This is a genomic window from Rhizobium sp. AAP116 (genome assembly GCF_001295785.1).
In the GTDB taxonomy this organism is placed as follows: Bacteria; Pseudomonadota; Alphaproteobacteria; order Rhizobiales; family Rhizobiaceae; genus Allorhizobium.
This window is the reverse complement of the sequence record NZ_LJIB01000033.1, coordinates 1-55,350: the sequence shown is the minus strand read 5'-3', so window position 1 is coordinate 55,350 and position 55,350 is coordinate 1. Positions and strand designations below refer to the sequence as shown.

Here is a 55,350-nt window from a genome sequence, read left to right as displayed (position 1 = left end):
CAGCCGGGAAAGCTCCTTCGTCAGCACCACGGCGGCTTCCACTGGTCCGACGCCGGTCATCAGCGGCGAGATGCGGGTGCGCAGGAAGACGCCGTATTCGGCATCCGCCGCCATGACGAAGAGCACGGTCTTGCCGGCGATCGACTTCATTTCGTAGGTCATCCGGAAATCCCCTCGCGTCCGCGGATCACCATCATCGTGCTGGTCATCGAGGCGATCAGCTTGGCGGGACCATCTGTCAGCGCATAACCGCGACCGTCGGCAACAATGATGTTGGAGCCGGGCTTGGTGATTTCGCCGCGAAACAGGAAGCGCTCGCCGCGACCAGGCGACATCAGGTTTACCTTGAATTCGATGGTGAGGAGGGAGACTTCGGGCGTGGTCACCGTATAGGCCGCATAGCTGCAGGCGGTGTCGAGGGCGGCGGAGATCACGCCGGCATGCAGGAAACCGTGCTGCTGGGTGAGCTTGCGGTCATATTCAAGCTCGATCTCGACGACGCCGGGGCTGACGCGCGAGAGTTCCGCCCCGAGCGTTTCCATCGCCCCCTGGCGCGCGAAGCTCTGCCGAATGCGTGTTTCGACCGTTTCCTGATCGTAGTCCACCATGCCCTGTCCCCTTTGGCGGCGAAATTGGCACGGTCGTTCCAGGCAGGCAAGCCGGCGAGCGGCAAATTCAGTTCAACCAGGCGAGGCTGAGATTGAGAATGCCGGCGAACGTGACCCAGGCGAGATAGGGCACGAAGAGCAGTGTCGAGATCCGGTCGATCGGCTTGGCTTTCACCATGAAGGCGATGATCGTCACCAGCATGCCCAGAATGACGGCGAGCGCCAGCTCGGGGTTCTGCAGACCGAAGAAGGCCGGCGACCACATCAGGTTGAAAGCCATCTGCGCGAACCAGAGCTGCATGGCAGCCGATTTCGGTGCGCGCTGCCAGATCCGGGCGCCAGCCACGCCGATCAACACGTAGAGCGTCGTCCAGACCGGGCCGAAGAGCCAGGCGGGCGGGTTGAAGAACGGTTTTTCCAGCGACTGAAACCAGTCGCCGGGCGGATTGGTAAGGCCAGCGAGAAGGCCCGCGCCGACGACGAAACCGATGAAGAGGATGTAGCTCAGGATCTTGGACATGGAGGTCATCTAGTGTTCCACGGCTAGTTCTGCCAGCCTTCAGAGGCGGATGATATGCTGGTCCCAGGCAATCTCGGTGTTTCGGTCGAGGAAATCGCCACGATAGGAGGAGACGGCAAAGCTCTTTGGCGAGGGGGCAATGCCCGCTGCATCCGGCAACGTCGTCTCGGACAGCAGGCGACCGTCCTTGCCATCGAGCACCGCCCAGAGCCCGTTTTTCGGCGAGGCGATGCCGACGAGACCCTGAGCCCGGTTGACGGCGATGGCACCGACATAATTGCCGAGCCGGTCGGTCGTTTCGTCGGGAAGCTGGACATAGGAGACGGGAACGCCCTTGGCAAAATACCCCACCAACGGCGGTCGATCCGTGCGCGGCCCCTCATACTGACAGGCGAACCAGATGCGACCGTCGGCGGCCACGTCGAGATGCCGCGTGGAGAGCTGCTTGAGTTCGGGCGGAAGCGTGTGCTTCTCGATCAGCGCCCCGGTCCGGGCATCGGCCAGAACGAGTGACGGCTCCATATGGTCGAGATTGAGCTTGGTGCGACCGAAATCCGGATGTGTCTCGATCCCGCCATTGGCGATGACCAGGATACCATCGGCCGTGACGGTGATGTCATGTGTGCCGATGCCATGGGCCGGGACCTCGCCCACGCGCTCGAAGCCGGAGATGCAATCATAGATCCCGATCACGCCGGCATTGGCGTCGAAGTCGTTTTCGCTGGCATAGAAGTGCCGACCATCAGGCGAAAAGGCGCCGTGTCCGAAGAAGTGCCGTCCGTTCGCCGCCGCGATGATCCGTGGCTCCACGGATTTCTTGGCGTCGAAGATGACGGCAAAGGTCCCTGGTCTACGGGCAAAGGCGACCGAAAGCCCGTTCGCGGCGCTGTGGCAGAGCCCGTGGACACGGCCGGGCAATGCGATTTCGTCGATCAGGCTGCCCTGTTCGCTGACAAGGCCGATGGCAAAGGAGCCATCCGCGCGCTTCAGCCCACTGGCATAGACGGCATCCGTGCGTTCGAGCGCAAAGGCTGCGCGTGGTGCCAGGCCCGCAACGAAGGCAAGACCCGCAGAACGCAGGAAGGCACGACGATCGATGAGCGGCGTTGCGATCATCTCAGTCGCCGTCGGAGAAGGAAAAGCCGGCGGCAAGCCCGATGCCGCCGCCGAGATCGTTGTTGAGCCGAAGGATCAGGTCGCGGCTGTTGAGCAGCAGGAAGTCGAGCTTTGCGATCTGGGCTGGATCCTCAAAGACCTGAGCCACATCCGGCTTGATGTCGGCCGAGACCCGCGACAGTGAGCGGGCAACGAAATCGGTCGAGGAGACGACCGAGCGATTGCCGTCGGCCAGAAGCTCGACCATGCCCGAGGTGTCGAGCAGGTCGCGCACACCTTCGATATTGGCGGTGATCGAGCGGAAGGTATTGCCCGAGCGCCAGTAGATCGCCTGGCGCGGCAGGGCTTTCTTCGGGTCGCCCTTGTAGAATTGCTCGATGCGCTGGTCGCGGATGGTTTCTGCGGCATGCACGAGCACGCCGAGCAGTTCCTTGGCGGCCTCTGCCTCGTCGCGGTAGAGCGGGTTGTTGGGTCCGGGCGTCTTCCAGGCGGCAGCCACACCGTCAGGCGCATCCCAGGCGGCGGAGAGTTCCGCGCCGAGCCGCTGCAGATTGGCTGCGATCGCCGTGCCATACTGGCAGCGGTAATGGCCTTCGGTGGTCGTCAGCGCTTCGGAGCCGGTGCCGAACAGCACGAATTCCAGCGCGCCGAGCCCCTGCATGGCAACGCTCTTGCCCTTCAGCGTCTCGACCGAGGTGACGCTCAGATCGGGCTTGGTAAGGGCCGCCTGCACCTGTTTCAACCCAGTACCCTTGCGGTCGGGGAAAAACAGGATGCGTTCGAAGCGGTTATCGTCGAGCACAGGGCCGACACGGATAATCTCGATGCGCGACCAGGCTTCGACCACGTCGCCGAATGCCTTGTGTGCGCCGTCGAGCGTCTCGGGTGACGGAGCGCTGCACAGCGTGTTCATCGCGCCCTGCAGGACAGTGGCCTGATCGGTGAAACGGCGATAACCCGGGCGGATGAAACCGTCGACGGCGCGCGTCATGACGCCCGGGACCTTGGCTGCGTCGAGCACGCCGACGGTCGAGCTCGATTCCTGCGCCAGTACGGGCAGCGGCATCAGAGCGGCAGTGAGGAGGGCAAGGCGCGCGAAAAACCGCATCAGAGAGACTCCAGAAACGTGATCAGGGCCTTGCGGTCCTCGGGGGTGGCAGCGGCGAAGGCATTGCGGGCGGCTTCCGCCTCTCCGCCATGCCAGAGAATGGCCTCGGTCAGGTTTCGCGCCCGACCGTCATGCATGAAGAAGCTGTGGCCGCTGACCACCTGCGTCAGACCGATACCCCAGAGCGGCGGCGTGCGCCATTCCCGTCCTGTCGCATCGCCGACCGCCTGACCATCGGCGAGACCTTCGCCCATGTCATGCAGCAGAAAGTCGGAATAGGGCCAGATCAGCTGGAAGGCCTGTGCCTTGTTCTCTGCCTTGCGGCTCGTGACGAATTTCGGCCGATGGCAAGCAGTGCAGCCGCTGGCGTAGAAGACTTCCTTGCCGCGCAGCACTTGAGCATCGTCTACGTCACGCCGCTTCGGAACGGCGAGGTTCTTCGCATAGAAGGTGACGAGATCGAGCACCGGCTCCGGCCCCTCGGTATCGCCGAGCCTAAACTGCACGCCGGTCGCGGCCTCAAGGCAGGCGGTCTGCTTCTCGGTGCAATCGCCGAAATGCCTGGGATCATCTGGCGTCGAAATGCCGATATCGCCGGCAAAGGCGCTGGAACTCTGGTCGCGCACCGAGGCGTTCTGCGCCTTCCAGCCGAAACGACCGAGCTTGATTTCGCCGATCCGGTGGTCGCGGGCACGGGCGGCACGTCCGGAAATGCCGTCACCATCGAGGTCATCGGGATCGGCAAGTGCCCTGATATCTTCCTCGGGGATCGCTTCGATAAGGCCGAGCCCGATCATCGGATTGGCGATGCGCGGCGAAAGCGTCGTGCTTGGATCGAGTGGGCCGTAGTTCAGATCGCCGACGGAGTAGCTGGGTTTGCGCAGCATCACCGTCTCGCCGCCAGCCAGTCTCACCGGCTCTTCGGTGTAGGTGATGGCCATGCGGCCTTCCGCGGAGATGCCGGGCACCGCCTGGTCCTGCAACTGGCCACCATAGACGGGATCGGGCAGCGAAGCGATGTCGAGCTGCTCAAGCTTGGCCTTCTCCTCTGGCGTGGCGGCAGGGCGCGCGAGGCGGAAGAACATTGAGGTATGGTCGCGGTCGCCCTCCGGCGGGTGGCCACGCCCGTCCTTCAGGTGACAACTCTGGCAGGCCCGCGCGTTAAAAAGAGGGCCGAGGCCGTCCGAGGCCTGGGTCGAGGAGGGGGAGGAGACCCAGAGCTTGCGGAACAGAGCGTTGCCGAGCTTGAACTCTTCTTCTTCGGCGAAGGTGATGTTGGCGGAAAAGTCGGAAAAGGAGTCGGCGCTCACGCCGCGCGGGGAGGTGCCGGCCCCGCCCTGCATCAGTTCAAAATTCTCGGCCTTGCTGAAGTCTTCCGTCGGACGCGTGACGGCGATGACGCGGGAGATGTCCTTCGGCGTCAGATCGGTTCGTCCGACAGCCTCTCCGGCGGCAACGGGCGAGATGGCCAGGCCCGTTGTCAAAAACATGCCGAGGCCGGCGAGGGTGGCCTTGCGAGTTCTCATGATGGGGATCGGGCCGCTCCCCTGGAAGGGGCGGCCCGCCTTTGCTGCTTACTGGAAGACGGCCTCAGGACTATCAAGGCTGTCGGAACCCTCAAGCTCGATCGTGCCGAGGTCCAGCGACGCAATGACGCGCTGGATGGTCTGGGTCTGGTCGATCAAGCCGTCGATGGCGGCCTGCACCGTGGCATTGCCCTCGGCATTGCCTTCGCCGATCATCTGGTCATAGGCTTCCGTGGTCTGGGCACGCTCGGCCATGGTGTTCATGGCAGCGAGAGTCTTGTCGAGCTTGCCCTTCATTTCCGTATCGAGCGCCTGGTCCTTGGCGGCGGCGAGTTCCGACAGCGACGGACCGTTCATCTTGGTGCCGTCGACGCGGGTGTATTCGCCGGTATAGGCGGATGCGATACCGATCGCGTCGTTGAGGTGCGAGGCATGGGTGTTGTCGGAGAAGCAATCATGCTCCTCTTCGGGATCATGCAGCAGCACGCCGAGCTTCATGCGCTCGCCGGCGAGCTCGCCGTAGGACAGCGAGCCCATGCCGGTGAGGATTGCGGAAATGCCCTTCTGCTCGTCGGCGAGAACGGCCTTCGTGGCTTCGCCTTCAGGCGCCCAGGCGACGACCATCTCTTCCAGATCCTGCAGCAGCAGCGTGGACGCGGCCTTGAGATAGGCGGCGCGGCGGTCGCAATTGCCATTGGTGCAATTGGCCGTGTCATAATCGGTGTAGGAACGGTTGCCAGCGCCCGGACCGGTGCCGTTCAGATCCTGGCCCCAGAGCAGGAATTCGATGGCGTGATAACCGGTTGCGACATTGGCTTCGACTTCGCCGGCTTCATGCAGCGTCTCGGCGAGAAACTCCGGCGTGATCTTTGAAGCATCGACCTCTTCGCCGTTGATCTTGATCTTAGGGCTGGCGATGACGTTGGCCACGTAAAGCGCATTGCCGTCACTTTCGGTGCCGTAGCCCGCGTCGACATAGTCGATAAGGCCTTCATCAAGCGGCCAGGCATTCACCTTACCTTCCCAGTCGTCGACGATCGGGTTGCCGAAGCGGTAGACCTCGGTCTGCTGATAGGGGACGCGTGCGGCAATCCAGGCTTCCCGGGCGGCCTTCAGTGTCTCATCGCTGGGCTTTGCGATCAGCGCATCAATAGCGGCATCGAGGGCCTTGGCAGTGGACAACGAGTCTTCGAACTTCGCGTGGGCAAGTTCTGCATAGTGCGTCAGTACATCCTTGGGCGCGGGTGCCGCGACCGCAGGGCCGGCAAAAATCGCAGCCGATGTGACGAGCAGCGCGACAGACGCGCCGATGACAGATTTCCGGATCATGGTGTCTCCCTTCGGCGCCAATGGGCGCCTCGATGTGAACGGACGGCCATGTCTTCGCGCAAAAAGAAACTGGTGTCAAATAGTCGAGTATGCGAATTTATCGCTTGAATTGACGATGATCAAGTCAGGTCGGACGACGGCGCATGCGACAGAAGAAGAAGCCGTCGGTGTCCATGCTGGCGGGGCTGAGCGTCACCGTCTTGCCATCTGACGAGCGTGGCTTGGGCGCCGAGGGGCCGAAAAGATGCGTCCATTCTTCGACAACGGGGACGATCTCGAAGGTCGGATTGGCCTCGCAAAAGGCCTGGACCTGCCGGTCATTTTCTTCAGGCAGTACCGAACATGTGACATAGAGCAGGGAGCCATTCGGCTTGACGAAGGTCGAAGCCTCGGTGAGCGCTTCCTGTTGCTGGGCAATGCGCTCCTGCAGGTTACGGTCGGTGAGCCGCCACTTGGTGTCAGGGCGACGGCGCCAGGTGCCAGTGCCGGTGCAGGGCGCGTCGACCAGCACCTGGTCGCAGCGTTCTTTCAGGCTCGCCAGCCCCTTGGTGCTGTCGTGGACCTGGACGTTGTGGGTGCCGGCGCGCTTCAGCCGCTCGATGATCGGCGCCAGTCGCTTGCGGTCGGCGTCATAGGCGTGCACCTGGCCCTTGTTGTTCATGACAGCCGCCATGGCGAGCGTCTTGCCGCCACCGCCGGCGCAGAAATCGAGAACCTGATCGCCTTCGCGCGGCGTCACGAGATCGGCGACGATCTGCGAGCCCTCGTCCTGAACCTCGAACCAGCCCTTCTGGAAGCTGAGTTCTGCCGTAACGTTCGGGAGGCGTGACGGGCCTTCGCCGGCCGGCACGCGCATGCCAAAGCGGGCGATCGGCGACGCCTTGGCGCCGGAGCGATCGAGTGCCTTCAGCACCTTGTCCCTGTTGGATTTCAGCGTGTTGACGCGCAGATCCAGCGTCGGCCGGGTGGCCAGTGCCTTGGCTTCGGCCAGCCATTCGTCGCCGAAGGCTTCTTCGAACGAAGGCTGCACCCAATCGGGAATGTCACCCTGGACATGCAGCGGGGCATCGGAAAGGTCGCGGGAGGTAAAGGCCTGCACCTGGGTTTCAGAGAGCGCCGCCGGCGCAAAATTGTCGCCTTCGAGTTCCGCCTGGAGCGCCTCAAGGCTCATGCCCCATTGCCGCAGGAGAACGGCCCAGCCGAGAGTGTGGGCGCTGTCGTCATCCATCAGCCAGGCATGAGAAAGCTTCATGCGCAGCGCATCATAGACGATGTTGCCGATGGCAGCACGATCGCCGGAACCGGCGAAACGGTGCGAAAGGCCCCAATCCTTGAGGGCATCGGCAACGGGTCGGCGACGGGTCTCGATATCGCTCAAAACTTCGATCGCACCGGCAAGACGGCCGCCCAAGCGCATGGTCATTCTCCTCTGAAAGAAGAGAGCGTGGTAACGGCGATCAGGGTCAAGAGCAAGCGCCTAAAACCCGACGAACCAATCGCCGCTCCCGGAATTGCAGCCAATCAGCCGATGATCTCGTAGCAGACCTTGGCATGGCCCGAGCGGATCATGCCGATGTTCTGGGCCGCGGCCTTGGAGAGGTCGAGCACGCGACCGCGGATGAAGGGACCGCGATCGTTGATGCGGACGACAACGCTCTTGCCGCTTCGCGCATTGGTGACTTTCAGCTTGGTGCCGAATGGCAGGGTCTTGTGGGCCGCCGTCAGTCTCGTCGGGTTCATGCGTTCGCCGGAAGCCGTCTTCGATGTCAGCGCATACCAGGATGCGCCACCGCATGACGACTTTGCGTTTGCACTCGAAGGTGCGAAAGCAAAGAGTGCAGCAATAGTTGCAGCGGCGAAAGCAGAGCGGCGGTTGATGATCAAGATCTACGTCCCTAGTCGTTGACACGAGTGGTTTTTTGCGTGCCGACGGCTAGGCAGGGTCAAAAATGGCAAAAACGTGCCCGCAGATAATCACGAAACATTACAGCCTGTAACATTCGTGATGATCGGAAGACGGATCTTTACCTTAATCAAATGTGAATTATACAGAAAAATCGTTTGATTTCATGAGTCTTCATGGAATTAAAAACTCACGATTCCACCTTTTGCGGCATTCACGGAATCGGTGAAGAAAAATTTTGCTCAGAGGTCATATTTGCTGCCCAAATTGTGGTGCGGGCGGGGCCAGACGCTCGTCTGCGCGGGCATTCTGGCGCTCGGAGCGCAAAGTTTGACTTCGTAACACGCCCCTTCAGGCCCGTTGGTTCCATGTGCCGGAGGCAAGTAGATCGGCCAGCGACATCATGTAATTCGGGTACTGGAAGTTGAATCCGAGCGACTTGATCTTGCCGTTCGAAACCCGCTTGTTTTCGCCATAGAAGGAGCGCGCCATGGGGGTCAGCTCCGCCGTCTCGAAAGGCTGCTCGGGTGGTGCATCCATCGCCATCAGGCGGGCAGCTTCGGTTACCACGTCCTGCGGCGGGGAGGGCATGTCGTCGGTGACGTTGAAGATCCCGCCTGTGTTCGGGCCGGCCAGGAACGCCGTGGCGGATGCGATGTCCTCGACCCGGATGCGATTGAACACCTGGTCTTTCTTCACGAGGCGGCGCGCCGTGCCGTTGGCAAGGTTCATGAAGGTGTTGCGGCCAGGACCATAGATGCCGGAGAGCCGCAGGATCGCGAGAGGCAGGTTGTCCCGTGCCGCGACCACCTGCCACGCCTGCTCGGCCTCCACGCGCTCCACTGAGCGCACAGAGACCGGCTTCAGCTCCGTCTCCTCGTTCACCCAGGCACCGTGATGATCACCATAAACGCCGACGGTCGAAAGATAGGTGATCCATTCGAGCTTTGGCATCAAGGCCTTGATGCCCGCCTGGCCACAGAGCCGGATCAGCGGGTCGCCCTCGCTGCCAGGCGCGATCGACTGGACGAGATGCGTGGTCTCGGCGAGTTCGGCAAGAAGGGGCTCCGACAGGCTCGTGCCGTCGAAGACGAAGGGCCGGATTCCCATGTCCTCAAGCGCCTCGCCCTTCTCTGCACTCCGTGTGGTCCCGGCGACCGAGGCGCCCTCGCTGCCGAGACGCTGGCCGATTGCCTTACCCGAATACCCGGCTCCAAAAATCATCAAGCGCATGCGTCAGCTCTCCGTCATCCATTCCTGTCGGACATGCTCGTCCGTTTCCGTCATCAAATGCGCGCTCTGCAGAGCGGCGAAGCGATCCGCCGGCAGAAGCCTGGACAGCGCCCAGGCGGCCATGCCACGCACATCAGCCGAGCCGTCCGTCAGCAGCCTCTCACAGGCCGGCGCCAGATCGCGAGAGCCGGAATTTCCGGCCGCAATCAGCACATTGCGCACAAAGCGGTCCCGCCCGATCCGCTTGACCGGCGAGCCGCTGAAATAGGTGCGGAAGGTCGGATCGTCCAGCGTCAGGAAGAAGGCGATGTCGGGGGCCTTCAGGTCCTCGCGCGCGACAAGCTTCATCTCGCGGGCGGTGGCCGCGAACTTGTTCCAGGGACAGGCAGCGAGACAGTCGTCGCAGCCATAGATGCGGTTGCCGAAAGCGGGACGCAGCGCCCGGTCGATCAGACCCTTGTGCTCGATCGTCAGATAGGAAATGCAGCGCCGCGCATCGATCTGGTAGGGCGCAGGAAAGGCGTCCGTCGGGCAGGCGTCGAGACAGGCCCGGCACGACCCGCAATGGTCGCGCTCGGCTTCATCGACTTCGAGCTCAGCCGTGGTGAAGAGGCTGCCGAGGAAGAGCCAGGAGCCAAAGTCGCGGCTGACGAGATTGGTGTGTTTGCCTTGCCAGCCGAGGCCGGCTGACGCCGCAAGCGGCTTTTCCATGACGGGCGCGGTATCGACGAAGACCTTGACGTCTTCGCCCGCACGCGCCGCAAACCGCGTCGCCACTTCCTTGAGGCGTCCCTTGATCACGTCGTGATAGTCGCGATTGCGGGCATAGACGGAGATTGCCGCCTTGTCGGTCTGCGACTGCAGAAGCCGGGGATCCTCGTCCGGACCGTAGTTCATCCCGAACATGACGATGGAGCGCACATCAGACCATAGCACCCGTGGATCGGCACGACGCTCCTTCGTCTCTTCCATCCATGCCATGGTGCCGTGCCGTCCGGCCTCGAGAAAGGTCTCGAGCCTTGCCGGCGCTTCGGGAATGGCGTCCGGCAGCGTGATGCGACAGAGATCGAAGCCCTGGGCATGTGCCTCCTGACGCAGTAAACGCGTGAGGTCTGCCTGCCGCTTCCGGATCTTGGGATCGATCTGCGGCTCGTCCATGAAGATAACCGTCAGAAGTCGAGATCGGCGTAGTGCGACACCGGCGTGATGCCGCGCACGCGCTCTGTCAGCAACGGGCGGAAGGACGGCCGCGACTTGATGCGCTGATACCATTCCTTGGCGACCGGAAATTCGTTCCAGTCGATCTCGCCGAGATAATCAAGCACGGAAACAGCCGCTGCCGCCGAGAGATCGGCGTAGCTGATGCGGTCTCCTGCGAGCCACTGGCGCGAACCGGAAAGCCAGGTCAGGTATTTCATGTGATGGCGAATGTTCGAGCGCGCCGTACGCAGGACCTTGGAATCGGGAGCGCCGCCACCGAGGCCATTGGGAATGATCAGCTTGTGCACCCGCTCGCGCACCAGTGGCTTGGTGACATCCTGCTCCATCTTCTGCAGGAACCATTCCGTCAGCCGGCGGATCTCGGCCCGCTGGAACGGGTCTTCCGCAAAGAGGCGCCGGTCGCGCTTCAACACGCCATGCGTCTCGTCGATGAACTCGGAAATGATGGTCGGGCCGCACAGTGCCCGCATGTTGTCGTCGACATAGACGGGCAGCGTGCCGGCGGGATTGAAGGCGAGGAATTCCTTGCGCTTCTCCCAGGTCTGTTCCTCCACCAGATCCGTCTGGAAGCCGTATTCGGACAGGACCAGGCGTATGAAACGGGACGCGGTGGACATCGTGTGATGATACAGGGTCGGCATCGGAACTCGGATTCTCGGATTTTTCAGTGGCCGCAGCGCAGGCTGTCGAAGCGGCTGGTCATCAGCGCGGCTTCCAAGCTATAGGGTTTCGGCCCCGGCAATACAAGCAAATCACTTTGCCTTCCCCTTGAAGGAGACCTCATGGAAGACCAATCCATTATCAGCGCGCTCGTCCTTGGCCTGATCGAAGGCCTGACCGAGTTCGTGCCGGTATCCTCCACCGCCCATGTCCTGTTGGCCGGCCATTTCCTCGGTTTCGAATCGCCGGGCAACACATTTGCGGTGTTGATCCAGCTGGGCGCAATCCTGGCCATCCTCAGCGTCTACTTCGCCAAGCTGCTCAAGATTGCCCTGTCGCTGCCGACCAGCGCCGAGAGCCGTCGCTTCGTTGGTGCGGTTCTCCTCGGCTTCCTGCCTGCTGCCGTGATCGGCTTTATCGCGCATGACTTTATCAAGACGGTTCTTTTCGAGACGCCGATGCTGATCTGTGTCGTGCTGATCCTTGGCGGCTTCGTCCTGCTCTGGATCGATCGCCTGCCGCTGAAGCCCCGGTATCACGACGTCACCGAATATCCGCTGTCACTCGCCTTGAAGATCGGATTTTGCCAGTGCGTGGCGATGATCCCGGGCACATCTCGTTCCGGTGCGACGATCGTCGGCGCGCTGCTGCTCGGTGCTGACAAGCGCTCGGCGGCGGAATTCTCCTTCTTCCTCGCCATGCCGACCATGCTCGGTGCCTTTACGCTCGATCTCTACAAGAACCGCAACGCGCTGACCGTCGACGACACCTTGATCATCGCGATCGGCTTCGTGGCAGCCTTCATCTCGGCTCTCTTCGTCGTCAGGGGGCTTTTGAATTTTGTTTCAAAACGAGGCTATGCGCCCTTCGCCTGGTGGCGGATCGCCGTCGGCACAGCAGGGATCATCGGTCTGCTGATGTTCGGCTGATGCCGGCAGAGCCGAGACAAGAAAAAAGGCTGTCCCGAGGGGCAGCCTTTTTGATTTTGGGAGATCAGTTGGTCGACGGTATCGAGGCCGTCGAGCAGGGGTCGATGCCATAGGCAGGCGAGCAGTTGTCCTTACGGGCCGCCACCGTGGTCGGGGCGACGAAGGAGCCGGCGATGATGACCAGTGCCGCACATGCGAAGAACAGTGCGATAGGCTTGCCCATAGAAATGCCTCTTAATACTGACTGAAAATGAGGGCCGGCAATCGTTGCCGTCCGGCCGTTGGGGGCCAGTCTTTACGCATTGCCACGACCGCCATCAATAGGCGAACTTGCTTTATCCTGAGTTAACGCAGGTCTTCACGCGGCTGCGTCTTTTGTGCAACGGCGGTTCAGGTTGCAGCTCTGCAAAAGGCGACTTCAGGCGGCCTCAGGCCGCCTTGCCGGTCCCTGTGTACTGGCCATGCACGCGGTACTGCACGAGATAGGTCGGGAGGATTGCGGCCATGGTCACCGGCTCGATGCCAAGGCCTTCCAGCGTGCGCCCCTCGGCCTTGGCGGCAGCCGAAACGACATTGTCCTTCTTCAGAAGTTTGACCTGGTCGCTGGTGAGCGGCGGCGTGATCAGCGGCACGGCAGAGGCAATGCTGCCGATCAGAGACGCGATGCCGAAGGGCAGCGTGACAAGCGCACGCTTGCGGCCGACGATTTCCAGCATCATCTCGAGACACTGCTTGAAGGTCGCGACATCACGGCCCCCGAGTTCGTAGATCTTGCCACGGGCGATCGAGCCGTCGACGGAGCGCGCCACGACCTCGGCGACGTCACCGACATAAACAGGCTGGAACTTGGTCTTTCCACCGCCGACAAGCGGCAGCGCCGGCGCCAGGCGAGCCATGGCGGCAAACTTGTTGAAGAAGCCGTCCTCCGGGCCGAAGACGATCGACGGACGCAGGATCGTGGCGTCGGGCAGGATCGACTGGACCGCGGCTTCGGCACGACCCTTGGTGGCGGCATAGACGGAGTCGGACTTGGCATCGGCACCGATCGCCGAAACGTGGGTCAGCGTCGCGCCGACCGAACGGGCGGCTTCAGCAACCGCGCGTGCGCCAAATTCCTGCACGGCGTCGAAGCCGTTGCGACCGCTTTCGAACAGGATGCCGACGCAGTTGATGACATGGTCGGCGCCCTGGACAGCGGCATCGACCGATGAGCGGTAACGCAGGTTGGCCTGGACGAAGGAGATCTGGCCGACATTGCCGAGCGGCTGCAGGAAACCTGCGAGATCAGGACGGCGAACGGCAACACGGATACGGTAGCCGCGCTTGGCGAGTGCCCTGACGACATGCCGTCCGACGAAGCCCGAGCCCCCGAAAACGGTGACGAGCGGCGGAAGGTTGGACAAGGTCATGGACGGCTCCCCTGAACTATATAAAGGCGCACACGATATGCGCGATCTGGCTGGCCTCTCTTAACCGAATCGTCCGGCGGGGGAAAGGCCCGTCAAGGCCGCATCCGCCGGACATTGAGGCGCAGGGGCAGGGCGGGCTCAGATGCCCTCGACAACCACAATTTCCCCGTCCGCCACTTCCTGGCGGATCTTGGCGGCGATCTGGTACTCCGGCGAGTTGTAGCAATCGACGGCGGCCTGATAGGTGGGGAACTCGATCACCACGTTGCGCGCCCGCCCATCGCCCTCAACCAGGGTATAGGCACCACCTCTTGCGAGGAATTTGGCGTCATATGTCTCGAAGGCCGGCTTCGCGGCGGCGACATAATCCTTGTAGCGCTCCGCATCGCGTATATCGACGCGTGCGATCCAGTATCCCTTGGCCATGGTCTCTCCTCCCATATCGGCTGTGCTTAATGCTGCTTGAGCAGCGCCTCGTCCATCTCGGCGAGGATCGCAAGCGCTGCCGCCTTCGGATCCTCTGCCTTGATGATCGGTCGAGCGACGACGAGGTGGCTCGATCCGGCGGCAATCGCGTCAGACGGCGTCATGACGCGCTTCTGGTCGCCCTTGTCGGCGCCTGTCGGGCGGATGCCGGGGGTGACGATCGCAAGTTTCGGTCCGACGATTCCACGCACGGCCGACGCCTCTTCAGCCGAGCAGACGATCCCGCCCATGCCGGCGATGCGGGCCTGTTCGGCGCGTTTCAGCACGAGCGTATGCGGATCGTATTCGTAGCCGGCATCCGTCAGATCCTGCTCATCCATGGAGGTCAGCACCGTCACGCCGAGTAGGCAAAGACCGGATCCCTCGGCCGCCTTGACGGCTGCCGCCATGGCCTTCGGATAGGCATGCAGGGTCAGCATGGTCATGCCCATGCGCGCGATGTTCTCGACCGCAGACGCCACCGTGTTGTCGATGTCCAGCAGCTTCATGTCGAGGAAGACCTGCTTGCCTTCTTTCGCGAGATCGCGGGCAAATTCCAATCCGCCGGCAAAGGCGAGCTGATACCCGATCTTGTAGAATGAGATGCTGTCGCCGAGTGTCGAGACGACGCGCTCCGCTTCCTGGACAGTCGGAACATCCAGTCCGACGATGAGACGATGACGTGCGCTCAAGACAAAGACTCCTGCCAGATCTCCATGCCCCGTCCACTCGCATGCCGCGCGTCAAATCGCAAGCATGACAAGGGCAGGGGGATCGACGATCCCCCGTTCTCCGCAAAACTGGCCGATCAGGCCTTGCGGTAGATCCAGAGCTGGGCGGGCGGGATATTGCGCACGACGAAGTCGAAATGCTGAATGTGATAGCGATCGGGCTTGGCGATAACAGGTGACACCGGGCCGTAGGTGATCTGCACCACGGGGCGCCCTTCGGGGATGCGGGACAGCAGGTCTTCGAGCAGTTGGATACGGGCTTCCATCGGGAAGCTCAGCATCGGCACGGCGCATATGACGCAATCGAAGATCTGGTCCGAAAAACGACCCAGGGTGTTTTCGAGGTTGAAGGCGTCGCCGTGGATGAAGTTGACGCCGGCATAGTCCTCGACCAGGCGGCGATAGAAATCCTCGGAATACTCGACCGAAACGATCTTCTCGGGCGGCACGCCGCGCGCCAGGATCTGCTTGGTGATCACGCCCGTGCCGGGGCCGAGCTCGAGTACCGGGAGGCCCGACTTCACATCGATGACACTCGCCATGCGCTTTGCTGTCACCGAAGACGTCGGCACTATCGCGCCGACTGTCTTGGGGCCCTGCATCATGCCCTTGAAGAAACGGATTTCCTCGTCGAATTTTTTCTCGAACCGTTCCTTCAATCGGATAGCCATGGTCGTCCCTCTTATTGTTGCTGCTCGATTGTTCGAGCGCATTGCGACAATTTTGGGTCGTTTTGTCGCAATTGCAAGAGAGAATGACGCTAGCGAGCCATCGACCCGCCAGAGACGGGGCGCGTTACACGCGCATCGGCATCAGGACATACAGCGCGTCGGCGCCGGCCGTATCACGAATGAGCGTCGGAGAGCCGGCATCTGCGAGCAGGAAGATCGCGTCGTCGCCGGAAAGCTGGGCGGTAATGTCGAGGAGATATTTGGCGTTGAAGCCGATCTCCATCGCGTCGCTTTCATAGCCGACGGCGACTTCTTCCGTCGCACTTCCCGAATCCGGGTTGTTGACCGTCAGCATCAGCTGACCATCGGCCAGCGCCAGCTTCACGGCGCGGCCACGCTCGGACGAGATCGTCGAGACGCGGTCGACGGCACGCGCGAAGGTCTGGCAATCGACGCGCATTTCCTTGTCGTTCGCCTGCGGGATAACGCGCTGATAGTCCGGGAAGGTGCCGTCGATCAGCTTGGACGTGAGAACGACGGAGCCGATGGACAGGCGGATCTTCGAATCGGATATCTCGATGCCGATGATCAGCTCCGGATTGTCGATCAGCTTCTGCAACTCCCCGACCGTCTTGCGCGGAATGATGATGCCGGGCATGCCTTCCGAGCCCGAGGGTGCGTCGACATCGGCGCGCGCCAGTCGGTGTCCGTCGGTGGCAACCGCGCGCAGTTTCAAAGCGCCGCCGGCTTCGATCGTGTGCAGGAAGATGCCGTTCAGGTAGTAACGGGTCTCTTCCGTCGAGATCGCAAACTGGGTGCGATCGATCAGCATCTTGAAATCGGATGCCTTCATCTTGAAGGAATGGGTGAAGGTACCGGCGGTGAGATCCGGGAAGTCCGACTGCGGCAGGCACTGCAGCGAAAACTTCGAGCGGCCGGACGCCACCGTCATCGTGCCGCCATCGGGGTTCGTGGCGAGCAGAACTTCGGAACCGTCGGGCAGCTTGCGCACGATTTCATAGAGCAGATGCGCCGGAACGGTGGTGGCGCCGGCTTGCTCGACCATGGCAGGTGTGCCCTCAGTAATCTCGAGGTCGAGGTCCGTCGCCTTCATATCGAGCTCGGCGCCCTCGGCCTTCAGCAGCACGTTCGACAGGATCGGGATCGTGTTGCGACGCTCAACCACGCGGTGCACGTGATTGAGGGACTTGAGGAGATTGGACCGTTCAAGAGTTATACGCATGGGATGCTACCGCTTTCGACGTGTCGTCTTCCGGAGTTCCGGATCGGAAAATAGGGGCCGGGCAGTCCCCGGGCCGGACGATGTGGACGGGCAAAATGGCAGCAAATTTGCGGGAAAAGCAAGAGGCTCCAAGGTTTTCCACGCCAGTCCCCAGCAGAGCTTGCCGGAATGGTTTATGGGCCGGGCACCCTTGCCGCGAGCATGGGGGTGGAGGATAAAGGCGCCATGACAACAGAAGACAAAAATCAGCCGGTTGCGGCCACCTCGAAGCGCTATCGCCTCAACGACACGCCGGTCGCGGCGCGGCCGCTGGAGCCTGCGCTTTATCTGGTCGCGACCCCGATCGGCAATCTCGGCGACATCACCATCCGCGCGCTCGAAACGCTGGCCGGTGCAGACGTGCTCGCCTGCGAGGACACGCGGGTTACCCGCGTGCTGCTCGACCGCTACGGCATCGAGAACCGTCCTTACGCCTATCACGAATACAATGCAGACGAGGCAGGCGCCCGGCTGCTGGCCGCCCTCGAAGCCGGCAAGTCGGTGGCGCTTGTCTCCGATGCCGGCACGCCGCTCGTCTCCGATCCCGGTTATCGCCTCGGCCAGTTGGCGATCGAGGCGGGCCACCGCGTCGTGCCGATCCCCGGCGCCTCCGCACCGCTCGCGGCCCTTGTCGGTTCCGGCTTGCCGAACGACGCTTTCCTGTTTGCCGGTTTCCTGCCGACCAAGGACAAGGCCAAGCGCGACCGACTTCGCGAACTCGCCAAGGTGCCGGCAACCCTGATCTTCTTCGAGTCCCCGCACCGGATCGGGGATACGCTTGTCGCGGCAGCCGACGAACTGGGCATCGATCGGCCGGCCTCTGTCTGCCGCGAATTGACCAAGACTTTCGAGGAGTTCCGTAGAGGTCCGCTCGGAGACCTCGCCAGCGACTATGCCGACAAGACGGTCAAGGGCGAGATCGTGCTCGTCATCGGCCCGCCCGCCCCAGATGCAGCGCCTGACGCCGCTGATGTCGATAGCCTGCTCGCCGAACTGTCTACCACCATGCCGACGGCCAAGGCCGCAACGGAAGCCGCAAAGCTGACCGGCCTGCCGCGCAAGGAGCTTTACCAGCGGCTGCTGGAACTCAAGGGGGCCGCATGACGCCAAGAGGTGCGGATCGAAAACGCATCCGCGCCGAGAGGCTGGGCCGCTGGTCGGAATACCGGGCCGCCCTCGCGCTCCTCCTGAAGGGCTACCGGATTGTGGCGCTCCGCTACAAGACGAAAGCCGGCGAAGTGGACATCATCGCCCGTCGCGGCGATCTGGTGATTTTTGTCGAAGTGAAAGCTCGAAAAGACCTGCGCGCCGGCGTCGATGCGGTCGGCCACGAGGCCGAGCGCCGCATCGCCAATGCCGCAGATCATTGGCTTCGCAGGCAATCCGATGCAATACGCCTGTCACTTCGCCATGATATCATTGTGGTGCGGCCGTGGCGCTGGCCTGTCCATTTCGAGGACGCATTTTAGCTTCGTTTGAGTTTCGATCACGATTTTTCGAAACCCATTCATTGTGACAGGTCTGTCATAAAAGATTCAAGTCGCTGTCATGGATCGGCCCTATTGGAGCCCTCACCGCAACAACCGGTGGAGAGGATCTAACCCATGATCAAGAAGATTTCCCTGGCCGCTCTGGCCCTGACCATGACCGCATCGACGACGCTTGCCGCGACCAACATCACCTGGTGGCACGGCATGGGCGGCCGCAACGGCGAAGTTCTGAACGAACTGGCCGTCAAGTTCAATGCAGCCCAGACCGCCTGTGTTCTGACGCCTGTGTCCAAGGGCACCTATGAAGAAGCTCTGGCTTCTGGCATTGCTGCATTCCGTTCGGGCCAGCACCCGAACATCCTGCAGGTCTTCGATGCCGGTGCTGCCACCATCATCAATGCCAAGGGTGCAACCGTCGCCGCTGAAGACATCATCCGCGAAGCCGGCCACACCTTCAACGCCGAAGACTACATCCAGGGCGTTCGCTACTTCTACGCCGATGCAGACGGCAAGTTTGTCGGCATGCCGCTCTCGTCCTCGGCGCCGATCATGTACTATAACGTCGAAGCCCTTGAAAAGGCTGGCGTCGAAGCCCCGAAGACCTGGGAAGAGTTTGAAGCCATCGCTCCGAAGCTCAAGGAAGCCGGCTACATTCCGCTCGTCCAGTCGCACCTGCCCTGGCAGATGGTCGAGAACTTCCATTCGCGCAACAACCTGCAGTTCGCGACCAACAACAACGGTTACGACAGCGTCGTCGACACCAAGATCCTGGTCAACACCGAAGAGCAGCGGATGATGTTCTCCAAGCTCAAGGAATGGCAGGATGCCGGCATGTTCGCCTTCTACGGCGCAGGCTGGAACGACAACCAGAAGCCCTTCGAAGAAGGCAAGGTTGCTCTGTGGGTCGGTTCTTCCGGTTCCTTCGGCGGCCTCCTGAAGACCGCGACCATGCCGTTTGCTGCGACCCTGATGCCCAACTGGAGCGGCATCGCGGGTTCGGGCACGAATTCCTTCATCGGCGGCGCGGCTCTGTTCGCCATGGCAGGCAAGTCGGCTGAAGAGAACAAGTGCACCGGCGACTTCTTCAACTTCATCGCCTCGCCGGAAATCCAGTACTACTACCACAAGGAAACCGGCTACGTGCCGCTGACGACTGCTGCCTATGAACTGGCCAAGAAGGACGGTCACTACGACCGCACCCCTCAGGCAGAAGTCGGCCTGCAGCAGCTGATGCTGCCGGGTGGTGAGTGGTCGAAGGGCTATCGCATGGGCTTCTACCCGCAGATCCGCGACGTCATGAACCGCGAATTCGTCAAGATCTTCTCGGGTGAAGTCACCGTAGAAGACGCCTTCAAGACGATCGAAGCCGAGGCCAACGAGATCCTCGCCCGCTTCGCCAAGACCGCTGGCTGATAGAACCGTCCTGTCCAATGTCGTTCCCGGGGACCATCGGTCCCCGGGCTTTCCATTAAGGGGCCCCTGATGAAGCGCGTCCAGTTCAATTCGCGATTTCTGCCTTACCTGTTTCTTTTGCCGCAGTTGGCGATCATCGCGATCTTCTTTTACTGGCCGTCTGTGCAGGCGATCCAGTCCTCCTTCTACATCGAAGATCCCTTCGGCTTCGGATCGACCTTTGTCGGCTTGAGCAATTATGGCGACATCTTCTCGGCGTCCCAATATGGACGCATCGCGCGCTTCACGGTCGCTTTCAGTGTCATCGTCACCTTTCTCGTCCTGTCTCTCGGCCTGCTGCTCGCCTTGAAGGCCGATGCGGTCATCAGAGGGCAGTCGACCTACAAGACCCTGTTGATCATCGTTTATGCCATTGCCCCACCTGTGGCAGGACTGATTGGCCTGATGTTCTTCGACCAGCACATCGGCCCGTTTGTTACCTTTGTCTCGTGGTTCGGCTGGGACATGAAGATTGGTATCAACTATTTCGACACGGCCTTTGCCATGGTGCTGATCGCCGTGTGGAACCAGATCCCTTACAACTTCATCTTCTTCCTCTCCGGGCTTCAGGGCATCCCGAATTCGATCCGGGAGGCGGCAACGATGGACTGCAAGTCCGGCACCCGCCGCTTCTGGACCGTGACGCTCCCGCTCTTGGCGCCGACCGCCTTCTTCCTGCTCATCATCAACATGACTTATTCGCTCTTCGACACCTTCGGCGTCGTCGACGTCATCGTCAAAGACAGTGCCGCCAACAATCCGATCACGCTGGTCTACAAGGTCTATCTCGACGGCTTCCGCGGCAATGACCTCGGTTCGTCCTCGGCCCAGTCAGTCATTCTGATGCTGATCGTGCTGGTCCTGACCATGATCCAGTTCCGCTTCATCGAACGTCGCGTCCATTACGGTTGAGGAGAGCGCCATGTACCGCACCAAATTCTTCGACCACCTGATCCTGATCGCGGGCGTGATCTTCATGCTCGGGCCGCTGGTGGTCGCCTTCACCACATCAACGCATTCCGCTGCCGAGATCCACTCGAACGGCCTGATGCTCTCCGTCGGTGATCATTTCACCGAGACCTATGAAAAGGTCCTGTTTGAGAGTGGTGGTTTCACCGGCCAGGTCACCGGCCTGACCATGGCGATGAACTCGCTGATCCTGGGGCTGGGCTTCGCCATCGGCAAGATCATTCTCTCGATGCTGGCCGCCTATGCCATCGTCTATTTCCGCTTTCGCTTTGCAACGCTCGCCTTCTGGCTGATCTTCACGACGCTGCTCCTGCCGCTCGAAGTGCGTATCCTGCCGACCTACAAGGTGATGAGCGATCTCAACCTCCTGAACAGCTACCAGGGCCTGATCCTGCCGCTCCTGGCATCCGCAACGGGGACCTTCTTTTTCCGCCAGTTCTTCAAGTCCGTGCCCGACGAACTCCTGGAGGCTGCGCGCATCGACGGCGCGGGTCCGTTCAAGTTCTTCATCGACGTGCTCTTGCCGTTGTCGCGCACCATGATCGCGGCGGTCTTCATCATCATGTTTGTCTACGGCTGGAACCAGTATCTCTGGCCAATGCTGATGACGACGGAAGAGGGCTTCTACACCCTGATGCGCGGCATCAAGCAGATCCTCCAGGTGTGGATCGGCTCGCAGATCCCCGACTATAACGAAGCCTTTGCCATGGCCGTGCTTGCCATGCTGCCGCCCGTGATCGTGGTGGTGGTGTTCCAGAGCTGGTTCATCAAGGGCCTCACCGAAACCGACAAGTAAAGGGAGTGCCGATCATGGCGTCCATCGACATCAACGAAGTCTGCAAGATCTACGACAAGGGCGGTGCCAAGGCTGTCGATACCGTCGATATCCAGATCGAGGACGGCGAGTTCATCGTGCTCGTCGGCCCCTCGGGCTGCGGCAAGTCCACGCTGCTGCGCATGGTGGCAGGGCTTGAGGAAATCTCGCAAGGCACGATCTCGATCGGCGACCGCGTGGTCAACGAAGTCGAGCCGGCAGACCGTGACATCGCAATGGTCTTCCAGAACTATGCGCTCTATCCGCATATGACCGTCTACGATAATCTCGCTTACGGCCTGAAGAACCGCGGCACGCCGAAAACGGAAATCGCCGCCCGCGTCGCAGAAGCCGCCAAGATGCTGGAGATCGAGAAATATCTCGACCGCAAGCCGAGGGCGCTCTCTGGTGGCCAGCGCCAGCGCGTCGCCATGGGCCGCGCCATCGTCCGCAAGCCGGCTGTCTTCCTCTTCGACGAGCCGCTGTCGAACCTCGACGCCAAGCTGCGCGTCACCATGCGCGGCGAAATCCGCAAGCTGCAGAAGCGGCTGAAGACCACCGCGATCTACGTCACCCACGACCAGCTGGAAGCCATGACGCTCGCTGATCGCCTGGTGGTCCTGAATGGCGGTCGCATCGAGCAGATCGGCACGCCGCTTGAGGTCTACAATCGCCCGGCCTCCACCTTTGTCGCAAGCTTCATCGGCTCGCCGGCCATGAACCTCGTCGATGCCCGCATCGAAGGCGGACAGCTTCACTTCGCGGATATCGCGCTTCCCGTGGACGGCGCCTGGTCGGAAGGCCCGGTCCGTCTTGGAATGCGCGCCGAGGATCTCGTTCTGACCCATGAGAACGATGATCAGTTTTCGCTCGCCATCGACTATGTCGAGGAACTCGGCGCCCAGCGTCTGGTCCATGGTCTGGTCGCAGGTCAGCCGATGACTGCGGTCATCGCCTCGCATGTCGAGTTGAGCGAGCGGCTTCCGCTGCGCATTTCCCCGTCCAAGCTGCATGTGTTCTCCGTCGATACGGGGCGCCGGCTGGACGCAGGTATGCCGCCTTCGGATGCGCAGCCGGTCGCGCAGGAGGCCGAGCGGGTCTTCGCCTGAGCGCTTCACCATCGCTTCAGCAAAATTCAAGGTCGGCGGCGTTGCCTTCGCGCGGCGCGCCGCCTAAATCTGCTGGGCAATCGCAGGGGATAGCTCATGGCCAATATCACAAACGTCGCCATCCAGATGGACCACGTATCCACGATCAACATCGCGGGCGATAGCACCTTCGCCATGAGCATCGAGGCCCAGAACCGCGGCTACAAGCTCTTCCATTACACGCCGGACCGGCTCTCGATGCGCGACGGCAAGGTCTTTGCAACCGTCGAGCCCATGGAACTGCGCGACGTCAAGGGCGACCACTACACCCTCGGCGCGCCTGAGCGTGTCGACCTCTCGACCATGGATGTGATCCTGCTGCGGCAGGATCCGCCCTTCGACATGGCCTATATCACCTCGACCCATCTGCTCGAGCGCATCCATCCGAAGACGCTCGTCGTCAACGACCCGGCCTGGGTGCGCAATTCGCCGGAAAAGATCTTCGTTACCGAATTCGCCGACCTGATGCCGCCCACCCTGATCACCAAGGATCCGGCCGAGATTGCCCGGTTCCGTGAGGAGCAGGGCGACATCATCCTGAAGCCGCTCTACGGCAATGGTGGCGCCGGCGTCTTCCACTCGACCCGCGACGATCGCAACTTCTCCTCGCTGATGGAAATGTTCGGCCAGATGTTCCGCGAACCCTTTATCGCGCAAGGCTACCTGCCGGCGGTGCGCAAGGGCGACAAGCGCATCATCCTGGTCGATGGCGAGCCCGTCGGCGCAATCAATCGCGTTCCTGCCGAACATGATGCCCGCTCCAACATGCATGCGGGCGGCAGACCGGAACCGACCGAACTGACCGCGCGCGAGCGGGAAATCTGCGCCCGCATCGGCCCCGCTCTGCGTGAGCGTGGCTTCCTGCTTGTCGGCATCGATGTCATCGGCGACTACATGACCGAGATCAACGTAACGTCACCGACTGGCATCCGCGAGGTGAAGAAATTCGGTGGCGCCGATATCGCAGCACTCCTCTGGGATGCCATCGAGCGCAAGCGGGCCTAACCGACTGAATCCTCTTTGGAAGTTCGAGGCTTGTGCCAGTTGTTCAACTGGATGCAACCTGAAACCTATCTGAAGATGCGGGTGTTCCGCAAATGTTCTTGCGCACTCCCTCGTCTTATGCGAGATTGTTCTCGTCGCCACACGCAATATGAAGTTGCAGCGGTGACTTCAGGTCGATCGACGAGGGCGGGCAATGGTAGCGCGTGTCAGTACGGTTGCATTCCAGGGCATCGAGGGTGTGCCCGTCGAAGTTCAGGTCATGGTCGCGCCCGGCAAGACGGGCATGCAGATCGTCGGTCTGCCGGACAAGGCGGTGGCCGAAAGCCGCGAACGGGTCCAGGCGGCCTTGCATGCGTCGGGACTGGCGCTTCCCGCCAAGCGGGTGACGGTCAATCTCGCGCCAGCCGATTTGCCGAAAGAGGGCTCTCACTTTGATTTGCCGATCGCCCTCGGCCTGATGGCGGCGCTCGGCGCCATCCCGGGTGATGCGCTCCAGGGCTTTCTGGTGATCGGCGAACTCAATCTTGACGGCACGATCGCCTCGATCGCTGGGGCTTTGCCGGCCGCGATCAGCGCCAACGCAATGGACAAAGGCCTGATCTGCCCGGCCGACAGTGGTGCCGAGGCCGCCTGGGCCGGCAGCGAGATCGATATACTCGCCCCGCGCAGCCTGATCGCGCTGGCCAATCATTTCAGGGGCACGCAGGTGCTCTCCCGGCCGGAACCATCGATCCGGGCGCCCGCGGCCAACCTGCCGGATCTCGCCGACATCAAGGGCCAGGAAAGCGCCAAGCGCGCGCTGGAGGTCGCCGCCGCCGGCGGACACAATCTGCTCTTCGTCGGCCCGCCCGGCTCGGGCAAGTCGATGCTCGCTGCCCGCCTGCCGTCGATCCTGCCGCCGCTCTCTGCGGCAGAACTGCTCGAAGTCTCGATGATCCATTCGATCGCGGGGCAGCTTTCGGGCGGCAAGCTCTCCGATCGCCGGCCATTCCGCACGCCGCATCACTCCGCCACCATGGCAGCTCTGGTCGGCGGCGGGTTGAAGGCCAAGCCCGGCGAGGCGTCGCTTGCCCATCATGGCATTCTCTTCCTCGACGAACTGCCGGAATTCGCGCCGCCGGTGCTCGATGCGCTCCGCCAGCCGCTCGAGACCGGCGAATGCATCATCGCCCGCGCCAACCACCGGGTCTCCTACCCCTCCGACTTTCAGCTGGTGGCGGCCATGAACCCCTGCCGTTGCGGCATGGCGGGCGAGCCTGGCCATGTCTGCGCGCGCGGCATCCGCTGCCAGACCGAATACCAGGGCCGTATCTCGGGTCCGCTGATGGACCGCATCGACATCCGCATCGATGTTCCCGCCGTCTCGGCCACGGACATGATCCGGCCCCGTGCGGCCGAAAGCAGTGCGGAGGTCGCAAAACGTGTGGCCTCGGCCCGCGCCCGTCAGCGAGATCGTTTCGAGCGTCTGGGCCTTCCGTTCAGCACCAATGCCCGCTGCTCGACGGCCCTGATCGAGACGCTGGCCGAGCCAGATGCCTCGGGGCTGCAATTGTTGCGCGATGCTGCCGAAAAATTCCGGTTTTCGGCGCGCGGCTATCACCGGGTGCTGAAGGTGGCGCGGACCCTCGCCGATCTCGATGGGGTGGAAACCCTGGGGCGGATTCACCTGGCCGAGGCGATTTCTTACCGCATCGCCTCCGAGCGGCTGGCAGCGGCCGCGTGACTGGCGGCCTGTAGGAGGAAGGGATAGGAGGAACGGGGCAGGAAGAGGAAGAGTGGATCAGGCCGGCACGGCCGTCGGGCGGAGCATGTCGACGGGAAGCGTGAGGCGCACCTCGGCTCCGGTCTCCGGATAGGCGATCTCCGTGTGGCCGCGCACGCCAGCGATGACGCGTTTCATGAGGGTCGAGCCGAAACCGCCCGATCCCGGCTGTGGCGTAAGGGGTGGCGGACCGCCGCTTTCGCTCCAGCGCATCACGAGTTGCTCGGTTCCGTCTTGGTCGGTCTCGATGTCCCAGATCAGGGATACCTGGCCATGGCCGACACTGAGGGCGCCGTATTTTGCGGCATTGGTGCCGAGCTCATGCAGGATCAGACTGAGCACGACGACGGTCTGGCCGCCGATCGGGACGCGCGGACCATGCGCTGTGAAGCGGGGTGTGCCGACGATAGCGAAGGGTTCGAGCGCCTGGAAGACGACGCTTTGCAGCGAGGCGTCCTCGCCTTCGCGAAGCCCCCGCAGCAGGAGGTTGGAGCGGCCGAGCGCAGTCAGTCGGTCGCGCAGCCGTGCGGCCAGCTCGTCGGCGCTTGAGGCATTCTTAAGGGAAAGGCTGATGATCGCATTGATGGTGGCGAAGATGTTCTTGAGGCGATGGTCCAGTTCCTGGGCCATGACCTCCTGTTGTTCGGCCAGCCGCTGAACCTCCTCGCGTGTGCCGATCTCCTGACGATAGGCCTGTTTCATCATGTAGATCAGCGTCAGGTCGGTGGCGACGACGAAAAGGTAGAGCCCCATGGCGAGCAAGGTGCCAAGCGAGAAGTCGAAGCGCCCTGGGCTGATGAAGAAGTACCAGGCCGCAAGGCCGGAGAGCGTGGCGACGATCAGGCCCTGCCGGACGCCGAAGACAAAACCGCAGATGATCACTGCGGGAAAGAAGGTGAGGAACGGGAAGCCTGCGGGTAGCACGGGGTCGAACCAGGCGCGGATCGCCAGTGCCATTGCGAAGACGATGAGGCTCGCGACATAGGTCGCGATCAAGCTGCTTGTCGACAGTCGCTCTTGAACGGAGGCAAACGCAGGCAGGCGGTGAAGTAATGCACGCATGGGGGCCCTTCAGGACTGCAGTCGACCTGTTGTGAGCTACTCTAGCCGGGGAATGGGGCGGCTGCAATCGACGGGTGAGGAGGCGCCGGCGGTTGCCCGGCGCCCCTTCGGTGGCTTACTCGCCGAGACCGGCAAAGAGCGCAGTCGACAGATAGCGCTCGGCAAAGGACGGAATGATGACGACGATCGTCTTGCCGGCATTTTCTTCACGCTGGCCAAGCTTGATCGCTGCCGTCAGCGCGGCGCCCGAAGAGATGCCAACCGGTACGCCCTCGAGGCGAGCAACGAGACGTGCATGCTCGAAGGCTTCGTCATTGGTCACGGTGACGACCTCGTCATAGACATGGGTGTCGAGGATGGCGGGCGCAAAGCCCGCGCCGATCCCTTGGATCTTGTGCGGGCCGGGATTGCCACCCGAGAGAACCGGGCTGTCGGCCGGCTCGACGGCGACGACCTTGATCTCGGGCTTGCGGCTCTTCAGCACCTGGCCGGTGCCGGTAATGGTGCCGCCTGTGCCGATGCCGGAGACGAGGAAGTCGATCTGGCCGTCGGTGTCGTTCCAGATTTCCTCGGCTGTCGTCTTGCGATGGATTTCCGGATTGGCGGGGTTCTCGAACTGCTGCGGGATAATCGAGTCCTGCGTCGTCTCGGCCAGTTCCTGTGCCTTGGCAATGGCGCCCTTCATGCCCTTTGCGCCCTCGGTCAGGACGAGTTCGGCGCCGAGCAGGGCCAGCATCTTGCGGCGCTCGATCGACATGGTCTCCGGCATGGTGAGGATCAGGCGATAACCCTTTGCCGCTGCCGCAAAGGCGAGCGCAATGCCGGTATTGCCGGAGGTCGGCTCGATGAGAACCGTCTTGCCGGGCACGATCCTGCCCTGGGCTTCCAGGCTCTCGATCATGGCAACGCCGATACGATCCTTGACGGAGGCGATCGGGTTGAAGAATTCGAGCTTGGCGAGCAGATGCGCCTTCACGCCCTTTTCCTTGGCGAGCTTGTCGAGCCTGACGATCGGGGTGTCGCCGATCGTCTCGGTGATCGAGCCATAGACGCGTCCGCGGCCGGGTTTCTTCTGCTCAGTCATCGGTGTCTCCCTTGTGATTTGGTTGGCGCAAGCTTACGCCCGCCGACCCGTCCTTGCCAGCATAGCCATGCCGCGGCGAGCTTGATCCGTGGAAAAATCTGCTCCGTGGGCCCGGTCGCATTCGTCTCCTGGTGAGAAAAGCGCCTGCCGCCTGTTTGTTTCATGCCGCGTGCCGATCAGGCCGCGCGCGCCGTGATATAGGCGGCGGTGCCGGCAAGGATGCTGGCAGCACTTCGGTTCAGGACTTTCAGCGCTTCCGGACGCTTCATGAGCCCGCGCGCCTGGGCCGCGAGCAGGATATAGGGCAGAAGCACCGCCATCAGCACGACGAAGGTCAGGCCGACGAGCAGGATGTAGTCGGCAAGTCCGATCGCCTCGAGCGGGATCAGCGTCGGGACAAGAGCGACGTAGAACAGCATGGTCTTCGGATTGCCCAGCGTCACCAGAAGGCCTGAGAGGAAGGACATGGACGGGCGCATGGCGCGCTCTGCCTTGATGTCCTGCGGCAAAAGACCTGATGTCCAGAGTTTCCAGGCGACATAGACGAGGTAGGCGGCACCCAGGAATTTCAGGATCAGGAAGGGCGTCACGAAGGTTTTCGCCAAGACGGACAGCCCGAGGATGACGGCGGTCAGATAGACGAGATCGCCGAGGATGAGCCCGAGCCCCATGAAGAAGGTCGGGCGAAATCCGGACCCCAGCGCCCGCGCGACGATGGCGGTCATGCCGGGTCCCGGGATGGCGGCGGCAATGAACAGCGCGCCGCAATAGGCGATGATGGTCGTCAGTGTCATGGAGGTCCTCCGCTCGCACTCAGTTCTATTGATTTTAAGAGCAATGGGAAAGCGCCTGGATTACGGCTCTTGCGCAAGATCCACGGCGATAGACGCGGCACAAACCCTGGCGCCGGATGTCGCCTGCGACATCGTTGGCGTGGCCGTACCATGACGGCCGCCGTCGTCGCGATCGTGCGTTTCCGGCGGACTTGTCTCGATGACACGATCTCGTTTGCGGTCGCTGGCGGACACGCATAATCCTGTAGGACCTCTCGGAGAACGCGCCTGTGCCCAGCCTCCCCATGCTTTTCGCCTTTGCCCTGATCTGCCTGGGCATGGTGCTGACACCGGGGCCGAACATGATCTATCTCGTCTCGCGCTCGATCTGTCAGGGGCCGATGGCGGGCCTCGTTTCGCTGGCGGGAGTGGCCCTCGGCTTCGTCGTTTATGTGCTGCTGACGGCGCTTGGGCTCACGGTCCTGCTGTTTGCAGTCCCCTTTGCCTATGACCTGCTCAAATTTGCCGGTGCTCTCTATCTGGCCTGGCTGGCCTGGCAGGCGCTGAAGCCCGGCGGCCGCTCGCCCTTCCAGGTCCGCGACCTGCCCGCCGACAGCAATCGAAAGCTCTTCCTGATGGGCTTCGTCACCAGCCTGCTGAACCCGAAAGTCGCCGTGCTCTATCTCTCGCTGCTGCCGCAATTCATCGATCCCGCTGGTGGCAGCGTGTTGATCCAGTCCCTGGCGCTCGGCTTCACCCAGGTGGTGATCAGCGTCACGGTCAATGGTTTGATCGCGCTCTCTGCCGGCTCCATCGCCCTCTTCCTGGCCGGTCGCCCCCTCTGGATGGTCATCCAGCGCTGGCTCATGGGCACGGTGCTCGCGGCTCTCGCCATCCGCATGGTCACGGAAGCGCAGCGTTGACGATCAGAACATCGGCCGCATGAAGCTGCGTGCGTAACGCAGGATGCAACGGGTCTCCTCGGCATAGGCGAAGGCCGCCTGGCACTCGGCATCTGCCGCCATCGCCGCGCGGTAGGCCTCATAGGTCGCGAGCGACGGAAAGCTGAACAGCGCGAGCGCGATGTCGTTTGCCCCTTCATGCGGCAGGAAATAGCCGTGGTGCTTGCCGCCGAGCCGATTGACCAGCGGGATCCAGAGGGCCGCATAATGCTCGAACTCCTTGAGCTTGTAGGGATCGATCTCATAACGCAGGCTGCAGGTGATCATGTCAGGCCTTTCGGGTTCCGGGCAGAAGATGTCGTGGCGTGAGGTTGAGGGTTGTACCCACGGCGGCAAGCAGGATCGCCGCGCCGCCCAGCGCCTGTCCGGGCGTCAGCACATGGCCATAGGCCAGGATATCCACCAGGATGGCGACGACAGGGTAGAGGAAGGAGAGCGTGCCCGTCAGCACGACCGGGAGCTTCTGGATCGCCGAATAGAGGAAGGCATACATCACCCCGGTGTGCACAACCCCTATGGTCGCCACCATGGCCCAGCTCTGCGGCGAGTTCGGCAGGGCATTGAAATCGGCGAGGGGCGCAAGGATGACGATACCGGTAAGAACCTGGACAAGGGCGATGACATAAGGCGACGTGCTGCGCAGCCGCCGGGTAACAAAGGCGGCCACCGCATAGCAAAAGGCGGCCGCAAGCGCGAGCAGGATGCCTGTGAGATATCCCTGGCCCGCATGACCGCTGAGGGATGTTCCGCTCACTGTCATCGCCAGCATTCCGGCGAAGGCCAGGCCCATCCAGCCGAGTTTGGCGGCGCCCACGCGCTCCCCGAGGAACAGCGCTCCGAGGCCGACGAGCATAAAGGGCTGAAAATTGTAGACGATCGTCGTGACAGAGATCGAGGCCAGCGGATAGGCCGAAAACAGCAGCAGCCAGTTCATCACCAGCGCCACACCGCCACCGGCCGCGATCAGGATACGCCTCGCATCGAGGCTAGACCCGGAAAAGGCCCTCAGGTGAAAGCAGAGCAAGGCGAGAACCGGAGCGCCGATCAGGCAGCGGAAGAAGACCACGTTGTAGGGGCTTTGGCCCGATTGCAGCACGAACCAGCCGATCGTGCCGGACATGACCATCGCAAAGGTCATGTCTAAGATTCCGCGCTTCGTAACATGGTTCATGGTCGATCTCCGAGTTTTCCGCAGTCTATGCCTGGAAAGTCGGGATTTCCTTTGCGCAAATTAGGTGTAGTCTCGCATCTGCGGAATTATGCGCAGGAGATCGGCGATGAATCCTAATTTTCCTCAAGTGCCGGATACGGCAGACCGCAAAATCGTTGACGCCCTCGCGCACGATGCTCGGCTGTCGCTGAAAGAACTGGCAGCACGCGCCGGTCTTTCGTCACCCGCCTGTTCCGAGCGTCTGCGCCGTCTGGAAGAGCGTGGCGTTCTCTTAGGCTATGCCGCAGACGTGTCTCTCGATGCTCTCGGCTATCCGTTGCAGGCCATCATGCGCGTGCGTCCGCTGCCGGGCATGCTGCATATCGTCGAGAAGATCATTCTGGAAACGCCAGAGATCATCGAGTGTGACAAGATTACCGGTGACGACTGCTTTGTGTGCCGCGTGGCCGTGCGCAACATGGCCGATCTCGACCGGGTCCACGACCGGATCACCGAGAAGGCGCAGACCAATACCGCAATGGTCAAGTCCACGCCCCTCAAGCGACGTCTGCCGCCGGTCCTGTGATAAGCACTAGAAATCAGCCATCGGTGACAACATGCTGGGAGTCGGGATGTCGGATGGCTGAAGCCCTCTGACCATCAGGGCGCAGGATCCGTCGTACACTCTGGCGTTCCCGCTCCATTCGAGACGGTCTGTCGGGAAGAATACCTCGATGCGGTCGTGCGGAACACTCAATGCGCCGCGGATCTCTGACATCGACGGTATCTGGCGGGCGGCGATATCGAGCATTTGCAATGTGCCGCGACGGAGCTTCCAGGCAAGGATGGTGTTGAAGCTGGGCAGGTAACTCAGCCTGATCTGCGGATCGAGCGCGGCATTGAGCAGAAACATTTCGGACTGGCGCACAACGGAAAGCTGACGAGAGACAGGCTCCCGATCGGCGAGGATCCTCAAGACAAGCGCAACATCGTCCTGGTTTTCCAAGTCGATTTCCCGCGCCTCGGCGTCCGCAGGCACCGTTTGTGTGACCTCGCCGCAGAAGCAGCATTGCGGCACAACTCGAAAACCATAGTCGTGATAGAGTTCCGGCTTGTCGGTTAGAAGAAAGCCGGCCTCGAAACCCTGTTTGTCTACCCAGGCAAAGGCGCGCTGCATCAGATCGCGATAGAGCCCTTGTCCACGAAACGCAGGGCGAACGGCACCCGATTGAAACCCAGCCGCCTTGACGACACGCCCTTTTATGAAAAGCGGTATGGAAAACACTGAGAAATTGGCAACGCAACGGCCAGCGCCGTCGAAATAGCCAAAGGGCATCGAGGACGGATCTGGCCCGCCGAAGCGGCTCTGCAGCCCGATGTCAATGCCGAACACGTCCTGCAGCAGGTCCGCGAGCGCTCGGAAGGCGTTCGGATCTTCGAAATAGCCTTCCCTGAGCGTCAGCGTTTCCAGCATTGGATTCCTACACCCCCGTCGATCCGAACCCGCCGGCACCGCGCGCCGTGTCGCTCGTCTCGGTCACTTCGGTCACGCGCACCTGCGTCACCGGTGCGATAACCATCTGGGCGATCCGCATGCCGCGGGTGATGACGAAATTCTCCTGGCCGAGATTGATCAGCAGCACCTTCACCTCGCCGCGATAGTCGCTGTCGATGGTGCCGGGTGTGTTGAGGCATGTCACGCCGTTCTTGAAGGCCAGACCCGAGCGTGGGCGGACCTGGGCTTCGAAACCTTCAGGGATTTCCATGATGAAGCCGGTGGGCACCAGCGCCCGCGCGCCCGGGGCAAGCGTCAGCGGCTCTCCATCGGACACCGCTGCCCTCAGATCCATTCCCGCCGCTCCTGCCGTTTCATAGGCGGGCAGATCAAGCCCTTGCCCATGCGGCAGACGCTTGAGGTTGAGCACGGGGCCGAGGATGTCGGTGCGGATGGCAGCCATGGCGAGATTCCTTTGTTTGTCGCGCTCAATTGCATATTGGCCGTCGAAACGCTAGATAACCGCCCGACCAGAAGGACTCCTGAGATATGGCTGAAACGCTCGCCGAGGCGGTCTCCCGCCGCCGCACCTTTGCTATTATCGCGCACCCGGATGCGGGTAAGACGACGCTGACCGAAAAGCTGCTGTTGTTCGGCGGCGCCATTCAGCTTGCCGGTGAAGTCAAGGCGAAGAAGGATCGCATCCAGACCCGGTCGGACTGGATGAAGATCGAACGCGAGCGCGGCATTTCGGTCGTGACCTCGGTCATGACCTTCGAATATGAAGGCCATGTCTTCAACATTCTCGATACGCCTGGCCACGAAGACTTCGCCGACGACACCTATCGCACGCTGACGGCAGTCGACGCCGCCGTCATGGTCATCGACGCCGCCAAGGGTATCGAGCCGCGGACCTTGAAGCTGTTCGAGGTCTGCCGCATGCGCGACATTCCGATCATCACCTTCATCAACAAGATGGACCGCGAAAGCCGCGACCCCTTCGAGATCCTCGACGAGGTCGAAGAGAAGCTGGCGCTGGACACGGCACCGATCACCTGGCCCGTCGGCCGTTCCAAGACCTTCTGCGGCTCCTATAATCTGGCCAACAACACCTATCGGGGCGGCGATGCCCAGGTCGAGCCGCTCAAGGTCAACGGTCCGCAGAGCGTGGCGGAGAACCTGCCCGAAAACGAGCGCCAGACCTTCATCGACGAGCTCGAACTCGCCCGCGAAGCCTGCCGGCCCTTCGATCGCCAGAGCTTCCTCGAAGGCCACATGACGCCTGTCTTCTTCGGCTCTGCACTGCGCAACTTCGGTGTCCGCGACCTCATTAATGCGCTGGGTGCCTATGCGCCCCCGCCGCGCGACCAGGTGGCTGACACCCGCACGGTGCATGCCGCCGAAGATAAAATGACCGCCTTCGTCTTCAAGATCCAGGCCAACATGGACCCGAACCACCGCGACCGCATCGCTTTTGCCCGCATCTGCTCCGGCAAGCTCGAGCGCGGCATGAAGGCGCGCCTGGCCCGCACCGGCAAGCAGATGGGCCTGACGGCGCCGCAGTTCTTCTTCGCCTCGCAGCGTCAGCTGGCGGATACGGCCTATGCCGGTGACGTCGTCGGCATCCCGAACCACGGGACGCTCCGCATTGGCGACACGCTGACCGAAGGCGAAAACCTCGTCTTCCAGGGCGTGCCGAACTTCTCGCCGGAAATCCTGCGCCGTGTGCGGCTCGAAGATGCGATGAAGGCGAAGAAGCTGAAGGAAGCCCTGCAGCAGATGGCGGAAGAGGGCGTCGTGCAGCTCTTCTCGCCTGAAGACGGCTCGCCGGCCATCGTCGGCGTCGTCGGTGCACTGCAGCTCGACGTCCTGAAGGAGCGACTGCAGGGCGAATACGGTCTGCCGGTGTCCTTCGAAATGTCGCGCTTCTCCGTCTGCCGCTGGATCTCGGCCGAGAACAAGGACGATCTGGAAAAGTTCATGACCCAGCGCCGTGGCGACATCTGCCGGGATCTCGACGGCGACCCGGTCTTCATGGCGCAGGACCAGTTCTCGCTGCGCTACGAGTCCGAACGTTACCCCGCGATCAAGATGGTCGCCATCAAGGAGTATCACGTCGCCAAGGCGGCGTGAATTTGGTCGCGGGCGGTGACGGTCGTGCCGTCGCCGCCGGGTCGGCTTATTCTGCCGCCTTGATCCGCAGTCTCTGGGATGCGTCGAATTCCACCCTCAGCTGCTCATAACTCGCAATCGTCGGATGGGACGTCTCCAGCGGATGCGCGTGCGTCGCCGTGATCACGGCGACATCTGCCCCTGCCGCTTCTCCGGCTCTGACGCCGGCCAGCACATCCTCAAACACCAGGCAGCGCGATGCAGCGACACCGAGCCGCTCTGCACCGAGCCGGTAGCCGGCCGGATCAGGCTTGCCGATCTTCACGTCTTCCGCCGTCACGATCTGCAGCGGCTGTGGCAGGCCGGCAGCCCCGATACGGGCGCGGGCAAGGGCTGATGGAGCCGAGGTCACGATCGCCCAGCGTTCGGCGGGCAAGCTTTTCAGAAAGTCGATGGCGCCGGGGATCGGCATGATACCGTCGAGATCCTCGATCTCGCCGCGCTCCACCTCGAGCGCTTCCTTCACCACATCGATGCCGGGCAGGTTCAGGGCGCTGATGGTGTCGATCCCGCGCTTGCCATGCATGGTCGGCAGGAAGGTTTCGAGATCCAGACCGTGCTTCAGTGCCCAGAGGCTCCAGACGCGCTCGGCAGCGGCGATCGAATTGAGCAGCGTTCCGTCCATGTCGAAGAGAAAGCCATCATAGGAGCGGTCGAAAAGGCGGTCTGGCGCGTGATGCAAGGCAATCTCCTCGGGTCGGTTGGATATCCCGGCCTCCCTAGCGGCTCTGCTCGTCGGCTGCAAACGCTGAATGGGAATGACGAGAGACCCAGGTGACAGGAACGATGCTGTCGCATAGTCTGGCGCCTGAGAGACAGGGGCGTCTGGCGCAAGCCGGGCTGAGAAGCACCCTTTGAACCTGAACCAGATCATGCTGGCGGAGGGAGTCGCTCGGGTGTCGCGCCAGATATATCCGCGCTGTGCCCGCTGCGTCTCCGCCGCCTTGGGAGACGCAGACATGAGATCATCCATCATCCGCAACGTGCTGACCATCGCCGGCTCCGACCCTTCCGGTGGGGCGGGCATCCAGGCCGATCTCAAGGCCTTTTCGGCCCGCGGTTGCTACGGAATGGCTGCTATCACGGCGCTGACGGCGCAGAACACGACGGGCGTCTCGGCCGTCGTGCCGCTCGATCCCGGTTTTGTCGCCGAGCAGATCCGCATGGTTTTTGCCGATGTCAGGGTCGATGCGGTGAAGATCGGCATGATCGCCAATGTTGGCATTGCCTCGGCCGTCGCCGAAGCGCTGAAAGCCTATCGCGGCATCCCTGTTGTTCTCGATCCCGTCATGATCGCTAAGGGCGGCGCATCGCTGCTTGATCCGGATGCGGTCGCGGCCTTGACGGAGGACTTGTTGCCGCTCGCGACGCTCCTGACGCCGAACCTGCCGGAGGCTGCAGCCCTGCTCGGTGATCCCGAGGCTTTCGACCGCCGCATCATGGAATCCCAGGCCATCAGGCTGACAGCACTCGGACCCCGGGCTGTGCTGCTCAAGGGTGGCCATCTGGCAGGTCCGGAAAGCCCGGATGTGCTGGTTGCGGATGGCCAGGTGACCTGGTTCGAGGCGGAACGGATCCTAACGCGCAATACGCATGGCACTGGCTGTTCTCTGTCGAGCGCGCTCGCTGCCGAATTGGCAAAGGGGCTGGAGCCACAGGAGGCCGTGCGTGTTGCCAAGGCCTGGCTGGCGGAGGCTGTTCGGCGTTCCGATGCGCTGACCGTTGGTTCAGGACATGGGCCGGTGCATCATTTCCACGCGCTCTGGCCGGCGCCTGCACAGACTTGATCTCTGAGGCGGTGTATGCAGACAAAAAAGAAAACCCGGCGCTGGAGACGCCGGGTTGAAGTGAACTTGACTGCGTGGGGTTAATGATCGGCCTTGATAAAGGTTCCGTTCTGCAGCTCCTTCATCGCCTGCATCAGTTCTTCCCGCGTGTTCATGACGATCGGACCATGCCAGGCGACTGGCTCCTTGATCGGCTTGCCGGTGACCAGCAGGAAGCGGATGCCCTGATCGCCGGCCTGAACGGTGATCTCGTCGCCGGTGTCGAAAACGACAAGCGTCCGGTTGCCAGAGAGGTCGCGGATGTTCAGCTCTTCGCCCATATATTCCTTCTCGACCTTGACGCCGAAGGGCTTGGACGCGTCCCGGAACGAGCCGGAGCCTGCAAAAATATAGGCGAATGCCGAGCGATAGGTATCGACCGGGAAAGTCTTGCGCTTGCCCGGCGGCACCGAGATATCGAGATAGACGGGCTCGGCAGCGATGCCGTCGACCGGGCCGCTCTTGCCCCAGAAGTCGCCACAGATGACGCGAACCGACGTGCCGTCATCATCGATGACCACAGGGATCTCAGGCGACTTGATGTCCTGGTAGCGTGGCTTCGTCATCTTAAGCGACGATGGCAGGTTGGCCCAGAGCTGGAAGCCGTGCATGCGGCCGGCGAAATCGCCCTTCGGCATTTCCTGATGCAGGATCCCGCTGCCCGCCGTCATCCATTGCAGGTCGCCTGCGCCCAGCATCCCCTGGTTGCCCAGGCTGTCGCCATGCTCGACGGTGCCGGCCAGCACATAGGTGATCGTCTCGATGCCGCGATGCGGATGCCAGGGGAACCCGCGGACGTAGTCCATCGGCTCGTCGTTGCGGAAGTCGTCCATCATCAGGAAGGGGTCGGTCATCGAGGGATCGCCGAAGCCGAAGACGCGGTGCAGCTTGACGCCGGCGCCTTCCATGGTCGGCGTGGCGCGGCTCTCATGCTTGACAGGGCGAATGGACATTGGCGGACCTCCTCGGGGAACGGGCTCGTTGCTTGGGAAGCAATATAGGCGAGAGAACCATGGCACGCAGGCCCGCCGGGCAAAACGCAGTGTTCACTTTTGTGCCAGTCGACAGCAGGAAGAATGTTGCACTGCCCGACAAAATTTTGTCATGAAGGATGCGATGTTTGCAAATCATTAGTCTATCGGGCGAAGACTACCGAAGATTCGCAGTCGGTCGATGGACCTGGGGCAGAATTCATATGTGTCGTTGGGCAGCTTACCGTGGTGTTCCGATCTTCCTCGAGGAGCTGGTGACCTCGCCTGCGCATTCCCTTATCGAGCAATCGCATTGCGCAACCCGCGCCAAGACCGCCACCAACGGCGATGGCTTCGGTCTCGCCTGGTATGGTGACCGCCCCGAGCCGGGCCGCTTCCGGGATGTGCTGCCGGCCTGGTCCGACTGCAATCTGAAGAGCCTCGCAAGCCAGATTCGCTCGCCGCTGTTTCTCGCGCATGTCCGCGCTGCAACCCATGGCGCCACCCGCCGCGACAACTGCCATCCCTTCGTCCAGGGGAACTGGTCCTTCATGCACAACGGCCAGATCGACAATTTCGATCGCATCCGCCGGCCGATGGAAGGCATGCTGGACGATGAGCATTTCCATGCCCGTGTTGGCACGACCGACAGCGAACTGCTCTTCCTGCTGGCCCTTCAGTTCGGATTGCGTGAGCGCCCTATCGCGGCCATGAGCGAGGCCGTCGGCTTCGTCGAGCAGATCAGCTTGCATCTGACCGGCACCGCCCGCATCCGCATGACGGCTGCCTTTTCCGATGGCAAGACGCTCTATGCCGTGCGCTACTCGACGGACGAATATGCTCCAACGTTGTTTGCAGCGCCCATGGGGCCGAAGGGCAGCTTCTGTCTCGTGTCGGAGCCGCTGAACGACGAGACGGATACCTGGGTGGAAATTCCCGCAGGCAGTGCCGTGATCCTCAGCGAAAACGGTCTGGATGCCGCCGAGTTCAAGCCTGACGTCGAGCGCACACGGGTCGAGCAGATCCGTCAGCCGGCGATGGCTGCGGTCTGATCACAGCTTTACTCGACGATGCCGAGTTCGGCGCGCAGCTTGCGGGTCAGCGACGCACTGACCGTGCGATAGGAGCGGGTGAGATACTCCATAAGGTCGGCTTCGCCGAGCTCGCTGTCTGGTTCGACGCTGACCCATTTGCGCTTGGCGAAATAGGGCGCCTGTGACACGCCTCTGAGCGATGTCAGGATCTCGAAGCTTTCTTCGCTGACCTTGAACGTCAACCGGCTTTCACTGTTGGTGAGCAGCGCAAAGACCTTGTCTCCGACCTTGGCGACACGGCTGTCCCATTGGTCGACTTGCGTGGTGCCGGCGAAACCTTGGACAAAGGCGTCGAAGCCGGATCGCGTAAAAAGGCTCATGCGCCGGTCCCGCCGATCTGGGTCGCGATCCAGAGTGCCAGCCGTTCCGCCACTTCGTCCTTGGAAAGGTCCGGCCAGGCCTCGACCCCGTCGCGGGAAATCAGCTTCACCCGGTTGCGATCGCCCCCCATGATGCCGGTCTCGGGCGAGACATCATTGGCGACGATTAGGTCGGCACCCTTGCGCTCAAGCTTGGAGCGGCCGTTTTCCTCGACATTCTGGGTCTCTGCGGCAAAGCCGACAACGAGCCGTGGGCGCTGAGGATGATGGCCGACGGTCTTGAGGATGTCAGGGTTTTCCGTGAGTTCGAGCGGCGGCGGCGCCTCGCCGGGCTGCTTCTTGATCTTCTGCTCCGCCGAGGACGCAACACGCCAGTCGGCGACGGCGGCAACCATGACGGCGATGTCGGCCGGAAGTGCCGAGAGCACGGCATCGCGCATCTCCTCGGCCCGCTCCACATGCCGCGTCTGAACGCCCACGGGATCGGCAATGGTTACGGGGCCGGAGACCAGGGTAACCTCGGCGCCCAGGCGGGCAAGGGCTGCCGCAATCGCGTGGCCCTGCTTACCGGAGGAGCGATTGGCGATGTAGCGCACGGGATCGATCGGTTCATGCGTCGGGCCCGAGGTCACGACGGCTGTCATGCCCGCAAGCGGTTTCGGCCCGGAGAGCATGTCTTCGACACGGTCCGCGATGTCGATCGGCTCGGCCATACGACCGCGCCCGCGCTCGCCGCTTTCCGCCATCTCGCCTTCCATCGGGCCGATGGCCTTGATGCCGTCACGTTGCAGTGTGGCGTAGTTCCGCTGTGTTGCCGGATGCGCCCACATCTTCGGGTTCATGGCAGGCGCAATCAGCACGGGACGGTCGGTCGCAAGCAGCACTGTGGATGCAAGATCATCCGCCAGCCCGTTCGCCATCTTCGCCATCAAATCGGCGGTCGCGGGCGCGACAAGCACGAGATCGCATTCGCGCGCCAGCCGGATATGGCCGACATCCTGCTCGTCTTCGCGGGAGAAGAGTTCGGTATAGACATGGGAGGCCGAGAGAGCGCCAACAGCAAGCGGCGTGACGAACTCCTGGGCGCCACGCGTCATGATGGGCCGCACGCTCGCACCGCGCTCCCTGAGCCTCCTGATGAGGTCGAGGCTCTTGTAGGCGGCTATGCCGCCCGCGATAACAAGCAAAATCCGCTTTCCGACCAAGCTCATGGAATGCAACCCTTTCTCTGCGGTCGCGACCCTAGCGCAATTCCGGTCGCTGGCAAATCGTGGAGACTGGGACTGGTAAACGGCGTGGCTCAAGCCCCGCTGTCGAGCTTGAGCGGGACTTCCGCCACGGTGCCAGGCGTGCCTTCGAGATAACGCAGACCGTCTCCCAGCGTCGAGGCCATGGATTTGACGATCCGGCTCCCGAGACCGGTTCCCTTCGGCGCGCTCTGGGGATCAATGCCGACCCCGTCGTCCTCGACCCGGAGCAGCGCCTCGCCGTTGCCCATCGTTTTCAGATGCACCCTGATGTCACCCGGCTGGCCGGTCGCATAGGCGTATTTGAAGGCGTTGGTCACGAGTTCGGTGACGATCATGCCGACCGAAACCGCCTTGTCGGCGCTGAGAGATATGGGATCGGCATCGAGCAGCAGGCGCACCGGCTTTTCGGCGCTGTGCAGGGAATTGTAGAGCTCGACGGTGAGACGGTTGAGGTAACGATCAAGCTCCACCCGGCTGACGTCGTCGGAGGTGTAGAGACTGCGGTGCATGCCGGCGATGGCTGTGATGCGCGCCTGGGTTTCGGCCAGTTCCGCCTTCACTTCATCGCTGCGGGCCGCCGAGATCTGCAGCCTGAGCAGGCTGGCGACCAGCGCCAGCGAGTTGGCGACGCGATGGTTGACCTCGGCCAGCAGCGCCTCGGCACGTTCCTTACCAAGTCTGATCTCTTCATCGGCGCGGGCCTTCGCTGCACGCAGCTGGGCGTTGGCGACCGTCTGCTCGATCGCGCTCGACAAGAGTGACAGGAAGTCGTCGCTGACTGTCTTGATCACGTAGTCCGCAGCACCCGCCTTGATCGCCTCGATAGCGACCTGCGCCTCGTTGGACCCGGTGACATAGACCACCGGCACATCGATCTCGGCATCGCGCATGCGGCCGAGCACGTCGTGGCCGGTCGTCTGGCGCAGGTAATGATCGAGCACGACGACGTCGAATGCGGCCGTCTTCAGGAGTTCAAGCGCGTCTTCGGCGTTCTCGGCATGCGACACCTCATGACCAAGCCGTCCCATATGCCTCTGGACCAGCCGGGCAATGGCAGCATCGTCATCGATGTAGAGAACGCTGAAGCTCATCGCCTGCCCGCCATCAGGGGATTTGCATGACGGAGAAGAACAGTCCGAGCTGGCGAATGGCGTTGGCGAAATTGTCGTAATCGACAGGTTTGGTAATATAGACATTGGCCCCGAGATCGTAGCAGCGCTGGATTTCGCGTTCGTCATCCGTCGTCGTGAGGATGACGACCGGGAGCCGTCGCGTGTGCGGATTGGATTTAATCTGGTCGAGAATATCGGTGCCCGACATGTCGGGCAGATTGAGGTCGAGCAGGATCAACAGGTAGCGGTCTTCTGAAATCTTGCCGCTACGATCCTTGCCCAGCACATAGTCCAGCGCTTCGGTGCCGTTGGTGAAGGGCACGATCTCGTTGTTGACGCCGGCCCGACGCACGTTCTTTTCGATCAGACGGGCGTGACCCTCGTCGTCTTCGACCATGACAATGGTGACTTCTTTACCCACGGCTTTCATTATCAACTCCGTACCAAGCGTGACAGATCAGATGGCAGTCGCAGTACGAAGGTTGACCCTTCTCCTAAACGGGATTGAACGGTGATCTCCCCCCCAAGGTTCCGTGCCAGTGAGCGGACATGGGCAAGGCCGATGCCTTCACCCGATTGGTCCTGCTGACCGGCGCGGCGGAAAAGTTCGAAAATGCGTTCGTGGTCCTGCTCTGCAACGCCACGGCCATTGTCCTGCACCTCGATCCTTACCATGTGACGCCCTTCGGGCGCGGTTCGGACGGCGAGCGTCAGGGGCCGTTGGGGATGCTTGTATTTGATAGCATTATCGAAAAGGTTACCAAGAATTTGTTCGACCGACAATCGATCGGTGTTCAGGCGGGTGGCCTTGATGTCGATATCGATGCTGCCGTCGCTTTCGCTGATCTGGTGATAGACGCTGTTGGTGATGGTCTCCAGCAGGGGCTGCAGTTCGACGATTTCGGGCTTCAGCTGGCGTCGCCCGTCGCGCGAGATCTTCAGGATCGCGTTGATCAGTCCGTCCATCTTCTTGGTCGACGAGCGGATGAAGCCGATGGCTTCGGGCAGGTCTTCCGACGCAGCCAGTCTGGCCTCGCGGATCTCCTCTTCGGACACCGGCTTGCCGTCGTTCAGGACATAGGCCTGCAAGGATTTCAGCGAGGCGTCGAGCTCTGCGGTAAAGCCCATGATGTTCACGAGCGGTGCCCTCAGGTCATGGGTGACGATATAGGCGAAGCGCTGGATCTCCTGGTTTGCCTGCATGAGGTCCTCGGTGCGCTCCGCAACACGGGCTTCCAGGCCCTCGTTCAACACCTCGACCTCCCGCCTGGAAGCTGCAAGCGCCCGCACATGCTGTGCAACGACCAGGATCGCACCACCCATCACGGCTATGATGGCGATGCCGCCGCCGACCGTGATCCACTGAAGCTGCTGGGTCGCACTGATCTGCGCCTCGGTTCCCCGGTCGACATTCGCGTCCGAAAGTTCCTTGAACTGATCGAGCATGGAGCGGATGTCGTCCATAAGCTCACGACCGACATCGCTCTGGATCAATTCGACGGCCTGAGCCTGCTCGCCGCTGCGCATGAGATTGATGGCCTGCCCCATCTCGGCGAGCTTTCCCCGGATCCGGTCGCGCAACCGGTCCATCTGGGCTGCCTTGACCGGGCGATCGGCAACCGCTGTCGCCAGCCGGTCGACCTCTTCCCGGATCGCGCCGACGGCGGACTCGTAAGGTTCAAGAAATAGCTCGTCCTGCGTGATAACAAAACCACGTTGGCCGGTCTCGGCGTCGGTCAGCTTCTGCATGAGGTCGGCGGCCATGCGCCGGATGTTACGCTCCTGCAGGATATATTCGAAGGTCGCCTGGGTGCGCTCGACGAGACCAAAGGTCGCGACGATAATGCCGATGAGGATTGCGGTGCCAATCAGGAGAAAGAGCAGCGTGGACCGAACGAAGCCGGTTTGGGTGGCAGACATGTCACTCCTGACGGAACATAAAGCGCGTTAGGTGGTTCCAACGCACGATCGATATGTTTGTTCCATCAAAAAATCGCGGACTCGCGATTTATCTTCGTCCGTCGTTGCCGTCAGGACACCTGGAAAGCGGTCACCACAGCTGCGACCGCGATCACCCAGAGCGCGATCCGACCAGACCGCGTATGTCGCGCTTCTGCCCGTCCGATGCGCTCGGCCGTGTCCGCATCGAAACGCAGACCTTCCTCGCTCATCCGCACGATCTCGCCATGAAGCTTCTCGGTCTTGCTGGCGATTTCTGGCAGAGCTTCGGCCAGCCTGAGTGCTGCCTTGGCGCCGTCCTTGAGATCGGTCGCAATCCGCTTCGGACCCAGATTGTCGCGGATCCAATTTGAGACGACCGGCTCTGCGGCTTTCCACATGTTGAAGCGCGGATTGAGAATGCGCGAGACGCCCTCGACGACGACCATGGTCTTTTGCAGCATCACCAGTTCAGGGCGTGTCTGCATGTCGAAGATCTCGGTGACTTCGAACAATAGCGTCAGCAGCTTACCCATCGAGATGGTCTCGGCCGGCTGCCCGTGAATCGGCTCGCCGATCGCGCGGATCGCCTGGGCGAAGCTCGCGACATTGTGGTGCGACGGAACGTAGCCGGCTTCGAAATGCACTTCTGCCACGCGCATGTAGTCGCGCGTGATGAAGCCGTAGAGGATCTCGGCGAGGAAGCGGCGTTCCTTTTTGCCAAGTCGTCCGGCAATGCCCATGTCGACGGCGACGATCATGCCGGCGGGATCGACGAAGAGATTGCCCGGATGCATGTCGGCATGGAAGAAGCCGTCGCGCAACGTATGGCGTAGGAAGGACTGGATCAGCGTGTCGGCGAGCGCGTTGAGGTCATGACCGGCGGCCCTCAAGCCCTCGACATCGGACATCTTGACGCCGTCGATCCATTCCATGGTGACGACGTCGCGGCCCGTGCGTTCCCAGTCGACTTCGGGCACGCGAAAGCCCGGGTCGTCCTTGGTGTTTTCCGCAATCTCGGACAGGGCCGCAGCCTCAAGGCGCAGATCCATCTCGACCTTGGTGGTCTGCTCCAGCGTCTTCGTCACCTCGACGGGCCGCAGGCGCCGCGTATGCGGCAGGAAACGTTCCTGGAGATGCGAGACGAGATACATGGCCTCGAGATCGGCCGCAAACCGCTTGCGCACGCCCGGACGGATCACCTTGACGGCAACCTTCCGCGAGCCCTCGGGCGTTGCGACCTGGGCCGGGTGCACCTGCGCGATCGAGGCGGCGGCGATCGGTTCACCGAAATGCGTGTAAAGCTCTTCGATGGAGCGGCCGAGCGATTCCTGAATGGTCGTCTTCGAGGCTTGCGTCGGGAAGAAATCCATCCGGTCCTGCAGCCCGGCAAGATCCTCTGCAAATTCAGCGCCGACGACATCCGGACGGGTGGCGAGAAACTGGCCGATCTTCACATAGGACGGGCCGAGGCGTGCAACGGCCCTGGCGAGACGATCCGACCGCTCGACCGATTTCGCCCGGCCACGCGCGAGCGGCGCGACGGTCGCCTTGGCGATGCCGACGAGCGGCGGCAGTCCTTCCGACGGAAGGGCCGCGACCACCCCTTCGCGCACCAGCACCCACCCAACCCGCGCCAGGCGGAAATATGCCCCGATCGTGCTCATGCGCCTCAGATCTTCCAGCCGGAATGGAGCGCCGCGATGCCGCCGGTGTAATTGGTGAAGCGGACGTTGGAGAAACCGGCGCGCTCGATCATCCGGGCAAAATCCGGCTGATTGGGGAATTTGCGGATCGACTCGACGAGATACTGATAGGGTTCGGCATCGCCGGTGATCATTTTGCCGAAGCGCGGGATCGCATTGAACGACCAGGCATCATAGACCTTGTCGAGCAGCGGCAGTTCCACCTCGGAAAACTCCAGCACGAGCAGACGTCCGCCGCGCTTCAGAACGCGGAAGGCCTCCGACAGCGCCACATCGATATGCGGCACATTGCGGATGCCGAACGCGATCGTATAGGCGTCGAAGCTGTTGTCCTCGAAGGGCAGGCTTTCCGCATTGGCCTCGACAAAGGTGAGGTTGGGGGAAAGCCCCTTCTTCTCCGCCCGCTCGGCACCCACGCCCAGCATGGAGCCGTTGATGTCGAGCACGGTCGCATGCGCCATCCGGTTGGAGGCCTCGACGATACGGAAGGCGATGTCGCCCGTGCCGCCGGCGACGTCGAGCACCTTATAGTTCTGATCCTTGCGCGGATTGAGAGCCGCCACCATCGCATCCTTCCAGACACGGTGGAGGCCGGCTGACATGACGTCGTTCATGATGTCGTAGCGCTTGGCCACCTTGTGGAAGACATCGTTGACCAGGTCCTGCTTTTCCTGCTCGTCGACCTGGCGGAACCCGTAGGAGGTTTCCATGCCGCCATCGGCGGAAATGCGGCTTGCAGTCATCGGTTCACTCCACATATCGGAACGGTCGGCGGACCATAGCGAAAAGGCCTGTCTCGCGCTATCTGCGTGGGAGAAGCCTTGGCTTCGCTGGTCTATAGACCTTTAAAGAAGCGGTTCAAACAGAAAGATGGGCGGAAATGCCGGAATTGCCAGAGGTTGAGACAGTCAGACGCGGCCTTGCGCCCGCCATGGAAGGCGCCAATCTGCAGCGCCTGGAGCTGCGCAGGCCGGATCTGCGCTTTCCTCTCCCGCGCGATTTTGCCGCAAGGGTCGAAGGTCGGCGTATTCTCGCGCTGTCCCGTCGGGCGAAATACCTGCTCGTCGACCTTGAGGAGGATCTGACCGTCATCGCGCATCTCGGCATGTCCGGCTCGTTCCGTATCGAAGCGGCAGCCGAGGCAAACATCCCCGGCGTCTTCCACCACGAGCGCAGCAAGGATGAGAAGCACGACCACGTCGTCTTTCATCTGCAGCGTCCGGAGGGCCCTGTCCGCGTCGTCTATAATGACCCGCGTCGGTTCGGCTTCATGGAGCTGATGGCGCGTTCTGAACTCGATACCTATCCGGCATTTCGCGATCTCGGCCCCGAGCCGGTCGGCAATATCCTCTCCCCGGACTATCTGGCGACCCGTTTTGCAGGCCGCAGCCAGCCGCTGAAGGGGGCTCTGCTCGATCAGAAGGTAATTGCCGGCCTCGGCAACATCTATGTCTGTGAAGCGCTCTGGCGCTCGCATCTGTCGCCGACGCGCAAGGTCTCCACCCTGGTCACGGCGAAGGGAAAACCGAAGGCGGAACTTGAGCTGCTCACCCAGTCGATCCGCGAGGTCATTGCCGATGCGATCGAGGCAGGTGGTTCGTCGCTGCGCGACCATATCCAGGCGGATGGCACCTTGGGGTACTTCCAGCATTCCTTCCGCGCCTATGATCGAGAGGGCGAGCCCTGCCTCACGAATGGTTGCAGGGGTACCGTCGAAAGGATAGTTCAATCCGGCCGCTCGACATTCTATTGTCGCACCTGCCAGAAATGAGGCCTTCGGGTCGTGGAGGAGGAAGCCATGTCATTTGAAACCCTGCTGATCGAACGGCGCGACCGTGTTGCGCTGGTGACGCTCAACCGGCCCCAGGCACTGAATGCCCTGAACTCAACGGTCATGCGCGAGCTCAGCCAGCTTCTCGCCGAGCTGCAGGCCGACGCTACCGTCGGTGCTGTGGTGCTCACGGGCTCGGAAAAGGCCTTCGCTGCCGGTGCTGACATCAAGGAAATGCAGTCGCTTGGTTTCGTCGACACCTATACCGGTGACTTCATCGGCGGATGGGATCACATCGCCGGCTTCCGCAAGCCCTTCATCGCCGCGGTCTCCGGTTTCGCACTCGGCGGCGGCTGTGAGCTCGCCATGATGTGCGACTTCATCATCGCCTCGAAGACCGCAAAGTTCGGCCAGCCCGAGATCACCCTTGGCATCATTCCCGGCATGGGCGGCTCCCAGCGCCTGACCCGCGCCGTCGGCAAGGCCAAGGCCATGGATCTTTGTCTGACCGGCCGCATGATGGATGCCGCGGAAGCGGAAAGTGCCGGCCTGGTGGCGCGCGTCGTCGAGCCCGAGCGCCTGCTGGACGAGGCGCTGGAAGCGGCAGCCAAGATTGCCTCCTTCTCGCTGCCTTCAGTGATGATGGCGAAGGAGGCCGTGAACCGCGCCTTCGAGCAGACCCTGGGCGAAGGCTTGCGCTTCGAACGCCGGCTGTTTCATTCGCTGTTTGCGACGGAAGACCAGAAGGAGGGCATGGCGGCCTTCGTTGAGAAGCGGAAGCCCGCCTTCAAGCATAGATAAGCGCAAGGGAAGGCGCGTTATCTGCAGAATCCGCGTTGACGCATTCGCGCTTTCCCGCTATATGCCCGCCCACGGTTGGGAAAGCCGATGCGCTTTTCCCATGAAACAGCCCCCCAAGTGCTGGTATGGCAGGTCGCAACGACCCGACGCGGCAATGGTGGGCTTTGGTTTGAATTCGAGAGAGGCATCATGGCCAACACAACTTCGGCGAAGAAGGCGACCCGCAAGATCGCTGCCCGTACTGCAGTCAACAAGGCTCGTCGTTCGCGGGTCCGTGGTTTCATCCGCAAGGTCGAAGAAGCCATCGCTTCCGGCGACGCAGCTGTTGCCAAGGACGCCCTGCAGGCTGCTCAGCCTGAGATCCAGCGCGCTGCCACCAAGGGTGTGGTTCACGCCAACACCGCATCGCGGAAGATCTCGCGTCTGGCCGCTCGTGTGAAGGCCCTGGCTGTCTAATTTTAGACACCTTTCTGACATTTTTCGAAGAGCCTGGCGTTGCGCCGGGCTTTTTGTCGTTGTTGCTCTCGGTTATCGAAAATTGTTGTTTTAGAGTTTTCTGCTGCACTGCATATTGTCAGTCTGATGACATGAAAAACGCAATGATTTCATATGGTTCCGGGAGGTGCTTGTGGGCGGGCTGCCTTCACGCTGGGGCAGATTGGCCCCCTCATGAGTCAAGAGAAATTTTATTTTTTCGCATTGCCAGCGCCCTGTCTTGTGTCTGTTTGGGAATCTCCTTGATTCAAAAGCGATTCTTTTTCGCCCGAATGTGACGCGAAAATGAAGTACGAAGAGTCAATGGTCCAGGCGCCCGATAGCCTAAAAATCGGTGTTGATCTTGGCTTTTGATCCTGCCTTAATGTTTCTCAGCAAGAGGCCAGCCAATGGCCGAAAACGACGGTCCGGACGACAGCAATGTCATCGTGACAGGTCGCTCTTGCCGGGACGGAGTGTTTCCATTCCGTTTTCTCATAAAGTGATCGACGTTGCATCGGAAACTTAGCTGTTTCCGCGTGATGGCGGTTTTGCGCCTTGATGGTGGCTGATGGCCACGACAAGGACAAGGATGTGCGGGATGACGAGGATGTCGCACGTATGAGCACTGCCATTGTCGTGAGGGGGCGATGGCGCGTTGAGCTGACTTTTGGCTGAAGTCGGCGCGATGTGTTCGGGGACCATCGATCCCTCAAGGGATCGATTAGAGATGAAGCGGCTGTCGGGCGCAAATGGATACGCCCGGCACCTGGAATGAATTTGGAAGGCGGCAAAATGCATATGAACTCTATGACGGCCGGTGCGTTGGCGAACGGGGACAATGCACATTCGGCGCTCGGCGCCGCATGCTCCGAAGGGGCAGGAGACAATGCCGAGATGAAGCATGATGCTCTGTTTGATCGTTTCAGCAAGCGGCTCAAGGCTCAGGTGGGTGTGGACGTATACCAGAGCTGGTTTGGGCGTCTGAAGCTGCACTCAGCATCGAAAAGCGTGGTGCGCCTGACCGTACCGACGACATTTCTGAAGTCGTGGATCAACAACCGTTACCTCGACCTGATCACGTCGATCTTCCAGGCTGAAGATCCGTCGATCCTGAAGGTTGAAATCATGGTGCGCAGCGCTAGCCGCAGCACCCGTGGTCCTGTCGTCGAGGAGCGTTCGGTCGGATCGGACGTCAGCCAGCCGACTTCGCCGCGCAAGACCGGACCGCAGACCGTAGGCCAGATCGCCTCGGCCCAGACCCAGGCACCGTCGAACGCCCGTACCACACAGGCAGGTCCGCTGTTCGGCTCGCCACTCGACAGCCGCTATACCTTCGATGGTTTCGTGGAAGGGTCCTCGAACCGCGTGGCGCTCGCAGCTGCCAAGACGATCGCTGAAGCCGGCGCCGGCGCCGTGCGGTTCAACCCGCTCTTCATCCATTCGTCCGTCGGCCTCGGCAAGACGCACCTGTTGCAGGCCATCGCCAATGCCGCAATCCAGAGCCCGCGGCAGCCGCGGGTCGTCTATCTCACGGCAGAATACTTCATGTGGCGTTTCGCAACCGCGATCCGCGACAATGATGCCCTGACGCTGAAGGACTCGCTGCGCAATATCGACCTTCTGATCATCGACGACATGCAGTTCCTGCAGGGTAAGATGATCCAGCACGAGTTCTGCCACCTCTTGAACATGCTGCTCGACAGCGCCAAGCAGGTCGTCGTCGCCGCCGACCGTGCGCCCTGGGAACTGGAATCGCTCGATCCGCGCGTTCGTTCGCGCCTGCAGGGTGGCGTTGCCATCGAGATGGAAGCGCCCGATTACGACATGCGCCTCGACATGATGAAGTCGCGCCTCGACGTCGCCCGCAAGGACGATCCGTCGATCGACATCCCCGCCGAGATCCTGGAGCATGTGGCCCGCAACATCACCAGCAGCGGCCGCGATCTGGAAGGCGCCTTCAACCAGTTGCTCTTCCGCCGCTCCTTCGAGCCGAACCTGTCGATCGAGCGCGTGGACGAACTGCTCGCTCACCTCGTCGGCGCCGGTGATCAGAAGCGCGTGCGCATCGAGGACATCCAGCGCGTCGTGGCCCGTCATTACAACGTCTCGCGCCAGGAACTTGTATCGAACCGCCGCACCCGCGTGATCGTCAAGCCGCGCCAGATTGCCATGTATCTGTCGAAGACGCTCACCCCGCGCTCCTTCCCGGAGATCGGTCGTCGCTTCGGTGGACGTGATCACACGACCGTACTGCATGCCGTCCGCAAGATCGAAGAGCTGATCTCGGCAGACCAGAAGCTGTCGCAGGAGATCGAACTTTTGCGCCGTCTGATAAACGAGTAAGCGCGTTCGCTACGAACCAAATAGAAAAGCCCGTCGATGATGCATCGGCGGGCTTTGTCGTTGGACCGTGCTACACCAAACCGAATGTCGCCGGCTAAACTGAAGATCTGAGGATTCTCAGCAGGCGAGATCCGCGACCACGGCGTCGAGGATCAGCATGCCCGGCGGTGTGCAGCGCAGCCGCGAATTGCCGAGCCGCTCGATGAAGCCCTGATCCAGCAGAAACTGCTCCTTGTCCGGATCGGGGTCGCGGCCGGACAGCTGCTGCCACCGGGCGAGATCTACGCCCTCGCGAAGCCGCAAGCCCATCAGGAGAAGCTCGTCGGCCTGCGCCTCGTGATCGAGCTCTTCGCGTTCGATAATGCCGTGACCATTCTGCTCGACGGCCGAAAGCCAGGTTTCCGGATGCCGTTCGGCGACCGTTGCAATCTTCGTGCGACCCTGGGTCAGGCGCCCATGCGCGCCTGGACCGATGCCGGCGTAATCGCCATAACGCCAGTAGGTCAGGTTATGGCGGCTCTCCGCGCCCGGGCGGGCGTGGTTGGAAACCTCATAGGCCGGCAGTCCTTCACGCGCGGTGATTTCCTGCGTCGCCTCGTAGAGTGTGGCGGCGTGCTCGTCATCGGGGACAATCAGCTTGCCGGCCTTGTGCAGGCCATAGAAGGCTGTGCCTTCTTCGATCGTCAACTGGTAGAGCGAAAGATGATCGACGGCATACGACATCGCCTCCTTCAGCTCACGCTCCCATGCTTCCACCGTCTGGTTGGGTCGGGCGTAAATCAGGTCGAAGGACATGCGCGGGAAGATCTCGCGCGCCAGTCGGATCGCCTTGAGTGCATCGGCGACATCATGCAGGCGTCCGAGGAACTTGAGGTCCGGATCGTTCAGCGCCTGCACCCCGAGCGAAACACGATTGACGCCCGCTGCCCGATAGCCGTGGAAGCGGGTCGCCTCGACGCTGGACGGGTTCGCCTCCATGGTGATCTCGATGCCGTCTGGCATATGCCAGTTGGCCGCAATGCCGTCGAGGATCGCGCCGACCGTCGAGGGATCCATCAGCGACGGCGTACCACCACCCATGAAGACACTGGTGACGGTCTTCGGCCCGGATATGGCCCGCACAGCCTTCAGCTCGGCAAGAAAGGCGGCGACGAAGCGCGCCTGATCGACCGGCTGGTGCCGCACATGACTGTTGAAGTCGCAATACGGACACTTGGCCGCGCAGAAGGGCCAATGCACGTAGACCCCGAAACCAGGCTCGCCAGTGTCGGGCAGGAGCGTAAAGGACCGATCGGTCAAGGCGTCATGCCTCCAGGCAGGTTTCGACGAAAAGCTTGAAGGCCCGGGCACGGTGCGACAGAGCCTCTGCATTGCCGGGCTTCCAGCCATGTTTTTCGTCCGCGGTCATCTCGCCGAAGGTGCGCTGATGCCCCTCGGGCTGGAAGACGGGGTCATAGCCGAAACCGGCGGTGCCGCGCGGCGGCCAGGCAACCACGCCCTCGACCTCGCCCCGGAAGAATTCGGTATGACCGTCCGGCCAGGCGAGGCAGAGCACGCTGACGAAGCGACAGGTTCTTTGAGCCGCATCCGTTGCGCCGCGCTCCTGGAGAGCCTTCTCGACCTTCTCCATCGCCATCTGAAAATCGCGGCTGCCATCCTCGCGCTCGGCCCAGTTCGCCGTATAGACGCCTGGAGCGCCGTCGAGCGCATCGATGACGAGGCCGCTGTCGTCCGAGAGCGCAGGCAGCCCCGAAGCCTTGGCAGAGGCGAGCGCCTTGATCGCGGCATTTTCCTCGAAAGTCGTACCGGTTTCATCTGGCTCGACGAAGGCAAGGTCCTTGGCCGATTTGGCAGAAAAGCCGAAGGGGCCGATCAGGTCGGCGATTTCAGCGATCTTGCCGGCATTGTGGCTGGCAACGATGATGGTGCGGGTGTCGAGTTTGCGCATGCGATAGGTCCGTTCAAGAAGTCCAAAGGGTGCGGGACGCGCATTCCAGGCTGTTTCCGGCCGGATCGCGGAAGTAGATCGAGCATGCGCCGTTCGGCCATGTCAGTTCGGATTCGACCGGTATACCGGCCTGCTGCAACCGACTGCGCATGGCATCGAGATCGTCGTGACGGACGATGAAACAGACATGGCCAGGGCCCCTCGTCCCGTGGGTCGGGACAGGGAAGGGGTCGTCGGCGATTAGCGTCTCCGTTTCTGCCGGATTGAAGATCAGAAGGACGCCGGACCCGCACCGATAGAAGATATGCCGGTTGCCGCCACGGCGGATCTTTTCGAGACCGAGGACGCCGTCATAAAACGCCTCTGCCTTGTCCAGATCGTCCGCATAGAGTGCGGTTTCGAGGATCCCTTCGATCATGCGGCCCTTCTTCTCAGGCGATTGTCTGCTTCTGCAGCGCCACCAGTTCGTCGATGCCATTCCGCGCCAGACCAAGCAACGTCAGGAACTCGTCCTGGCTGAACGGCTTGCCTTCTGCCGTGCCCTGGATCTCGACGATGCCGCCAGAGCCAGTCATGACGAAGTTGGCGTCCGTCTCGGCAGCCGAGTCTTCCAGATAATCGAGGTCGATCACAGGCTGGCTTGCGAAGATGCCGCACGAAACGGCCGCGATATGATCCTTGAGGACCTTCTCGACCTTGATCATGCTGCGGGCTTCCATCCACTTCAGGCAGTCATGCAGGGCAATGAAGGCGCCGGTGATCGCCGCCGTGCGCGTGCCGCCATCCGCCTGGATAACGTCGCAGTCGATCGAGATCTGGCGTTCGCCGAGAGCCTCGAGATCGACGATCGCCCGCAGCGACCGGCCGATGAGGCGCTGGATTTCCTGGGTACGACCGCTTTGCTTGCCCGAGGCGGCCTCGCGTTTCATGCGGTCACCGGTGGCGCGTGGCAGCATGCCGTATTCCGCCGTCACCCAGCCTTTGCCGGAATTGCGCAGCCACGGCGGGGTCTTCTCTTCCAGGCTCGCAGTGCACAGCACATGCGTGTCGCCGAACTTCACCAGGCAGGAGCCTTCTGCATGCTTGGAAAAGTTGCGCTCGAATGAAACCTTGCGCATTTGATCGGTTTTTCTGCCGGATGGCCGCATTGCAATCTCCTGGGTTGTTAGTTGCCTTCTAAGGACGGAGCAGCTTATTTGCAAAGAAAAACCATGCCGCAGCGCAGAGAGCCTTGCGCGCGGCGAAATACCCCTTGGTCATCCCGTAAGCAGTGACTATATTTATTGCATGAAACCTCTGAGATCATGTTCGCTCCGATAATGGCATCACCGAAGACGACCGTCGCAGACGTGTCCGCCTCCCTGGACGACCGCTCCCGGGAGGTCTTTCGCCGTATCGTCGAGACCTATCTCGACAGCGGCGATCCGCTCGGTTCGCGGAATCTTTCGCGCTTATTGCCGATGTCGCTGTCGCCCGCCTCCGTGCGCAACGTCATGAGCGATCTCGAAGAACTCGGTCTCATCTACGCGCCGCATATCAGCGCCGGACGCCTGCCAACGCAGGCCGGCCTGCGCTTCTTCGTCGACGCCTTCATGCAGATCGGCGATCTTTCCGAAGGTGAGCGGGACGAAATCGAGCGCCAGATCAGGCCTTCCAGTGCCGATCAGCCGATGGAGGCCATGCTGACCGAGGCAAGCCGCATGCTGTCCGGCCTGTCGCGTGGCGCCGGTCTTGTCATCTCGGCAAAGAACGATCCCGTTCTCAAGCATGTCGAATTCATTCGGCTCGAACCGACCAAGGCGCTCGCCGTTCTCGTCGGCGAGCACAATCAGGTCGAGAACCGCATCATCGAACTGCCGGCAGGCATCACGGCCTCGCAGTTGACCGAGGCGGCCAATTTCCTGAACGCCAACCTGGCAGGTCAGACGCTGCGCGAACTGCGTGGCCAGATTGAAAGCCTGAAGTCCCAGGTGGCGACCGAGCTCGACACCCTGTCCCAGGATCTGGTCGAGCGCGGCCTCGCCGTCTGGTCGGGCGAAGTGGCCGAAAAGCAGCCCGCCCGCCTGATCGTCCGCGGTCGCGCCAATCTGCTCGAAGGTCTGGCCGGCTCCGAGGACATTGATCGCTTGCGCCTGCTCTTCGATGATCTGGAGCGCAAGGAAAGCTTGATCGAAATCCTTGATCTGGCCGAAAGCGGCCCGGGGGTCCGGATCTTCATCGGATCCGAAAACAAGCTTTTTTCGCTCTCCGGTTCCTCGTTGATCGTAGCCCCCTATCGCGATGGCGAAGACCGTATCGTCGGCGCCGTCGGCGTAATTGGTCCGACCCGCCTCAACTATTCGCGCATCGTGCCGATGGTGGACTACACCGCACAGCTGATGGCGAGGCTCTCGCGCGGCGCGCGGTGAGCCAATTTCCCGACAAACCCTTGATTTTTTCTCGTCAAACCCTGATATCGGGCACGCATTCGAAAGCTTTGAGCTTCGAAAACGAGACATCATCCGGAGAACGTCATGACCGAAGAAACCAACAAGAACGGACCTGACGCGGCAGCTACCGAGGCAGAAGCAACCGCGACCACCGAAGAAGGACAGGTTGCGAACGAAAGCGAGGCCGGGTCCGCGCAGGAGAATGATCCGATCGACGCTTTGAAGGCAGAAAACGCCGATTTGCGCGACCGTTTCCTGCGCCTGGCCGCTGAAATGGACAATCTGCGCCGCCGCACCGACCGCGAAATCAAGGATGCCAAGTCCTATGCGGTCACCGGCTTCGCCCGCGACATGCTCTCCGTTTCCGACAACCTGCGACGCGCGATTGAGACGCTGCCGGACGAGGCTCGTGCCGCCGCAGACGCGACCGTCACCGCTCTGATCGAAGGTGTCGAAATGACCGAGCGCGGTATGCTGGCAACGCTCGAGCGCCATGGCGTGCGCAAGATCGAGGCGGAAGGCCAGAAGTTCGATCCGAACTTCCATCAGGCGATGTTCGAGGTGCCCAATCCGAACGTGCCCAACAACACGGTCGTTCAGGTCGTTCAGGCCGGCTACGCCATCGGCGAGCGTGTGCTGCGCCCGGCCATGGTCGGTGTTGCCAAGGGCGGTCCGAAGGAAGCCGCAGCCGAGGATGCCGCCAAGGCGTGAGCAGACGTGATGTCGCGTGAATGAAAAAAAAGCGCCCCATTCGGGCGCTTTTTTGCTGTCTGGGCTTGAAGGCAGTCGCTCAGGCGGCGTTCGACGCCTGTTCCTCGTTGAGGAAGGTGTAGATCGCGGAGGCCGATTCAGTCGCCCGGAGCTTGGCCACCAGGTCCTGGTCGCGCAGCACGCGCGCAATGCGTGACAGGGCCTTGAGATGATCTGCCCCGGCACCCTCGGGCGCGAGCAGCAGGAAGACCAGATCGACCGGCTGGTCGTCGAGCGCTTCGAAATCGACCGGCGTTTCGAGCCTTGCGAAGACGCCCGTGATCTTGCTGATCTTGTTCAGCTTTCCATGCGGGATGGCGATGCCGTTGCCCACGCCCGTCGAGCCGAGGCGCTCGCGCTGCAGGATCACGTCGAAGATTTCCCGTTCCGGAATGTCGGTAAGCTTGGAGGCTTTGGCCGCAAGTTCCTGAAGCAGCTGCTTCTTGGAGTTCACCCGGAGAGCCGGTACGACAGCATCCTGCTGCAGCAAATCTGCCAATGCCATATCAATGTCCTTCATGCCTCGGATCGAGGAACGGGCGGCTGCCTCGCGCAGCCGCCCAAG

59 protein-coding genes and 1 riboswitch (1 of these 60 only partly in view) are annotated in these 55,350 nt (G+C 61.9%); of the genes, 20 read left to right on the top strand and 39 right to left on the bottom strand.

The features are described from left to right. The 12 genes from IP85_RS19030 to IP85_RS18975 form a co-directional block, all read right to left on the bottom strand. Positions 1-162 carry the 5' portion of a 5'-methylthioadenosine/S-adenosylhomocysteine nucleosidase gene (locus tag IP85_RS19030; protein WP_054151244.1) on the bottom strand. Its footprint begins 477 nt before the window's first position, so only the first 162 of its 639 coding nucleotides appear in the window; its start codon is at positions 160-162; its stop codon lies beyond the left edge, outside the window. After that, complete coding sequence (locus tag IP85_RS19025) at positions 159-608, bottom strand: PaaI family thioesterase (RefSeq protein WP_054151243.1); 450 nt, start codon at positions 606-608, stop codon at positions 159-161. Before IP85_RS19025 ends, IP85_RS19030 begins: the two co-directional genes overlap by 4 nt. 67 nt (positions 609-675) lie before the next feature. Beyond that, on the bottom strand, positions 676-1,137 hold the full coding sequence (locus tag IP85_RS19020; RefSeq protein WP_082347821.1) for a TspO/MBR family protein: 462 nt from the start codon (positions 1,135-1,137) through the stop codon (positions 676-678). A gap of 30 nt (positions 1,138-1,167) precedes the next feature. Continuing rightward, complete coding sequence (locus IP85_RS19015) at positions 1,168-2,244, bottom strand: DUF1513 domain-containing protein (RefSeq protein ID WP_054151242.1); 1,077 nt, start codon at positions 2,242-2,244, stop codon at positions 1,168-1,170. Between the two features lies 1 nt (position 2,245). Continuing rightward, a complete protein-coding gene (locus IP85_RS19010; protein ID WP_054151241.1) occupies positions 2,246-3,352 on the bottom strand; it encodes an imelysin family protein in 1,107 nt (368 codons plus the stop codon). After that, positions 3,352-4,842: a di-heme oxidoredictase family protein gene (locus IP85_RS19005; protein WP_245280909.1), complete on the bottom strand. Its 1,491-nt coding sequence runs from the start codon at positions 4,840-4,842 to the stop codon at positions 3,352-3,354. The genes IP85_RS19010 and IP85_RS19005 overlap by 1 nt, the downstream gene beginning before the upstream one ends. Before the next feature lie 84 nt (positions 4,843-4,926). Next, positions 4,927-6,207 (bottom strand): imelysin family protein, encoded by a 1,281-nt coding sequence (locus IP85_RS19000; protein WP_054151239.1) that lies wholly within the window; start codon positions 6,205-6,207, stop codon positions 4,927-4,929. Positions 6,208-6,331: 124 nt separating this feature from the next. Beyond that, a complete protein-coding gene (locus IP85_RS18995; protein ID WP_054151238.1) occupies positions 6,332-7,624 on the bottom strand; it encodes an RsmB/NOP family class I SAM-dependent RNA methyltransferase in 1,293 nt (430 codons plus the stop codon). Positions 7,625-7,728: 104 nt separating this feature from the next. Next, positions 7,729-8,091 (bottom strand): septal ring lytic transglycosylase RlpA family protein, encoded by a 363-nt coding sequence (locus IP85_RS18990; RefSeq protein WP_171901571.1) that lies wholly within the window; start codon positions 8,089-8,091, stop codon positions 7,729-7,731. 370 nt (positions 8,092-8,461) lie between these two features. Next, positions 8,462-9,343: an SDR family oxidoreductase gene (locus IP85_RS18985; protein ID WP_054151237.1), complete on the bottom strand. Its 882-nt coding sequence runs from the start codon at positions 9,341-9,343 to the stop codon at positions 8,462-8,464. A 3-nt stretch (positions 9,344-9,346) separates the two neighbouring features. After that, positions 9,347-10,501, bottom strand: coding sequence for a tRNA epoxyqueuosine(34) reductase QueG (gene queG, locus IP85_RS18980; RefSeq protein WP_054151236.1), 1,155 nt, complete (start codon positions 10,499-10,501; stop codon positions 9,347-9,349). Positions 10,502-10,512: 11 nt separating this feature from the next. Continuing rightward, positions 10,513-11,205 (bottom strand): glutathione S-transferase family protein, encoded by a 693-nt coding sequence (locus tag IP85_RS18975; RefSeq protein WP_054151235.1) that lies wholly within the window; start codon positions 11,203-11,205, stop codon positions 10,513-10,515. Between the two features lie 141 nt (positions 11,206-11,346). Between IP85_RS18975 and IP85_RS18970 the strand changes: the two genes are divergently transcribed. Next, the gene (locus tag IP85_RS18970) at positions 11,347-12,153 is read left to right on the top strand and encodes an undecaprenyl-diphosphate phosphatase (protein ID WP_054151234.1); all 807 of its coding nucleotides are present in this window, start codon (positions 11,347-11,349) and stop codon (positions 12,151-12,153) included. Positions 12,154-12,217: 64 nt separating this feature from the next. Here the strand turns inward: IP85_RS18970 and IP85_RS22450 are convergent, their stop codons facing one another. From IP85_RS22450 to dnaN, 6 genes are all read right to left on the bottom strand, one after another. Next, complete coding sequence (locus tag IP85_RS22450; protein WP_171901570.1) at positions 12,218-12,376, bottom strand: hypothetical protein; 159 nt, start codon at positions 12,374-12,376, stop codon at positions 12,218-12,220. Positions 12,377-12,581: 205 nt separating this feature from the next. Continuing rightward, positions 12,582-13,562, bottom strand: coding sequence for a complex I NDUFA9 subunit family protein (locus IP85_RS18965; RefSeq protein WP_054151233.1), 981 nt, complete (start codon positions 13,560-13,562; stop codon positions 12,582-12,584). 138 nt (positions 13,563-13,700) lie between these two features. Beyond that, on the bottom strand, positions 13,701-13,988 hold the full coding sequence (locus IP85_RS18960; RefSeq protein WP_054151232.1) for a DUF1330 domain-containing protein: 288 nt from the start codon (positions 13,986-13,988) through the stop codon (positions 13,701-13,703). Positions 13,989-14,014: 26 nt separating this feature from the next. Then, positions 14,015-14,719, bottom strand: coding sequence for an orotidine-5'-phosphate decarboxylase (pyrF, locus tag IP85_RS18955; RefSeq protein WP_054151231.1), 705 nt, complete (start codon positions 14,717-14,719; stop codon positions 14,015-14,017). Between the two features lie 116 nt (positions 14,720-14,835). Continuing rightward, on the bottom strand, positions 14,836-15,429 hold the full coding sequence (gene pmtA / locus IP85_RS18950; RefSeq protein ID WP_054151230.1) for a phospholipid N-methyltransferase PmtA: 594 nt from the start codon (positions 15,427-15,429) through the stop codon (positions 14,836-14,838). Positions 15,430-15,553: 124 nt separating this feature from the next. Then, complete coding sequence (dnaN, locus tag IP85_RS18945; RefSeq protein WP_054151229.1) at positions 15,554-16,672, bottom strand: DNA polymerase III subunit beta; 1,119 nt, start codon at positions 16,670-16,672, stop codon at positions 15,554-15,556. 225 nt (positions 16,673-16,897) lie between these two features. Here dnaN and rsmI point away from each other — a divergent pair, with 225 nt between their 5' ends. The 8 genes from rsmI to IP85_RS18905 all read left to right on the top strand — a co-directional run bounded on the left by rsmI (position 16,898) and on the right by IP85_RS18905 (position 25,312). Next, on the top strand, positions 16,898-17,815 hold the full coding sequence (gene rsmI / locus IP85_RS18940; protein WP_054151260.1) for a 16S rRNA (cytidine(1402)-2'-O)-methyltransferase: 918 nt from the start codon (positions 16,898-16,900) through the stop codon (positions 17,813-17,815). Next, on the top strand, positions 17,812-18,180 hold the full coding sequence (locus tag IP85_RS18935) for a YraN family protein (protein ID WP_054151228.1): 369 nt from the start codon (positions 17,812-17,814) through the stop codon (positions 18,178-18,180). Before rsmI ends, IP85_RS18935 begins: the two co-directional genes overlap by 4 nt. A gap of 135 nt (positions 18,181-18,315) precedes the next feature. Continuing rightward, the gene (locus tag IP85_RS18930) at positions 18,316-19,614 is read left to right on the top strand and encodes an extracellular solute-binding protein (RefSeq protein ID WP_054151227.1); all 1,299 of its coding nucleotides are present in this window, start codon (positions 18,316-18,318) and stop codon (positions 19,612-19,614) included. Positions 19,615-19,683: 69 nt separating this feature from the next. Further along, entirely contained in the window at positions 19,684-20,565 is an 882-nt protein-coding gene (locus IP85_RS18925; RefSeq protein WP_054151226.1) for an ABC transporter permease subunit, read from the top strand. Between the two features lie 10 nt (positions 20,566-20,575). Next, positions 20,576-21,418: a sn-glycerol-3-phosphate ABC transporter permease UgpE gene (ugpE, locus tag IP85_RS18920; protein ID WP_054151225.1), complete on the top strand. Its 843-nt coding sequence runs from the start codon at positions 20,576-20,578 to the stop codon at positions 21,416-21,418. A 14-nt stretch (positions 21,419-21,432) separates the two neighbouring features. After that, entirely contained in the window at positions 21,433-22,545 is a 1,113-nt protein-coding gene (locus tag IP85_RS18915) for a sn-glycerol-3-phosphate import ATP-binding protein UgpC (RefSeq protein WP_054151224.1), read from the top strand. Between the two features lie 96 nt (positions 22,546-22,641). Continuing rightward, positions 22,642-23,589, top strand: coding sequence for a glutathione synthase (gene gshB / locus IP85_RS18910; protein WP_054151223.1), 948 nt, complete (start codon positions 22,642-22,644; stop codon positions 23,587-23,589). A gap of 193 nt (positions 23,590-23,782) precedes the next feature. Continuing rightward, complete coding sequence (locus IP85_RS18905; protein WP_054151222.1) at positions 23,783-25,312, top strand: YifB family Mg chelatase-like AAA ATPase; 1,530 nt, start codon at positions 23,783-23,785, stop codon at positions 25,310-25,312. 57 nt (positions 25,313-25,369) lie between these two features. Here IP85_RS18905 and IP85_RS18900 read toward each other — a convergent pair whose 3' ends face one another. The 3 genes from IP85_RS18900 to IP85_RS18890 form a co-directional block, all read right to left on the bottom strand. Further along, the gene (locus IP85_RS18900; RefSeq protein WP_054151221.1) at positions 25,370-26,413 is read right to left on the bottom strand and encodes an HWE histidine kinase domain-containing protein; all 1,044 of its coding nucleotides are present in this window, start codon (positions 26,411-26,413) and stop codon (positions 25,370-25,372) included. Positions 26,414-26,528: 115 nt separating this feature from the next. After that, positions 26,529-27,497: a cysteine synthase A gene (gene cysK, locus IP85_RS18895; protein ID WP_054151220.1), complete on the bottom strand. Its 969-nt coding sequence runs from the start codon at positions 27,495-27,497 to the stop codon at positions 26,529-26,531. A 176-nt stretch (positions 27,498-27,673) separates the two neighbouring features. After that, a complete protein-coding gene (locus IP85_RS18890) occupies positions 27,674-28,291 on the bottom strand; it encodes a LysE family translocator (protein ID WP_054151219.1) in 618 nt (205 codons plus the stop codon). A 284-nt stretch (positions 28,292-28,575) separates the two neighbouring features. On the opposite strand from IP85_RS18890, the gene IP85_RS18885 reads away from it, so the two are divergent. After that, on the top strand, positions 28,576-29,193 hold the full coding sequence (locus IP85_RS18885; protein ID WP_197278030.1) for a LysE family translocator: 618 nt from the start codon (positions 28,576-28,578) through the stop codon (positions 29,191-29,193). A gap of 3 nt (positions 29,194-29,196) precedes the next feature. Here IP85_RS18885 and IP85_RS18880 read toward each other — a convergent pair whose 3' ends face one another. Next, complete coding sequence (locus IP85_RS18880; protein WP_054151217.1) at positions 29,197-29,499, bottom strand: NIPSNAP family protein; 303 nt, start codon at positions 29,497-29,499, stop codon at positions 29,197-29,199. A gap of 1 nt (position 29,500) precedes the next feature. Beyond that, complete coding sequence (locus IP85_RS18875) at positions 29,501-30,403, bottom strand: DMT family transporter (RefSeq protein WP_054151216.1); 903 nt, start codon at positions 30,401-30,403, stop codon at positions 29,501-29,503. Positions 30,404-30,530: 127 nt separating this feature from the next. Here IP85_RS18875 and IP85_RS18870 point away from each other — a divergent pair, with 127 nt between their 5' ends. Next, positions 30,531-30,968 carry an Lrp/AsnC family transcriptional regulator gene (locus tag IP85_RS18870; protein ID WP_054151215.1) on the top strand — a complete coding sequence of 146 codons (438 nt, stop codon included), beginning with the start codon at positions 30,531-30,533 and terminating at the stop codon, positions 30,966-30,968. A gap of 6 nt (positions 30,969-30,974) precedes the next feature. Here the strand turns inward: IP85_RS18870 and IP85_RS18865 are convergent, their stop codons facing one another. Next, positions 30,975-31,856 carry a GNAT family N-acetyltransferase gene (locus tag IP85_RS18865; RefSeq protein WP_054151214.1) on the bottom strand — a complete coding sequence of 294 codons (882 nt, stop codon included), beginning with the start codon at positions 31,854-31,856 and terminating at the stop codon, positions 30,975-30,977. A 7-nt stretch (positions 31,857-31,863) separates the two neighbouring features. Continuing rightward, the gene (dut, locus tag IP85_RS18860; RefSeq protein WP_054151213.1) at positions 31,864-32,340 is read right to left on the bottom strand and encodes a dUTP diphosphatase; all 477 of its coding nucleotides are present in this window, start codon (positions 32,338-32,340) and stop codon (positions 31,864-31,866) included. 86 nt (positions 32,341-32,426) lie between these two features. Here dut and IP85_RS18855 point away from each other — a divergent pair, with 86 nt between their 5' ends. Continuing rightward, complete coding sequence (locus tag IP85_RS18855) at positions 32,427-34,010, top strand: peptide chain release factor 3 (RefSeq protein ID WP_054151212.1); 1,584 nt, start codon at positions 32,427-32,429, stop codon at positions 34,008-34,010. A 46-nt stretch (positions 34,011-34,056) separates the two neighbouring features. Here the strand turns inward: IP85_RS18855 and IP85_RS18850 are convergent, their stop codons facing one another. After that, positions 34,057-34,731 carry an HAD-IA family hydrolase gene (locus IP85_RS18850; RefSeq protein ID WP_156322989.1) on the bottom strand — a complete coding sequence of 225 codons (675 nt, stop codon included), beginning with the start codon at positions 34,729-34,731 and terminating at the stop codon, positions 34,057-34,059. Between the two features lie 125 nt (positions 34,732-34,856). Beyond that, positions 34,857-34,953, top strand: a riboswitch (TPP riboswitch). A 67-nt stretch (positions 34,954-35,020) separates the two neighbouring features. On the opposite strand from IP85_RS18850, the gene thiD reads away from it, so the two are divergent. Then, positions 35,021-35,836 carry a bifunctional hydroxymethylpyrimidine kinase/phosphomethylpyrimidine kinase gene (thiD, locus tag IP85_RS18845; protein WP_054151258.1) on the top strand — a complete coding sequence of 272 codons (816 nt, stop codon included), beginning with the start codon at positions 35,021-35,023 and terminating at the stop codon, positions 35,834-35,836. Between the two features lie 80 nt (positions 35,837-35,916). Here thiD and IP85_RS18840 read toward each other — a convergent pair whose 3' ends face one another. After that, positions 35,917-36,828, bottom strand: a complete 912-nt coding sequence (locus IP85_RS18840) for a pirin family protein (protein WP_054151211.1) — start codon at positions 36,826-36,828, stop codon at positions 35,917-35,919. Between the two features lie 242 nt (positions 36,829-37,070). Here IP85_RS18840 and IP85_RS18835 point away from each other — a divergent pair, with 242 nt between their 5' ends. Continuing rightward, positions 37,071-37,898: a class II glutamine amidotransferase gene (locus IP85_RS18835; protein WP_054151210.1), complete on the top strand. Its 828-nt coding sequence runs from the start codon at positions 37,071-37,073 to the stop codon at positions 37,896-37,898. A gap of 8 nt (positions 37,899-37,906) precedes the next feature. Here the strand turns inward: IP85_RS18835 and IP85_RS18830 are convergent, their stop codons facing one another. The 7 genes from IP85_RS18830 to ubiE all read right to left on the bottom strand — a co-directional run bounded on the left by IP85_RS18830 (position 37,907) and on the right by ubiE (position 45,009). After that, positions 37,907-38,260: an MmcQ/YjbR family DNA-binding protein gene (locus tag IP85_RS18830; RefSeq protein ID WP_054151209.1), complete on the bottom strand. Its 354-nt coding sequence runs from the start codon at positions 38,258-38,260 to the stop codon at positions 37,907-37,909. Then, entirely contained in the window at positions 38,257-39,471 is a 1,215-nt protein-coding gene (gene coaBC, locus IP85_RS18825; RefSeq protein WP_054151208.1) for a bifunctional phosphopantothenoylcysteine decarboxylase/phosphopantothenate--cysteine ligase CoaBC, read from the bottom strand. The genes IP85_RS18830 and coaBC overlap by 4 nt, the downstream gene beginning before the upstream one ends. 89 nt (positions 39,472-39,560) lie before the next feature. Then, positions 39,561-40,601, bottom strand: a complete 1,041-nt coding sequence (locus tag IP85_RS18820; protein WP_054151207.1) for a response regulator — start codon at positions 40,599-40,601, stop codon at positions 39,561-39,563. A 13-nt stretch (positions 40,602-40,614) separates the two neighbouring features. Continuing rightward, a complete protein-coding gene (locus IP85_RS18815) occupies positions 40,615-41,052 on the bottom strand; it encodes a response regulator (RefSeq protein ID WP_054151206.1) in 438 nt (145 codons plus the stop codon). 2 nt (positions 41,053-41,054) lie between these two features. After that, the gene (locus tag IP85_RS18810; protein ID WP_054151205.1) at positions 41,055-42,542 is read right to left on the bottom strand and encodes a CHASE3 domain-containing protein; all 1,488 of its coding nucleotides are present in this window, start codon (positions 42,540-42,542) and stop codon (positions 41,055-41,057) included. Positions 42,543-42,652: 110 nt separating this feature from the next. Then, positions 42,653-44,227, bottom strand: coding sequence for a 2-polyprenylphenol 6-hydroxylase (ubiB, locus tag IP85_RS18805; RefSeq protein WP_054151204.1), 1,575 nt, complete (start codon positions 44,225-44,227; stop codon positions 42,653-42,655). 5 nt (positions 44,228-44,232) lie between these two features. Continuing rightward, positions 44,233-45,009, bottom strand: a complete 777-nt coding sequence (gene ubiE, locus IP85_RS18800) for a bifunctional demethylmenaquinone methyltransferase/2-methoxy-6-polyprenyl-1,4-benzoquinol methylase UbiE (RefSeq protein WP_054151203.1) — start codon at positions 45,007-45,009, stop codon at positions 44,233-44,235. A gap of 137 nt (positions 45,010-45,146) precedes the next feature. Here ubiE and mutM point away from each other — a divergent pair, with 137 nt between their 5' ends. The 4 genes from mutM to dnaA all read left to right on the top strand — a co-directional run bounded on the left by mutM (position 45,147) and on the right by dnaA (position 49,658). Then, the gene (gene mutM / locus IP85_RS18795) at positions 45,147-46,037 is read left to right on the top strand and encodes a bifunctional DNA-formamidopyrimidine glycosylase/DNA-(apurinic or apyrimidinic site) lyase (protein ID WP_054151202.1); all 891 of its coding nucleotides are present in this window, start codon (positions 45,147-45,149) and stop codon (positions 46,035-46,037) included. Between the two features lie 27 nt (positions 46,038-46,064). After that, positions 46,065-46,838 (top strand): enoyl-CoA hydratase, encoded by a 774-nt coding sequence (locus tag IP85_RS18790; RefSeq protein WP_054151201.1) that lies wholly within the window; start codon positions 46,065-46,067, stop codon positions 46,836-46,838. 189 nt (positions 46,839-47,027) lie between these two features. Further along, on the top strand, positions 47,028-47,294 hold the full coding sequence (rpsT, locus tag IP85_RS18785; protein WP_006724980.1) for a 30S ribosomal protein S20: 267 nt from the start codon (positions 47,028-47,030) through the stop codon (positions 47,292-47,294). Positions 47,295-48,107: 813 nt separating this feature from the next. Beyond that, positions 48,108-49,658, top strand: a complete 1,551-nt coding sequence (gene dnaA / locus IP85_RS18780) for a chromosomal replication initiator protein DnaA (RefSeq protein WP_054151257.1) — start codon at positions 48,108-48,110, stop codon at positions 49,656-49,658. A gap of 117 nt (positions 49,659-49,775) precedes the next feature. Here the strand turns inward: dnaA and hemW are convergent, their stop codons facing one another. From hemW to rph, 4 genes are read right to left on the bottom strand one after another with little or no spacing between them, the layout of a single operon-like run. Next, positions 49,776-50,957, bottom strand: coding sequence for a radical SAM family heme chaperone HemW (gene hemW / locus IP85_RS18775; protein WP_054151200.1), 1,182 nt, complete (start codon positions 50,955-50,957; stop codon positions 49,776-49,778). 4 nt (positions 50,958-50,961) lie between these two features. Continuing rightward, complete coding sequence (gene rdgB, locus IP85_RS18770; protein ID WP_054151199.1) at positions 50,962-51,606, bottom strand: RdgB/HAM1 family non-canonical purine NTP pyrophosphatase; 645 nt, start codon at positions 51,604-51,606, stop codon at positions 50,962-50,964. 13 nt (positions 51,607-51,619) lie between these two features. Continuing rightward, entirely contained in the window at positions 51,620-52,024 is a 405-nt protein-coding gene (locus IP85_RS18765) for a VOC family protein (protein ID WP_054151198.1), read from the bottom strand. A gap of 13 nt (positions 52,025-52,037) precedes the next feature. Then, positions 52,038-52,754: a ribonuclease PH gene (gene rph / locus IP85_RS18760; protein WP_054151197.1), complete on the bottom strand. Its 717-nt coding sequence runs from the start codon at positions 52,752-52,754 to the stop codon at positions 52,038-52,040. Between the two features lie 171 nt (positions 52,755-52,925). On the opposite strand from rph, the gene hrcA reads away from it, so the two are divergent. Continuing rightward, entirely contained in the window at positions 52,926-54,014 is a 1,089-nt protein-coding gene (gene hrcA, locus IP85_RS18755) for a heat-inducible transcriptional repressor HrcA (protein WP_054151196.1), read from the top strand. Between the two features lie 105 nt (positions 54,015-54,119). Next, positions 54,120-54,746, top strand: coding sequence for a nucleotide exchange factor GrpE (grpE, locus tag IP85_RS18750; RefSeq protein ID WP_054151195.1), 627 nt, complete (start codon positions 54,120-54,122; stop codon positions 54,744-54,746). A gap of 79 nt (positions 54,747-54,825) precedes the next feature. Here grpE and ptsN read toward each other — a convergent pair whose 3' ends face one another. Further along, positions 54,826-55,290 (bottom strand): PTS IIA-like nitrogen regulatory protein PtsN, encoded by a 465-nt coding sequence (gene ptsN, locus IP85_RS18745; protein WP_054151256.1) that lies wholly within the window; start codon positions 55,288-55,290, stop codon positions 54,826-54,828. Positions 55,291-55,350: the final 60 nt, after the last annotated feature.

Bases quoted from the DNA above. Each gene is read 5' to 3' on its own strand.
- IP85_RS19025 (WP_054151243.1), bottom strand. From the start codon at position 608: ATGGTGGACTACGATCAGGAAACGGTCGAAACACGCATTCGGCAGAGC.
- IP85_RS19020 (WP_082347821.1), bottom strand. From the start codon at position 1,137: ATGACCTCCATGTCCAAGATCCTGAGCTACATCCTCTTCATCGGTTTC.
- IP85_RS19015 (WP_054151242.1), bottom strand. From the start codon at position 2,244: ATGATCGCAACGCCGCTCATCGATCGTCGTGCCTTCCTGCGTTCTGCG.
- IP85_RS19010 (WP_054151241.1), bottom strand. From the start codon at position 3,352: ATGCGGTTTTTCGCGCGCCTTGCCCTCCTCACTGCCGCTCTGATGCCG.
- IP85_RS19005 (WP_245280909.1), bottom strand. From the start codon at position 4,842: ATGTTTTTGACAACGGGCCTGGCCATCTCGCCCGTTGCCGCCGGAGAG.
- IP85_RS19000 (WP_054151239.1), bottom strand. From the start codon at position 6,207: ATGATCCGGAAATCTGTCATCGGCGCGTCTGTCGCGCTGCTCGTCACA.
- IP85_RS18995 (WP_054151238.1), bottom strand. From the start codon at position 7,624: ATGCGCTTGGGCGGCCGTCTTGCCGGTGCGATCGAAGTTTTGAGCGAT.
- IP85_RS18985 (WP_054151237.1), bottom strand. From the start codon at position 9,343: ATGCGCTTGATGATTTTTGGAGCCGGGTATTCGGGTAAGGCAATCGGC.
- queG (WP_054151236.1), bottom strand. From the start codon at position 10,501: ATGGACGAGCCGCAGATCGATCCCAAGATCCGGAAGCGGCAGGCAGAC.
- IP85_RS18975 (WP_054151235.1), bottom strand. From the start codon at position 11,205: ATGCCGACCCTGTATCATCACACGATGTCCACCGCGTCCCGTTTCATA.
- IP85_RS18970 (WP_054151234.1), top strand. From the start codon at position 11,347: ATGGAAGACCAATCCATTATCAGCGCGCTCGTCCTTGGCCTGATCGAA.
- IP85_RS22450 (WP_171901570.1), bottom strand. From the start codon at position 12,376: ATGGGCAAGCCTATCGCACTGTTCTTCGCATGTGCGGCACTGGTCATC.
- IP85_RS18965 (WP_054151233.1), bottom strand. From the start codon at position 13,562: ATGACCTTGTCCAACCTTCCGCCGCTCGTCACCGTTTTCGGGGGCTCG.
- IP85_RS18960 (WP_054151232.1), bottom strand. From the start codon at position 13,988: ATGGCCAAGGGATACTGGATCGCACGCGTCGATATACGCGATGCGGAG.
- pmtA (WP_054151230.1), bottom strand. From the start codon at position 15,429: ATGGCTATCCGATTGAAGGAACGGTTCGAGAAAAAATTCGACGAGGAA.
- dnaN (WP_054151229.1), bottom strand. From the start codon at position 16,672: ATGCGTATAACTCTTGAACGGTCCAATCTCCTCAAGTCCCTCAATCAC.
- rsmI (WP_054151260.1), top strand. From the start codon at position 16,898: ATGACAACAGAAGACAAAAATCAGCCGGTTGCGGCCACCTCGAAGCGC.
- IP85_RS18935 (WP_054151228.1), top strand. From the start codon at position 17,812: ATGACGCCAAGAGGTGCGGATCGAAAACGCATCCGCGCCGAGAGGCTG.
- IP85_RS18930 (WP_054151227.1), top strand. From the start codon at position 18,316: ATGATCAAGAAGATTTCCCTGGCCGCTCTGGCCCTGACCATGACCGCA.
- IP85_RS18925 (WP_054151226.1), top strand. From the start codon at position 19,684: ATGAAGCGCGTCCAGTTCAATTCGCGATTTCTGCCTTACCTGTTTCTT.
- ugpE (WP_054151225.1), top strand. From the start codon at position 20,576: ATGTACCGCACCAAATTCTTCGACCACCTGATCCTGATCGCGGGCGTG.
- IP85_RS18915 (WP_054151224.1), top strand. From the start codon at position 21,433: ATGGCGTCCATCGACATCAACGAAGTCTGCAAGATCTACGACAAGGGC.
- gshB (WP_054151223.1), top strand. From the start codon at position 22,642: ATGGCCAATATCACAAACGTCGCCATCCAGATGGACCACGTATCCACG.
- IP85_RS18905 (WP_054151222.1), top strand. From the start codon at position 23,783: ATGGTAGCGCGTGTCAGTACGGTTGCATTCCAGGGCATCGAGGGTGTG.
- IP85_RS18900 (WP_054151221.1), bottom strand. From the start codon at position 26,413: ATGCGTGCATTACTTCACCGCCTGCCTGCGTTTGCCTCCGTTCAAGAG.
- cysK (WP_054151220.1), bottom strand. From the start codon at position 27,497: ATGACTGAGCAGAAGAAACCCGGCCGCGGACGCGTCTATGGCTCGATC.
- IP85_RS18890 (WP_054151219.1), bottom strand. From the start codon at position 28,291: ATGACACTGACGACCATCATCGCCTATTGCGGCGCGCTGTTCATTGCC.
- IP85_RS18885 (WP_197278030.1), top strand. From the start codon at position 28,576: ATGCTTTTCGCCTTTGCCCTGATCTGCCTGGGCATGGTGCTGACACCG.
- IP85_RS18880 (WP_054151217.1), bottom strand. From the start codon at position 29,499: ATGATCACCTGCAGCCTGCGTTATGAGATCGATCCCTACAAGCTCAAG.
- IP85_RS18875 (WP_054151216.1), bottom strand. From the start codon at position 30,403: ATGAACCATGTTACGAAGCGCGGAATCTTAGACATGACCTTTGCGATG.
- IP85_RS18865 (WP_054151214.1), bottom strand. From the start codon at position 31,856: ATGCTGGAAACGCTGACGCTCAGGGAAGGCTATTTCGAAGATCCGAAC.
- dut (WP_054151213.1), bottom strand. From the start codon at position 32,340: ATGGCTGCCATCCGCACCGACATCCTCGGCCCCGTGCTCAACCTCAAG.
- IP85_RS18855 (WP_054151212.1), top strand. From the start codon at position 32,427: ATGGCTGAAACGCTCGCCGAGGCGGTCTCCCGCCGCCGCACCTTTGCT.
- IP85_RS18840 (WP_054151211.1), bottom strand. From the start codon at position 36,828: ATGTCCATTCGCCCTGTCAAGCATGAGAGCCGCGCCACGCCGACCATG.
- IP85_RS18835 (WP_054151210.1), top strand. From the start codon at position 37,071: ATGTGTCGTTGGGCAGCTTACCGTGGTGTTCCGATCTTCCTCGAGGAG.
- IP85_RS18830 (WP_054151209.1), bottom strand. From the start codon at position 38,260: ATGAGCCTTTTTACGCGATCCGGCTTCGACGCCTTTGTCCAAGGTTTC.
- coaBC (WP_054151208.1), bottom strand. From the start codon at position 39,471: ATGAGCTTGGTCGGAAAGCGGATTTTGCTTGTTATCGCGGGCGGCATA.
- IP85_RS18820 (WP_054151207.1), bottom strand. From the start codon at position 40,601: ATGAGCTTCAGCGTTCTCTACATCGATGACGATGCTGCCATTGCCCGG.
- IP85_RS18815 (WP_054151206.1), bottom strand. From the start codon at position 41,052: ATGAAAGCCGTGGGTAAAGAAGTCACCATTGTCATGGTCGAAGACGAC.
- IP85_RS18810 (WP_054151205.1), bottom strand. From the start codon at position 42,542: ATGTCTGCCACCCAAACCGGCTTCGTTCGGTCCACGCTGCTCTTTCTC.
- ubiB (WP_054151204.1), bottom strand. From the start codon at position 44,227: ATGAGCACGATCGGGGCATATTTCCGCCTGGCGCGGGTTGGGTGGGTG.
- ubiE (WP_054151203.1), bottom strand. From the start codon at position 45,009: ATGACTGCAAGCCGCATTTCCGCCGATGGCGGCATGGAAACCTCCTAC.
- mutM (WP_054151202.1), top strand. From the start codon at position 45,147: ATGCCGGAATTGCCAGAGGTTGAGACAGTCAGACGCGGCCTTGCGCCC.
- IP85_RS18790 (WP_054151201.1), top strand. From the start codon at position 46,065: ATGTCATTTGAAACCCTGCTGATCGAACGGCGCGACCGTGTTGCGCTG.
- rpsT (WP_006724980.1), top strand. From the start codon at position 47,028: ATGGCCAACACAACTTCGGCGAAGAAGGCGACCCGCAAGATCGCTGCC.
- dnaA (WP_054151257.1), top strand. From the start codon at position 48,108: ATGCATATGAACTCTATGACGGCCGGTGCGTTGGCGAACGGGGACAAT.
- rdgB (WP_054151199.1), bottom strand. From the start codon at position 51,606: ATGCGCAAACTCGACACCCGCACCATCATCGTTGCCAGCCACAATGCC.
- IP85_RS18765 (WP_054151198.1), bottom strand. From the start codon at position 52,024: ATGATCGAAGGGATCCTCGAAACCGCACTCTATGCGGACGATCTGGAC.
- rph (WP_054151197.1), bottom strand. From the start codon at position 52,754: ATGCGGCCATCCGGCAGAAAAACCGATCAAATGCGCAAGGTTTCATTC.
- hrcA (WP_054151196.1), top strand. From the start codon at position 52,926: ATGGCATCACCGAAGACGACCGTCGCAGACGTGTCCGCCTCCCTGGAC.
- grpE (WP_054151195.1), top strand. From the start codon at position 54,120: ATGACCGAAGAAACCAACAAGAACGGACCTGACGCGGCAGCTACCGAG.
- ptsN (WP_054151256.1), bottom strand. From the start codon at position 55,290: ATGGCATTGGCAGATTTGCTGCAGCAGGATGCTGTCGTACCGGCTCTC.